This is a genomic window from Bradyrhizobium sp. Ce-3, assembly GCF_022835695.1.
Classification (GTDB): domain Bacteria; phylum Pseudomonadota; class Alphaproteobacteria; order Rhizobiales; family Xanthobacteraceae; genus Bradyrhizobium.
The window spans coordinates 1-53,504 of record NZ_BQUV01000001.1 but is presented as its reverse complement, the minus strand read 5'-3'; the positions used below and the strand labels follow the sequence as shown (position 1 = coordinate 53,504).

Below are 53,504 nucleotides of genomic sequence, written 5' to 3'. Positions count from 1 at the left end.
AACGTCGGCCACTGCTTGGAACCGAACGGCACCAGCGGCGGCAGGAAGGTCGTCATGCCACGCTTCTTGGTCTCGGCGATGATCGCCTCGCGCGCGTCGCCCCCCATCAGCTCATAGTCCATCAAATGATAGCTGCCGAAGAACAGCGCGCCCACCGAGCGGTCGGCGATGATCCGGGTCAGCGATTCCAGCATGTCCGAGGGCGTCGTGGTGAACGAGATCGTCTCGATCAGCATCAGGCGGCTGTTGATCGCGTCAGGCCCGAAGAACTGCGCCAGCACGCTGAAGATCACGTTGTTCTGCCGCGCCACATAGATCGTGTTGCTCGCGCCATAGGTCTTGTCCCAGTCTGGGCCGAGCTGGGTCTTCCAGTCGGCCATGACGGTCATCCAGTGCGCGACCTGGGTCTGCGCGGCCCAGGCGACGTTCTTGGCGAGCAGCGGCGCCTGCTTCTTGCCGAATGCCTCGAGCGTCGCGAAGGGGATCGCGCCGGCGGTGAGGCATTCATCCATGAAGGCGATGTTGTTCTTGAGGATGGCGCGGTTGTTGTCGCGCCAGTCCGCCTGCATCGGCGTGGCATCGAGCCCGTCGAGCGCCGACTGCATCCGGCTGCGATAGGCCTGCATCGAGCCGCGCCACGCCTTGTCGTCGGGATTGTTGACGTAGGGACCGACCACTTCGGCCAGCGCCATCGTGCTGTGGCCGACCGACTTGAGCAGCTGGTAGACGATCGGCACCTGCGGCGCCTCGGTCGGCGGCTTGCCCGGCCGGTACAGGATCAGGCGGCCGCCGGCGCCGGAGAACAGGCCTAGGATCACCGGGTGCTTGTCGAGGATGTTCTTCTGGAAGATCCGCGCCGCATCGCCATAGAGCTCGAACATGCCGGTGTTGAGCGCGAGCACGTCCTTGGTGGCGACGTCGGCCGGCGTCGACGAGGTCTTGCCCGAGATCGGTGCCATGTAGTCGGGCAGCGACTGGGCCGACGCAGCAACAGCACTGCCGAGCAGCAGCGCCAGCGTCGCGGCCAGCCGAAGACGATTGGTCATGTGATGCTCCTCGAAGCCCCTCGCCAGGGTCGAGGCCGGATGCGGCCGCGCGACCATTGGCGGAATGCGCAAATGCTTGGACACAATGAACTGGAGAGAAGTGAACAGGGCGTGTAGATCCCGCGTGACTCAGCACAATGCGGGCGGTGCCTACAGCTAAGCGACGAATCGGCTGCTGTCCATATCAGGACATTGCGGGCTTGCCTGCGCCAAAAGACCCAATGGTGCGGGTTTCGGCCCGGTGCTATGTCGCGAACAGAATCAATTTTATTTATTGGATTTTTGCGTGCTCAACGGACTCTACAAGGTCGAGTACGGCATCAGCGGCGCATTCGGCCGCAGCATCATGTGCCTGCACGACGGCAAGATGATGGGGGGCAATTCTGCCTTCGCCCATCTCGGCACCTATCAGGTGACGAAGGGCGAGATCATCGCCGAGGTGATCACCGAGCGTCACAACGACGATCCCGACTTCAAGCCGCTGATGGGCGCCGACGTCGCCGTCATCAAGGTGCGCGGCCGGACCGAGGGCTCGACCATCCTGCTCGAGGGCAAAGCGGACGCCATGCCGGATGGCGTGTTCTGGGCCAATCTGGCGCCGCTCGACGACGAGGCCTTGCCGCCGCGCGGAGAGGTCGGGCGGGGCGGCATCGTCAACGGGCTCTACGCGATCCAGCTCCGTGCGCTCGACGGTGTCGATGCCGGCCTCAGCGGGGTGATGCTGCTGATGGACGGCCGTATCCTCGGCGGCGATGCGTTCTTCTATTATCTCGGCTCCTATTCAGCCGCGGACGGCCGCTGGCGCGGCGAGATCGTCAACCAGGAGCATACGCCGGCGAAGGGCGCCTATCCGGTGTTCGGCGGCTATGAGGTCGGCATCGGCTTCGCCGGCTCGTGCAGCGAGGACGGCGCCGAGCTGGAAGGCATCGCATTGGCCGGCAAGCGCAGCCTTCGGCTGTCGGCTGAATTGCGGCTGATGCGCCGCGCCTAGAGCATGCTCCGGAAAAGTGCGAAGCGGTTTTCCGAGAAGAGTATGCTCAAACAGAGCGCGCGGTCGCCTCCTCAATCCTTGATCAGGAGCACGCCGCCGATGATCAGCGCGATGCCGGCCAGCCGTGACATCGATACCGGGTGCTGCGCCAGCCCGAACATGCCGAAATGGTCCATCGCGATGCCCGCGATCATCTGACCCGCGACCACCAGCGCCAGCAGCGTCGCGGCGCCGAGCGACGGCAGCAGCAGGATCATCAGCAGGATGAAGACGCCGCCGAGGACGCCGCCGCTCCAGGCCCACCAAGGCACGGCCGATACCAGCTTCCAGGACGGCACCGGCTCCCGGGTCGCGACCAGCACGACCGCCATCGTCACGAGGCCGCCGAGATAGCTGACGAGCCCGGCCCAGGCCGGCGAGTTCAGGGCGGAGCGCAGATTGCCGTTCAGGACCTGCTGAACGGCTACCGCAATGCCGGCGCCAAGCGCGAGCAGATAGAGAAACCAGACTTGCATGTGACGCCCCAAAACCAGCCGCGGAAGGATTTCCTGTCATATTCGATTGGCAGGGATCGTGGCATGCATTGACGCGCGGAGCGAAACCCACGGAATGGGCTTCCACCGACGTCCCAGATCGAATAAGAGGCCGCAACCCCTTAATTCCCCAGTATTAGAGCATGATCCGCCTCGATAACGTCTCCAAGCAAGTCGGCCACCAGATCCTCTTCATCGAAGCCTCCGCGGCACTCCAGAAGGGCGAGAAGATCGGCCTTGTCGGCCCCAACGGCGCCGGCAAGACCACGCTGTTCCGGATGATCTCAGGCCGCGAAATCCCGGACGAGGGCCAGGTGTCGCTCGATCGCGGCATCTCGATCGGCTATTTCAGCCAGGATGTCGGCGAAATGAGTGGCCGCAGCGCGGTTGCCGAGGTGATGGACGGGGCGGGCCCCGTCAGCGTGGTGGCGGCCGAGCTGCGGGAACTCGAGGCCGCGATGGCCGACCCCGACAAGGCCGACGAGATGGACGACATCATCGCCCGCTATGGCGAGGTCCAGCACCAGTTCGAGGAGCTCGACGGCTACGCGCTCGACGGCCGCGCGCGCGAGGCGCTGGCCGGGCTCGGCTTCAGCCAGGAGATGATGGACGGCGACGTCGGCAAGCTCTCCGGCGGCTGGAAGATGCGCGTCGCGCTGGCGCGTATTCTTTTGATGCGGCCCGACGTGATGCTGCTCGACGAGCCGAGCAACCATCTCGATCTCGAAAGCCTGATCTGGCTCGAACAATTCCTGAAGGGTTACGAAGGCGCACTGCTGATGACCTCGCATGACCGCGAGTTCATCAACCGCATCATCAACAAGGTGGTCGAGATCGATGCCGGCCAGCTCACCACCTATTCCGGCAATTACGAGTTCTACGAGCAGCAGCGCGCGCTCTCCGACAAGCAGCAGCAGGCGCAGTTCGAGCGGCAGCAGGCGATGCTCGCCAAGGAGATCAAGTTCATCGAGCGGTTCAAGGCGCGCGCCTCGCACGCAGCGCAGGTGCAGAGCCGGGTCAAGAAGCTCGACAAGATCGAGCGGGTCGAGCCGCCGCGGCGGCGCCAGACCGTGGCGTTCGAATTCCAGCCGGCGCCGCGCTCCGGCGAAGACGTCGTCAGCCTGAAGAACGTCCACAAGGCCTACGGCAGCAAGCGCATCTATGACGGGCTCGACTTCATGATCCGCCGCCGGGAGCGCTGGTGCGTGATGGGCATCAACGGCGCCGGCAAGTCGACGCTGTTGAAGCTGGTCGCCGGATCAACCGAGCCCGATGACGGCGCGGTCGCGGTCGGCGGCAGCGTCAAGATGGGCTATTTCGCCCAGCACGCGATGGATCTGCTCGACGGCGAGCGCACCGTATTCCAGTCGCTGGAGGATGCGTTTCCGCAGGCCGGGCAGGGCTCGCTCCGCGCGCTCGCCGGCTGCTTCGGCTTCTCGGGCGACGATGTCGAGAAGAAGTGCCGGGTGCTCTCGGGCGGCGAAAAGGCGCGCCTCGTGATGGCCAAGATGCTGTTCGATCCGCCGAACTTCCTGGTGCTGGACGAGCCGACCAACCATCTCGATCTCGCCACCAAGGAGATGCTGATCAATGCGCTCTCCGAGTTCGAGGGCACCATGCTGTTCGTGTCGCACGACCGGCACTTCCTCGCCGCGCTCTCCAACCGCGTGCTGGAGCTGACGCCGGAAGGCATCCACCAGTTTGGCGGCGGCTACACCGAATACGTCGCGCGCACCGGCCACGAAGCGCCGGGGTTGCGGAGCTAGCTGCGCCACCGCGCGCAAAACGCCTCGACGTCGCCGGACTGGAATTCGGCGAGGCGCTCCCAGATGGTCTCGGCCGGCCAGTTCCACCAGGCGATCTCTGACAGCTCGGCCGCGATCTTGCGGTTGAAGCGCTCCTTGATCGGCCGCGCCGGGACACCGCCGACGATGGTGTAGGGCGCGACGTCGCGCGAGACCACCGCGCCGGCCGCCAGCACCGCGCCGTCTCCCACGGTGACGCCGGGCAGCACGATCACGCCATGGCCGATCCAGACGTCGTTGCCGATCACGACGCGGTCCGCGCGGCGCTCGCTGAAGAAGCCGTGATCGCGCTCGGCTGTGGCCGAGTAATATTCCGGGCAGTAGGTGAAGCGATGCTGCGAGGGGCGCTCGACCGGGTGATTGGGCGCGCCGATCCGGACCTGCGCCGCGATCGCGCAGAAGCGGCCGATCACGGCGTCGGCGACCATGCAGCCGCTGCCGAGGTAGGAGTAATCGCCAAGCTCGGTGTATTCGATCGCGGTGTCGCCGAGCACTTCGCAGCAACGTCCGACCTTCACCTCGCGCAGCTTGACCGTCGGCTCGATGACGGTTTCGGCAAGCTTGGGGCGGGGCAGGTGTGGAGCGTTCATAGCATTGTCCTCGATGCGACGAGCCGCTTCAGTCGCATGATTTCTATGACGGAGAGATGACGGAAGGCGCCGGATTACCGACCGGCGATTTGCGGCGGCTCAATCCTGCACGCTCTCGACTGCGGCAATCGCTCGCACCATCGCATCCCGGAGCGCAGCGCTGTTGGCGGGGACCGTCTGGCGCTTGCGGCCGGGATCGTCGAAATCGTGGGTCGCACCGGGATAGACCACGACATCGATCTTGCTCCCGGCCGCGATCGAGCGGCGGGCGACATCCTGGCATCGCGCGGGCGACACTTCCTCGTCGTCGGAGCCGAGCAACATCGTGATCGGCGCGATCGTCGTCAGCGTCTGCGCCAGCAGGGCGGCCGGCCCGCAGCCCGGATAGAACACCAGCGCGGCGCGATAGCCCGAGCTTGCCGTGCCTTGCCGTTGCATCACGTTCAGCGCGGTACTGCCGCCGTTCGACCATCCCTGCAGAAAGACGCGATCACCGCGGACATCCTTCCGGCTGCGCAGCCAGCCCAGCGCGCCCTCGGCGTCGAGCGGCCGCACGGTCTTCTCGTTGACGTCGGCGCGATCGGGATCGTCATGGGTGAAGCGGCCGAAGCCGTGCGCCTTGCCGCGCGGCCCAAAACTGTCGGGCAGCAGCGCGAGGTAGCCGTGGTCGGCCCAATATTGTCCCCACATCGCGTGCCGCCTGGACAGGCCGCCTGCGTTGCAGGCCGCGGACGGATGGGCGCGCGACACCAGCGTGCAGTCCTTGTTGACGTTGATCGAATAGGGCCCGCCGCGGCCGTGCAGCAGCACGATCGCGGGGTGCGGGCCCGGCGTCTGCGGCCTGAACAGATAACCGACGATCTCGGTCTTGCCGTCGGCGCTCGGAAAGAAAACGGTGTCGGGTGCGGCGGCCGCCGCCGTCGGCAATGTCGTCAGCATCAGCAGGGCAACCGGAATCGCGTGATGGGTCATCCCGACAGCATCAGCAACATTCCGGATGAATTGCGGCATCACCGTTTCCCGCCAGCAATGCAAAGCGGCATGGGGCGCTGCGCGGCGCTCGGCTTGTGGGGCCGGGTGCCGCCCGTTACGCTTCGCAAAAAACCGGGAGCGAAACGGCATGAAGCAGATCAGGATCGGCGATATCACGATCGATGCGGTGATCGAGCGCGAGGGGCCGTGGCGGCGGCCGCAGGATTTCTTCCCGACCTATAATGACGATGTGTTCAAGCATCATTTGAAGACGATGGAGCCCGAGGTCTTCGACGCCGCGCGCGGCATGATGGTGATCACCTACCAGACCTTCGTGGTGCGGACGCCGCGCTACACCATCCTGGTCGACACCTGCACCGGCGAGGACAAGGGCCACCCGCCGCCGTTCGACTTCCCGGGCAAGGAACGCTGGCGCAACGAGCTGTTCGCGCTCGGCATCTCCTATGAGCAGATCGACTACGTGTTCTGCACCCATCTGCATATCGACCACACCGGCTGGAACACCACGTTGCGCGACGGGCGCTGGGTACCGACCTTCCCGAACGCGAAATACGTGTTCCACAAGGGCGAGTATGCGGCCTGGGAGGCCGAGAACGCCAAGGGCGCCAATCCGCCCGGCACGGTGTTTCGCGACAATTGCCTGCCGATCGTCGAGGCCGGGCAGGCGCTGTTGGTCGACGACGACTATGCGCTCGACGACACCGTGACGCTGACGCCGACGCCGGGCCATTCGCCCTGCCATTGCTGCGTCAACATCTTCTCCAAGGGGCAGCGCGCGGTGGTCGCCGGCGACCTGATGCACCACGCGATCCAGTGCCGCGAGCCGGAATGGTCGGCCAAGCCCGATTGGGACCCGAAGCAATCGGCGGTCTCGCGGCGGAAATTCTTCGGCTCGGTCGCGGGGACCGACACGCTGATCCTGCCGATCCATTTCCCGAACCCGACGGTCGGCCTGATCACGGCGGACGGCGATCGCTTCGACTATCGCTTCAAGCGGGAGTAGGGCGCGGCAGCCGGCCGCGCGACGTCACCGCGCTGCGCGGGTCCGGCGCGGAACCTGGGTCAGGAACCGTTCCAGGTCGGCGCACAGGCGATGGGCGAGCTCCTCGTCGATCGCGAACGTCGCGACGGTGCCGGCGCAGTTGATTTCAATGGTCCCGCGCAATGGCACGGCGGAGGTGGTCGACACCTCGATGTCTATCGCTCTCTGCACGATCATGTCGTCGATCTTTCCTCACAAGCCGGTCTCCGCCAATCCTCACTTCATTTGGGAATGACGGGGCGTCCCTTTCGCCGTCTCTCTTCGATGAATCTCACGCCGATCTCGGCGCCGTCGACGCGCACCAGCTCGCAGCGGCGGAACGCCAGGCCCCCCGAGGACAACACCAGGAAGAACTCCTGGGCCTTCAGCACGTCGAGCGTGCCGTCGACCTCGAGCCGGGCGCCGCTCTGCGAGACGTCGAGCAGGATGCAGCTGCGCCGCCACGTGCCGTCGACGCCCATGAGATTGACTGGATGGCGCGTCTCGAGCTTGACGCGCTCCGCCCTGCGGTCACCATATGTCATTGCGCTACTCACATCGCCTGAGAGCGCTTTGCCGCCACCGTGGCCCGCGCCTCCGCATCGTCGATCGTGGCTGGCAGGTTTGCGGAGGCGCGGGCCGCGCCGGCATCGATGGCGGCGCGGATCGTGTCGCGAAGTTCGGGCCGCGCGATCTTGAGCAGCCGGGCTTGCTGGCGCGGCGTGGATCGCATCACGAGGTCGGCAAGGACGCGCTGAGGCAGGTCGCGGCGCGAGATCAACGCGTCGGCGATATCGCCGTCGCGCTCGGCGGCATCGACGATCATGGCAAGGCTGGGGCCGGTCATCTCCGCACCGGGATTGCGCGCGAGGACGCGAAGCACATTGCTGTCGCCGCGCATCAAAAGAATGTCCGCGAGCTCCGCGTTGACCTGCTTGCGCCCTGCGATCGCGCAGAGATGTCCCTCGGCCCGCATCCAGGCGATGTCGATCAGGTCGGCATCGGGAATGCTCTCGCATTTTTTCAGGATCGGCGCCGCGACGTCGGCGTCGTCATGGTTGGCCAGGCGGCGTGCGAGTTCGCGCGGCACCAGATGCAAGTCGGCGAGCGACCGGCTGAGCGTGGTCAGGGTCCGCAGCTCGACGCTCTCGGTCAGGCGAACCAGGATGCCGTCGAACATCTCGACATGGTGTGCGCTGAGGCGGTGAGCGTCTTCGAGAAACAGCCCCGCCACCTCCTGCAGCATGCGCGTGCGGAGGTCGGGTGAACCGGCTTTCAAGACGTGGTCGAGCTTGGCAATAAGGTCGGGCGAGGCAATGACTGTCATTGCGGTACCTAAAATGTTCCGCGACGAGGAACATCATTGTTCCCGCTGCCAATCTGCTCCCCGAATCTTTAATAGGGGTATAGAAAGTGATGGAGTGGGCCGGTTCGAGCGGTGGATATCCCGCCAAAGACTATCGAAATTCGGCAGCAGCGTTGTTTTGCCAGGTTGTCCGGTGCGGCGTGCGGACCGCAGTTTCCCTGATTGAATTTATTGGACGATTCGCATTTTGTGCATGGAAGTTGTTGATGAACCCGGCGCGCAAGGGGGAGCGCCGCGCGCGATTTTTCAAGAGCATTTCACAGGAGCAGTCATTTGACGGCGCCATTGCTGGTGCCGAGAGTCTTCCGTTTTGACGATGTCGATGCATTCCGGAGTTCGATCCGAAGTCTGGATGTTGATTTCACGCCGCTTGCGCGGAAGATTTCGGCCGAGCAGGTCATTCTGGGTTTGCCGGGATGCGAGCTCAACTACACGCAGTCCTTTCCGCGGATCGTCGACGCGCAGCTTGCGCCGCATACCACCGCGGTCGGCTTCACGATGGATGACGGCGTTCCGATGCGGTTCAACGGCGTCGAGCGCGATCGTGCGGTGATCGTGCTTGGCGGCGGCGGCGCGTTCTATACGTCCGTGGAGGAGACGCCCCGCCAATATGTCTCGGTGATGTTCACGCCCGAGATCGTCGACCGCGGCTGGCCGAACCCCGGCCTGCATTTCAGCATTCACGAGATTTCTCAACGCGCGCAGGATCGGCTGCGTGACGTGGTGAGGCAGGTTCTGCTCGTCACGTCGGATCAGGCGACGATCGCGGAGTTCGCCACCGGAGCGTCGATCAAGGAGACGCTGCTCGCGGCGATCGACCATGCGTTCGCCGAGATCGTGGCGGCCAAGTGGGCGACGCGGGCCAACACCACGCGCCAGTTCAAGGTCTTCAACGACGCCCGCGCCATTCTGGCCGGCGACGTGGCGCACCCGATCTACAGCGGCGAACTGGCCAGGCAGATCGGCGTGTCGGTGCGCACGCTGCACGATGCGATCCAGCGCTACCGGGGCGTCAGCCTGCATCGCTATCTGCGGCTGCGCCGGCTCTGGCTGGTGCGCCAGCAACTGCTCGCCGGTGCTCCCAGCGTCAAGGCCTGCGCGCTCGCCTATGGGTTCTGGCACCTCAGCGATTTTTCGCGGAGCTACCGGTCGCAGTTCGGGGAGGCGCCGTCCGAGACGCTGGCGGCTTCGCGCCGTCCGGGCGTCGCGCGCCCCGATCCATCCGCCGACAGAAACGATTCGTAACAATAGACCTGAACGGAATCTTAACGGCCGCCGGGGAATCTGTTGGTACGATTCCACCAGAGGCGGCCTGATGCATCCCCGGAGATTTGCGCGTGTTCGTCCGTCAGGATGCGTATCCAGTGTGGTCAAGCTGCAGCTCGAACCGAAGGCGCCGCTGATCGAATGCCGCCTGGTGGATTATTCCGCCGGCGGGGCCTGCCTGGAATTTGCCAAGCCGATCCAGCTGCCGGAACGCTTCGAGATGTTTCATGGCAATACGAGGAAGCGTGTCCGGCGGGTCTGGAGCAGGGGCGTCCGGGTCGGCGTCTCGTTCTGAGCGCGCGCCGCCGGTCAGGGGCGCGCTCCACCGGCCAATAGCCGTTCGGGCCGCGCCCTGCGCGACCCGATGGTTTGTCCCGACCGAAGTTACCCCGATGAGCGCTGAGAAAGCGCGGGCGAAGCGGCTCAGGCGCCGCTCTGGCACTTCTTCATGAACGAGGTTTTGGCCGCGCCGGCGAGCTTCTTGCCGTCGGAGCCCACCGCCTTGGTCTCGCAGCTATCCATCGTGCACTTCTTCATGAACGAGGTCTTGGCCGCGCCGGCCAGTGCCTTGCCATCCTTGCCGACCGCCTTCGTCTCGCAGGAGGCGTCCTGAGCAAATGCCGAACCGGCGGCAAAGGTCGCGATCACGGCCGCCAAGAAAATCCGCTTCATCTGGGTTCTCCCTAAACCAAACCAGTGGCCGGATTGGATATCGGATTCTTGGCCCGATCAAGTTCCCACGGCCGATTTTGTCTATAAAATGCCCGGATAGACGTGAGAAAATTCCGTGTGCAGCGCGGAACAAAACGGGGGAAATGCGGAATGGATTTCGAGACGCTGGTACAGACACGCAAAAGCGTGCGCGGGTTCAAGCAGCAGCCGGTGTCACGGGCGACCGTCGAGGAGATCATCGAGGTCGCCAAGCGCGCGCCGTCGTCGATGAACACCCAGCCCTGGCACGTCCACGTCCTGACCGGGGCGCCGCTGGAGGAAGTGCGCCGCCGCAACATGGAAGAGATGCTCGCCGGCGCCAAGGCCAAGCGCGATATCGTCAGCCATGGCGAATACCAGGGCGTGCACCGCGGCCGCCAGGTCGACATCGCCAAGAAGCTGTTCGGCGCGATGGGGATCGCCCGCGACGACAAGCCGATGCGGCAGGACTGGGTGCTGCGCGGCTTCCGCCAGTTCGATGCTCCGGTGTCGCTGGTCCTGACCTACGACCGCATCCTCGATCCCGGCGCGGTCTGTCATTTCGATCTCGGCGCGCTCTGCTACGGCATCGTGCTGGCGGCGTGGGATCGCGGCCTTGGCAGCGTCATCAACGGCCAGGGCATCATGCGTTCCGACATCGTGCGCGAGGTCGCCGATATCCCGGAAGACGAGGTGATCATGACCTGCGTCGCGATGGGCTATCCCGACGACGGCTTCGCCGCCAATGCGGTGCGCTCCGACCGCGAGGCCAACACCGACTTTGTCCGCTACGTCGGCTTTGCCGAGTAGCGCAGCATGATCCGAGCCGTGTCCACCCGCCAAAGCATCGGGGCGGTGGTCCTCGCCCTGGTCGTCTTCATCCTGGCCTTCGGCCCGGCGCGCGCGGAGGGCATCCGCCTCGATCCGCTCAAGATCCCGGTGCCGAATGCCGAAGCGGGAGGGCCGCCGATCGCGCTGCTCGACGCCATCGTGCTGCGGCCCGATGACGGCCAGCCGCATCCGCTGGTCCTGCTCAATCACGGTTCGCCGCGATCGGCGAGCGACCGTCCGTCGATGAGCCCCTACGGGATGTGGGCGCAGGCCACGGAGTTCGCCCGGCGCGGCTGGGTCGCGGTCGCCGTCCTGCGCCGCGGCTACGGCGCCTCGCAGGGCGGATGGGCCGAAGCCTACGGGCAATGAGTTCGGCAAATCCTCGCGCATCCCGCTGCTGTGGGTCTCCGCCGACAACGATCACTTCTTTGGTCCGAAACTCGTGGCGCGGTTGTCGGATGCATTTGTGAAAGCCGGCGGCAAGCTCTCGCTGGTTCGCACGCCTGCATTCGGCAGCGACGGTCACATGCTGTTCAACGAGAACGGAACAGCGATCTGGGCACCGATCGTCGACCGCTTCCTTGCGGCCAACAACCTCGTGCAGCGCGACCGTCTGCTCGACGCGCCGCCACGTCCGGCGCAACTGCGCACGCGCTGACCGCGCCGCGGGATATTGAATTCCGCATCATGAAACCCTCGCGCGACGGTGAGCGCGCGTGCGCGTTTCCGCTATTCCTGCCGACAAAAAATGCGCTACTGGTTTTGTGAAGCGAAACAGCACAGGCGAGGAATCTCCGATGAGCGATGATGAACAGACAGCCATGATCCGCGAGACCGTCGCGAGATTCGTCGATCGCGAACTCATCCCGCTCGAGCCGCAATATCTGAAATCGAAATTGCCCGGCAGCGACCATCCCGAGCTGACGCCGGAACAGCGCAAGCGGCTGCGCGACGTCTCGAAGGAGCTCGGCCTCTGGGGCCTCGATGCGCCTGAGGATCTCGGCGGCCACGATCTGCCGACGCGGACGATGGCGGCGGTGCACGAAGAGCTCGGCCGCAGCTGCGTGCCGTTCGTGTTGCCGCCGGACTCGCCGAACCTGCGCATGCTGCAGGCGGTCGGCACCGACGCGCAGAAGAAGAAATACCTGCAGCCCTATATCGAGGGCCGGATGGCATCGGCAATCGCGATCTCCGAGCCCGGCGCCGGCGGCGATCCCGCGGCCATGAAGACGCGCGCGGTGCTCGACGGCGAGCAATGGGTGCTGAACGGCCGCAAGATCTGGATCAGCAATGCGCGCGCCGCCGACTTCATCATCGTGATGGCGCGCGTCGGCAACGACCAGCGCCAGGGCGGCATCACCTCCTTCATCGTCGAGAAGGGCACGCCGGGCTTCATCATCGAGCGCGAGATTCCGATGGTCGGCGGCGGCTCGACCTACGAGATCGTGTTCGAGGACTGCCGCGTCCCGAAGGACTCGGTGCTGGGCGAGGTCGGCAAGGGCTACGCGCCGATGCAGCTGCGCCTGCGCACGCGCCGGCTCGAGATGGGATCGACCTGTGTCGGCATCACCAAGCGCGCGCTCGACATGATGTGCGAGCACGCCAAGCAGCGCGAGACCTTCGGCGTCAAGCTCGCCGAGCGCCAGGCGATCCAGTGGTGGATCGCCGACATCTCCACCCGCATGCATGCCTGCCGGCTCATGGTGCGCGAGGCCGCCGACAAGACCGACCGCGGCGAGGACATCCGCCACGAGGCCTCGATGATCAAGGTGTTCGCGACCGAGATGGCCTATAACGCCTGCGACCACGCCATGCAGACGCTCGGCGCGCTCGGCGTGACGCTGGAATTGCCGCTCAACGCGCTCTGGCAGAAGGCCCGCCTGATGCGGGTCTATGAAGGCCCGAGCGAGGTCCATCGCCAGGCGATCGCCCGCCGCGTGCTCGGCCTGCGCGGCGGTTAGACGGTTCGCGGCGGCCTAGGCCGTGATATCCACCACCACCTTGCCGGCCGCGGTCTTGTCCCGGATTGCGGCGTGCGCCTCGGCGATCGTCGCCAGCGTGAAATGACGCGGATCGAGGCGGGGCGCGACCTTGCCGTTTTCGACCAGCCGGGTCGCCTCGCGCAGGATCTTGCCGTGATGCGCGCGGCCTTCGCCAGTCAGCAACGGCAGCAGCGTGAACACGCCGGAATAGCTTGCGGCGCGAAACGACAGCGGCGCCAGCGCGTGCGTTCCCCAGCCGAGCGCGCTGACGACATGGCCGAAGCGGCGCACCGCGTTGAAGGAAGCGTCGAGCGTCGCGCCGCCGACGGTGTCGAACACGATGTCGAAGCCGCGGCCCTGCGTGTGGCGGGCGACATATTCTTCGACGGTCGTGCTGGTGTAGTCGATCGGCGTCGCACCGAGACGTTCGATGAGGGAAACGCTGTTCGCCGAGCCGGTCGCATAGACGTCGGCGCCGAAGGCTCGCGCAATCTGGATTGCGATATGGCCGACACCACCGGCTCCGCCATGGATCAGGACCTTCTGGCCGGTGGCGACATGCGCGCGATCGACCAGACCTTCCCACGCGGTGATGAAGATCAGCGGCAGCGCTGCGGCTTCGCGCATGGTGAGATTCGAAGGCTTCGGCGCCAGCAGGTCGGCATCCACGGCCGCATAGTCGGCGACCGAGCCCTGGAGCCCGCCGACGCCGCCGGTCATGCCATAGACCTCGTCACCTCTGCGGAAGCCTGTGACACCTGGGCCGACGGCCTCGACGACGCCGCTGAGATCGATCCCGAGGATCGCAGGCAACGGTTGCCGGGCATGCGCCGCCTGACCTGCCGCAATCTTGAGGTCGAGCGGGTTCACACCGCTGGCGGTGATGCGGACCAGCACCTGACCGGGTCCCGCCTGCGGCCGCGCAATGTCGGTCGGGCGAAAGGGCGTGTTGGGGGCGTCGAGTATCGCGGCGCGCATCGAAGATTGATCGGTCATGTCGAACTCCTTGGCTGCGCCCAATCTGGTGGAGTCAGAGTTGTTTGGAAACCAATGATATTGTAGCTTTTCCATTCATTATTGAATGGACCTGCTAATGGAATGGAGCGACCTCCGGGTCTTCCTTGCCGTAGCCCGGGAAGGGACCCTTGGTGCGGCGGCCCGCAAGCTCGGGCAGAGCCAGCCGACGATGGGGCGACGACTCCGTGAGCTCGAGCGCGCGCTCGGCCAGACGCTCTTTCAGCGCACCGCGGACGGCTTCGTGCTGACCGACGAAGGCGCCAGCGTGCTCGCGCATGCCGAACGCATGGAGGAGGAGGCCGATGCTCTCGCGCGCGAGGTCGTGGGACAGGATCGGCAGCTTGATGGTCTGTTACGGATTTCGTCGTCGGACTGGTTCGGCGCGCATCTCTTGACGCCGGTGCTCGCCGAATTCGCCAGGCTTCAGCCGCGCGTGGTGGTCGAACTGCTGACGGATGCGCGGCTGTACAGCCTGCCGCGCCGCGAGGCCGACATCGCATTCCGCATCACGCCGTTCGACGAGGCGGAGGTGATCTCGCGGCGGCTGATGCACATAGCATACGGAGTCTACGTGCGAGCCGACAGCTCGTTCGCGCCGAGGCCGGGTGACGGGCGCGGCACGCCGCTGATCACGATGGATACCGCCTTCGGCGGCATGCCCGATGCGGTCTGGCTGAAGAAGATGATGCCGAACGCCCACATTGTCTCCCGCAGCAACAATCGTGAGGTGCAAGCACGGATGTGTGCGGAAGGCGCCGGCATCGCTGTGTTGCCGCGTCCGCTGGCGGACTCAATGACCGGATTGCGCCTGATCGATCTCGGCACGCCCCCTCCGGGGCGAGACACCTTTGTCGGCTATCATCGCGATCTGAAGCGGCTTGTGCGCCTGCGTGCGCTGCTTGATCTCCTGATCGAGCGGCTCGCCAACTAGCTACGCCGCCCGCACGTCTGACAGGAAGCGGTTGACCTGGCCGGCGAGGTCCTTCGACTGGGTCGAGAGCTGCTCGGCCGCGCCCAGCACCTGGGTTGCCGCGGCGCCGGTATCGTCGGCGGCGCGCTGCACGCCGGAGATGTTGGAATTGACCTCCTGGGTGCCGCGCGCGGCTTCCTGGACGCTGCGCGAGATCTCCTTGGTCGCCGAGCCCTGTTCCTCGATCGCTGCCGCAATCGCGGTACCGATCTGGTCGATCTCGGTGATGACGTCGACGACGCTGCGGATCGCCGTCACGGTCTCGTCGCTCGCGGTCTGGATCGCGGTGATCTGCTCGGAAATCTCCGTGGTCGCCTTCGCGGTCTGACCGGCCAAGGACTTCACCTCCGAGGCGACGACGGCAAAGCCGCGACCGGCCTCGCCGGCGCGGGCCGCCTCGATGGTGGCGTTGAGCGCCAGCAAATTGGTCTGGGCCGCGATGCTCTGGATCAGCGTCACGACATCACCGATCTTCTGGGCGCCCTCGGCCAGCGAGCGCGCAGTGTCGCCGGTGCGCCGGGCGTGGTCGACGGCGCGCGCGGCGATCTCGGTCGAGGTCGCGACCTGACGGGCGATCTCGGCGATCGAGGAGGTCAGTTCCTCGGTCGCGCTGGCGACGGTCTGAACGTTGGTCGAGGTCTGATCGGAGGCGGCGGCAACGACCGCGGCCTGACGGTTGGTGGCAGTGGCGGTGGACGACATCGACTGCGCCGTGTCTTCCATCACCGAGGACGCCGCCGACAAGCCGCCGACCAGTTCGGTCACCTTGGCTTCGAAGGCGCGAGTCAGATCGTCGAGCACGCGGGCGCGGCGCATCTTGACGTCGTTCTCGGCTTCCTTCTCGGTCGCGAGGCGATCGGCTTCGATCTTGTTGTCCTTGAACACCTGGACGGCGGCGGCCATCGCGCCGATCTCGTCGTTGCGCGCGGCGCCCGGGATCGCCTCGGCCACTTCGCCCGCGGCGAGCCGCGACATCCGGCCGGTGAGGGCGGCGATCGGGCTGAGGATGCGGCGGCGGACCACGACGATGAGTCCGGCGCTGGCGGCAATGACCGCAAGCAGCCCGATCAGCGCGATCATGAAGCTGAGGCGCGCCGACGAATAGGCGCTCGCGAGGCCTTGCTCGGCATTCTCGTAGAACGCGTCGCGCACGGTGATGATGGCGGCAAGGCCGACCTGGGACTCCGGATAGTAGGTGTCGAGATCCTGCTCATACTTGCCGGTTACGGCGCCTTCCTTGGCGAATTTCAGCGCCTTGCCGAACCGCTCGACATAGTCGGCCTGCATCTTGCCGAGCGCGGTCATGACGTTGACAGGCGTTGCCGGGTTGTTGCGCAGCTCCTGCAAGGTCGAGAGGATCTGGTCGGTGCGGCCGGTCGAGCGATAGAGCTCCATCTTCTCCTGATCGGTCGCGACGCGCTTGGCGCCGACCAGCGCCTTGTGCAGGCTTGCATTGAGGCCGCCGATGTCGCGCAGCGTCCAGGCGACGTTGGCATAGCTGGCCTGGCGATAGGCATTGCCATCGAGGCCGGCGAGGCGGCGCACCTGCTCGTCGAGCAGCGTGGTGACCCCGGCGTTGAACACGGAATTGTCGGCAACGATCTTGCCGGCGGCCGCGCGACGCGCATCGGCCGGCCCGGCAATTGCGGCCGCAATGGCGTCGCGCAGCCCGCCAAACTTGGCCTTCAGCGCATCGATCTCGCGCGCGACGGCTTCGCCGTCGTCGAGCGATCCCGGCAGGGTCGCGCGCACCTGGTTGACCTTGGCGAGCGCGCCGTCGGTCAGCTGACGCTGACGGTCGAGCTCGGCGATCTGCTTCTGATCGATCGTGGGTCCGCCAAGCAGCAGGTTGGTGGCGTAGCCGCGCTCGGGGTTCATGTAGCGCGGGATGTCGCCGACGGCGCGGACGATCTCGAGCCGGCTCTGCGCAGTCGAGACCTTGTCCATGGTCTGGTACTTCGTCACCGCGACATAGGCTGCCAGGCCGCCGCCGACCGCGGACAGTGAGACGATCGCGGTCGTCAGGAGAGTACCGATTTTCATGGGATGCGCGCCATTCTTGACGGGAGAGGGAGAGGCCTCAACCGTACCGGGTGCGCATTAAGCTTGGGTTTACGATGCGGGAGCCCTGTGTAGACCGGCCTCGCATCCCGATCGTCGTCCCTGCTTTCGCCAGGACGACACCGGACGTGTGACGACGGTCAGTGCTCGTCGTCGGCGCCCTTGGTCGCGGCGCGGTGCTGGGTCGCGCCATTGGAGCCCGCTTCGTCGCAGGGAAGCTGGTTCCAGGTGCCATCGGCAGCCTGCTGATAGGCCTGGCAGTTCGTCGAATTGGTTGTGGCAGTGGATTTCTCGTCGGCCTTTTGCCGCTCGGCGCTCTTCGCCAGCGCCGGCGTGGCCACGGCGGCGATGGCTGCGAGCGAGCCTGCGAAAACCAGCTTTGCGATCTGCATGTCGGGTTCTCCCTCTCGAAGCAAATCCATATCCAGAAAACAAATCTGGCGATTTTGGGCCACGGCACCGCGCCTGCGACCAATTGCTTAGTGCCGGGAAAACAGGCCGGACCGCCGGTTAACATCTGCGTTCCCGGTCGCGGGACGACTGTTGCAGTGCCGTGCTAGGATCGCCCCATGACCCACCGCATTCTCGTTCTCTACGGCTCCTATCGTTCGGATCGCATGGGCATCCGGCTGGCCCACTTCGTCATCGACGGCTTTCGCGCGCGCGGCGACGACGTCGAGTTGATCGATGCCAGGGAGGTCGGTCTGCCGATGCTCGACCGGATGTACAAGGAGCATCCCAAGGGGCAGGCGCCGGCCGTGCTCGAGACGCTCGCCGGCAAGATCCGCGACGCCGACGGCTTCCTGTTCGTCACCGGCGAGTACAATTGGGGCATCCAGCCCGGCTTGAAGAACCTGACCGACCATTTCCTCGAGGAATGGTTCTGGCGCCCCGCGGCGATCGCAAGCTATTCGGCCGGGCGGTTCGCCGGTGCGCGCGCCGCGACCGCCTGGCACGGCACGCTGTCGGAGATGGGCATGGTGGTGGTGTCGAGCACGATCAGCGCGGGGCCGATCGCGCAGACCCTGTCGGCCGAAGGCAAGCCGATCGGCGAGGGCGGCAAGTCGCTCGAACGCGCCTTTCCACGTTTTGCCGACGATTTCAGCTGGTGGATCGAAGCCGCCAAGGCACAGCGCGCGCGCAAGGCGCCGCCTTACTGAGCGCAACCTTGCTGAGCGCAAATCGGCAAGTCCGGGAGTTTCGCGATCATGAACCTCTTCACATCGCCCTTCGATCCCGCACGCGAGACGGCTCTGGTGACCGGCGCCGGCAACGGCATCGGCCGCGCGATCGCGCAGGCGCTGGTCGGCGAGGGCGTCCGCACCGTGTTCGCCGATCTGCATGAGGACAGGGTTCTGGCTGCGATCAAGGCCGCGCCGCGTCCCGAACTCGCGGTCGCCTGGGTTGGCGATCTCGCGCAGCGCGAGGCGTGTGACGCCCTGCTGGCGCATGCGCAATCGACGCTCGGGCAGGTGACGCACTTCGTCCATAGCGCGTCGCCACCACGGCGCGAGGCCGATCACGCCATGGCGGTCGACGACGACACCTGGCGGCAGATGCACGCGGTCAATCTAGATGCCGGCTTTCATTTGTCGCGCGAACTGGCGCGCAGGCTGATTGCGGCGAAAGCACCGGGCTCGTTCCTGCTGCTCACCTCGCTGCATGCCGGCACGCCGCGCAACCTGCCGCACTACTCGACGGCGAAGGCCGGCATGGCGATGCTGGTGAAGGAGCTGGCCAAGAGCTGGGGCCGCTATGGCATCCGCGTCAATGCCCTGGTGCCCGGCGCGATCGCGGCCGGCGGCTTCGTCGCCGATCCCGCGCTGGCAAGGCACATCCCGCTTGGCCGACTTGGTCAAGCGGACGATCTTGCGCCGATGGCGCTCGCCGTGCTGTCGCACAAGCTCTCTGGCTACGTCACCGGCGCGTCGATCGTGGTCGACGGCGGGCTGTCGCTGACCAACTGGTTCGCGCCGCCGGAGCTCGATTGAGAATTGAAGGCTGTTACTTCGTCCTGATGTAGCCCGCGAGCCGCGTCTTCTGGTCCTGGCACCAGGTCGTCATGCTGCCGGCGCGGCGCTGGTCGAGGTCGGTGGTCTGGGTTGCGATCGCGACTTCGGTCATCAGGTCGTCGGCCTGCTTCTCGCCCATCTTGCCGCCGGTGTGCATGAAGGCGATCGCCTTGCGCACCTGCTCGGTGGTGCCGTCGGGCAGGTGCATGTCCTGCGCACGCGCAACGAGGTCCTGGTAGACGAGATCGGTGCCGGGGCACTCGACCTTGGCGGCATAGGCTTGCAGCACCATCGTGACATAGGCCGCGCGCGGATCGGCGTGGGCAGGGGTTGCTGCGACAATCAGGCCGCCGATCAGCAGAGCGTAACGCATCGAATTCCTCCCGGTGTTTTAGACATTTTGACGCAAGGCTAGCGTCCGCGGGAACCGACTGCAACCGTAAGGACACACTTGCTGAAGGAACCGATCAAACGGCCGTGTTCCAGCTGGGGCTGCCACGATTTCAGCACGATTTCGGCAGCAAGTGCCACAAGTTGACGCAGGGGAGAATGATCGTGTCGAAGTTGGGGCTTGCTGCGGTGCTGGTGGGTTCGCTTGCACTTGGCGGCTGCATGCAGGCGACGCTGTCGCCGGTGACGGATGCCGCGATGACGCCGCGCGATCGGCAATTGCTGGCGCATCCGCCCTATGCGGACGCCAAGATCCCGGATCAGTTCCAGCGCCACATCGTCGATTACCGGCGCAAGGAACAGCCCGGGTCGATCCTGGTCGATACCGACGCGCGCTACCTCTATTACGTGCTGCCCGGCGGCAAGGCGATCCGCTACGGCGTCGCCGTCGGCGAGGAGGCGATGGCTTTCTCCGGCGTGGCCACGGTCGGCCGTCTGGCGGAGTGGCCCGATTGGGTTCCGACCCAGGATATCCAGGAGCGGCTCGGGCCGTATCCGAAGCGTGTCGCCGGTGGACCGGCCAATCCGCTCGGTGCCCGCGGCATCTATCTCTACCAGGGCAACAAGGACACGCTGTACCGCATCCACGGCACCAACCAGCCCGAATATATCGGGCAGGCGATCTCGTCGGGCTGTATCCGCATGAACAACGCCGACGTCATCGACCTCTACCAGCACGTCAAGCCGGGTGCGACCGTGGTCGTGCTGCCGCCGGGACAGAGCGCGTAATTCGCTCACCGCATGAAAAACGGCCGATCGCGTTGTCGCGATCGGCCGTTTTTTTGATCGTTGGTCAGCGCTGACTTCAGCGCAGCGGCATCGGCGGCCGAACCACCGGACCGCCGTCATCCGCGTCAACAACACTGGACTGTTGTTGCGGTTGCACAGGTCGCGGTGTCACGGCCGATTGGGGGGCGACTGCCGGGGTCGGCAGCGGCGCTGCCGATGCCGGCGGAGGCGGCGGAATGTAGGCCTGCGCCGGTCGGCGCACCGGCGGTGGAGCGACGGCCACATGCGGCGCCGCCGGCGGCGGTGCGATCGCAGCGCGCGGGCGCGGCGCTACCGGTCGCGGTTCGACGGCCCGGGGCTCGGTCGTCCTTGCGACCCGCTGCGCCATCTGGTCCTGGCTTGCCTTCAGCTGATCGATGCTGGTCTTGAGCTGCTCGATCTGCTGCCCCATCGACGCGATGTCGCGCGCCATCGACTGCAGCAACTGCGCTTGGTCGGGCACGGCTGCGGCCGGCGCCGTGGGCGCAACCGGCGCCGCGGCGGCTGCCGGGGCCGCCGCTGCTGCGGCAGGAGCAGGCAGGGCTGTCGCAACGTCCTGTGGCGCCGCGGCCGGAGCGGTGTCGGCCGGCTGATCGGCGGCCGCGGCTTGCGCTGCGGGCTGGCTCGCCTGATCGGGCGCGGCGGTGCTCTTGCCCGGCAGTAGCGACGTCAGGGCCTCGACCTGAGGCACGTACTCGGTGACCACCTGCTTGACGCGATGGCCGTAGTGCTGCCACGCCGCGGTGCCCATGGCGCCGGCGATCGCGAACAGGAACCAGAAGGCGCGGATCGCCCATTTGTTGGTCGGGCGCGGTGCGCGGTCCAGTCTGATGTCGTCCAGTCGGCCGTCATGGCTTGGCGCGCTGTACTCGGGCGCGGCCGGAGGCACCGGCATCGGCGTCACCGGTGGCACCGAGGCGGCCGGCGCGGCGGCCGCAATCGATGGCGTGGACGAGGGCGCGAGGCTCGGGCCGAAATAGGGCTCGCGCTGCGCGGGCGCTGTCTTGCCGGCGGCTGCCGGGACGGCGGCGACATTGTCCGGGCGCGCCGGAGCGAAGCTGGGCTCGATCGCGAAAATGTCGTGCGGATCTGCGTCTTTCAGTGTCGATTGCATTGGCGGTCCCCGTTTCAGTCCAAGGTCAACCGCAAATGGCGGCCGGCGAATCCTCGCTCTGTTTCGACCCCTGGCCCGGGCCCCACGACTCCAGTCCGGTTTGACCAAAGCAAGGCGAGAGGGTGGAGAGGTTGGGGAGTTTCGGGAACCGCTGCCGGGCTGACGCCGCCATCGGCATGCCGGCCGCGGCCCAAGCTCAAGTCCAAGCGCTGAGCCCGGCTCCAGCGTCCCGCTGCCGGGTTGTGTGGCGCATCCACCACACCCAAGGGGGAATCGCATCGTGCGGGTTGCCTCCCGCCGCATTCCGCCTCCGTTCCGCCCCGATTGGATTCGGGTGATAGGCAGCTGTTGGATTTTCGGCTTGGGCTGGGGCGCAAGTTGGGGGTGCAACATGTCACGCGACGATGCAGTCATCTCGTACGTCGGCGTCAAACGCAGCGCGCGCGGCGCTGCGCCTCCGATCCTGTTTTCGCATGCTCGAAAGCCGCTTCAACTGCTCGCCGTCGTGATCGGCGCGGCGTCGCTTGCGGCCTGCGCGCAGACCTCGGTCGTCAGCCAGCGATCGCAGGCACTCGCCAGCCGGCCGGTCTCGATCGAACCGACACGGGCTGCGTCGTCTGCGTCGCGCACGCGCGTCGCAACGGCGCGTTCGCACCGGCCTTATGCCGCGCGCAAGGCCGGCGATACCAAGATCGCGTCGCAAGGCGTGGCAAGCTTCTACAGCGAGGCACAGCCCACCGCGAGCGGCGAGAAATTCGACGGGCGCGAACTGACGGCCGCGCATCCGACCTTGCCGTTCGGCACCAGGCTGCGCGTCACCGACGTCAAGAGCGGCCGCTCGGTCACCGTGCGCGTCAACGACCGCGGACCCTACGTGCCCGGGCGTATCGTCGACGTCTCGTACTCCGCGGCGCAGTCGCTCGGCATGATCGGCAAGGGCGTTGCCAATGTCCGGCTCGACGTCGTGCAGTAAACGGCGTCGCTCAAGCCAAGGCTCTAGCTGAGGCCGGGATTTTTTGCCGGCGCAATCGGGAAAAAGTCCCGGCCTCGCGCGCGCTTTAATCCTGTTGTCCGAACCATCGGTCCAAATAGAATTGGTGCCGCTACTTCCCGCGCATTGCTTTTCCAGGCGCGTGGATTTCCGCCCAATGAACCTTCCCCGCCTTGGCGTCCCACCAAGGCGGGGTTTTTGTTTGGTAGGCATGGGTTCGTCAGGTGCGCGCAACATCAATGTCAGCGCTTCCGTGCCGGATATGCCGACCACGATGCGAAGACCGGCGTAGCCGCCACCGCAAATTGCGCTCCGCCATATCTTGCGGCGCGCTTCCACCAAATTGTCACACTCCCAGCGAATTGCGGCCCAAAGCCGCTGCCAACACACCGCCGGACGGATGATGTCGGCGAGGGACAAGCATTGGCCTACAAGATGATCGCAGAACGCGAGAACGAAACGGTCAGGATCGAGCGGGAGAGCACCTTCATCATCATCGCCAAGGCCAAGGTCTGGGCGAGCGAAGGGTGGCAGGTGGTGATCACCGACAAGGACGGAAAATCATACCCGCCCGAGGAATTCGACAAGCTGCTCGCGGCGTGATGCTAGCGCTGCGCTGACACCAGCAGCATCATCGGCCGTTCAAGCTCGTCGGCGAGCTCAGGCATCGCCTTGATCTGCTCCCGTGTCGGCGAGAACTCCTCGACATGGCGCAGCGTGAAGCCGGCACCGATCAGCGCGTTGAGCGTGGTGCCGACGGTGCGGTGATATTTCAGCACGCCCTTCACATACCAATCCGTCCTGCGTTCGCCTTCGATGAAGTAGCGGTTGACCGGCCAGGTCTTGCGGCCGTCCTGGTCCTGTCCCCAGCCGGGATGGCTCGCGGCCATGTAGATCGGATGCTCGATGGTGAACACCAGATGCCCCTCGGCGACCAGCGTGCGGTACAGCATCCGCGCCAGCCGATCGAAGTCCCTGATATAGTGGAAGGTGAGGGCGCTGTAGGCGAGATCGAACGTCGCCTTCGGCAGCTCCAGCGTTTCGAGGTCGGCGATCTCGTAGGCGATCGCCGGATCCTGCGTCATGGCCTTCGCGCGGGCGATCATGTTCTCGGAGAGGTCGATGCCGAGCACGTCGGCGGCGCCTTGCTCGCGCATCCAGCGCGACACCCAGCCGAAGCCGCAGCCGAGATCGACCACGCGCTTGCCGGCGATATCGGGCAGCATGGCGCGGATCGCCGGCCATTCCGGCGCGCCGAGCAGCCCGCGGACCTGCCGCGGCAGCTGGCTGTAGCCGGCGAAGAAGCCGGGATCGTCATAGATGTTCTGGGCCATGAATCTTCTGGGCTATGGCTGCGGCAACCCGGGAAGCAACGGAAGTCGTTTCTCTGTAACGGCCGCCGCGGCGTGTGGGAACCGCTGATTGTGTTGCGATCGGCTAAGCTGCTGGAACCAGATACGGCGTTCGGCGGTTTTTGATGTCAGCAATCGACAGCCGAGGAGAGCGCCCATGATAGGCGAGATGCAGATCCACACCATCGCGCGGCAGATGCTGCTGAAGCACGGCCCCGAGGCGATCGCCCAGGCCGCGCAGAACGCCGTGGCCTGCGAGGCCAAGGGCGAGACCGACGATGCGCGCGACTGGCGTCATATCGAGGACGCGCTGAAGATGATGCGCGGACCGCACCAGAGCTGACGGCGGAAGCTGCGACACCTGATCGGATGATCCGGCGCTGCGCGCTGGAGCATCCGACTTGCGAATTCCCGGTGCTGCTTGCCTTCTCCGGAAATTCCGGGAACTCTGTTCCCGCAAGCAGCAGACAAATTCTATTTGGGGGAATTCGCCATGACCTTTTCACTCTATGACGCGACCGTTGCCAACTATCTGCAGATCCTCGGCGCTGCCTCGGGCTTTCTCGACAAGAGCCTTGCGCATTTCAAGGCGAACGGCATCGATCCGGCCGAGATCGTCGAGACCCGGCTGTTTCCGGACATGTTGCCGTTCCGCTTTCAGGTGGTCTCGCTCGCGCATCACTCCCGCGGCGCAATGGAGGCCGCGAAGAACGGCGTGTTCGTCCCGCCGTCCGGCAAGCCCGATCTGGACTTTGCCGCATTGCAGGCACTTGTGAACGACGCGCACAGCGAATTGGCGGCCCTGACGCCGGACGCCGTGAATGCGTTGCTCGGGCGCGAAGTGACGTTCAAGGTCGGAGAGCGGTCGATGCCGTTCACGGCCGAGGGATTCCTGATGTCGTTCTCGCTGCCGAACTTCTTCTTCCACTCGACCACCGCCTACGACATCCTCCGTCACAAGGGAGCGCCGCTCGGCAAACGTGACTTCATCGGCCGGTTGAATCTGAAGAAATGATCGAGCACATGCCGACTGATCCTGCACACGCGGCAACATCAGCCGCGCTGCGCAGCAAGACCAGGACCGCGCGCTGAACGAGCGCGGTCAGAAGAGTCCGGCGCCTGCGGGCGCTAGCCCGCCCGGCGCCACTGCGGCACCGGATCGAGCGGCGTGCGGTAGAGCTCGCGCCGGTCGATGTCGGTGACGCGCACGGCGCAGCCGCGCGCTTTCAGCTCCGGTTTGACCTGCGACAGCTCGTTGGCGAGCTGATCGGCGCGATCGGATGCGAGGCTGATGTTTTCGAGGATGATCGTTCCTTGATTGCGGAACTCGTCCCCCACCACGAGATCGAAGGTGTAGTACGGCATTCCGAAGTTCTCCGTTTCGGTTTGCACCACAGGGTAACACTGAGTCGCGCGTTCCCTAAGATGCATCGCGCACAATCGGCGAGCGATCGGCGCAAAAACGATGTGCAAGCGGATCACGTACGATGAACGATGCAGCACGCGGTGCGCGGCACGGCGAACGAGTCTTGGATCTAGCTCACTGCGGTGCCGTTAAGATTTGATTAAAATAGTCGTCGCAAGCTTGAGCCTAAGTGGAATCGCGGCGGAACCGGACTCCGGGAACCGGCAGCTGCAGGAGAAGGCCGGTGGCGTAACGCCCGCCGGCCTTTTCTCGTCCCCTGAGCTAATCGCGCAGCGCGGCTTGCCTTCTGGCGCGGCACTTCGGGCCGGGCCCGCGCATGTAATACAGTTCGGGGCGGTACGGATTGACGATGCCATCGATCAACGCGACGCAGCGCATGACGAGGCGGGCGAGGCGGCGCCGCAAGGGCTGCAGTGCAAGTTCCATCGCATTCATGGCGAGCCCTCAGTGCAACTCGCCGAGGATGGCGGTGAACGGCAGCTCGAAGATCTCCGTCCCGATGTCGTCGGTGACGTGGACCGCCCAGTTGCGCCAGTCTTCCACGCTCGGGGTCATGACAAAGCTGCGGGCCAGCTGCTCCGCGTGCACCCGCGCCTCCGATAGGTCCATCGCGGCGCCGATACGATCCAGGATGACGTGCTTGTCGTCGGAGCAGTGAAAGAAAACTGCAGACATCTTCCGATTCCCATGCCGAAGCGATTCTCGCGCGTTGCAATAGCAGTGCGCGAAGCTTCCGAGAATCCGGGTGATCCCCCATCGGTAAACTACGGGGATTCCAGACGATTTGAATCACGCGGCCGTGATCCCTGCGGTGTCAGAAAATCGGCTCGCCGATCGCAACAGCGCTGCGCGGGCCGAGCAGGATCACCCTTCCGTCGGCGTTCTTGGCCCCGAGGATCAAGAGTTCCGAGGTGAAACCGGCGATGTTCTTCGGCCCAAAATTGCAGATGCACACGACCAGCGAGCCGATCAGCGCCGCCGGCTCATAATTCGTGATCTGCGCGCTCGACCACATGATCCGCCCGGCGCCGACATCGACGCCGACCTTGTAGGAGGGATTGCGGGCGCGCGGAAACGGCTGCACCTCGACGACCTTGCCGATCCTGATGTCGAGGCGGGCGAAGTCGTCGTAGCTGGCTTGCGGCTTGAGCGGAGACATCGATCCTCACGGTTTGCGCGGGCGGCCGGCGAACATGTCCGCATCGAAGGTCTGGGGATTGACGGGATCGTAGCGGGACCAGTCCATCGACGGGTCGCTGCCGTAGCGTGCCTGCCACGCCGCATCCGTCTTGAGAGCGCCGATGACGGCAGCGCGAATCTCGAAATGGAGCACCTTGCGCGGGCCGATCTCGCCGATCTTGTCCTGCTTCCTGAACTTCGCGCCCACCGCGACCGGCCGGCCGTCGGCACCGACGATGCGGCCGAGCTGGGCATAGCGGGTGAAGACGACGTGCCCATTGGGATAGACGTGCTTGACCACGACATAACGCCCGCAGCGCCCGATGTTGAAGGCATCGACCGCGGCCTGGTCATCCTGCTCGACCCGGATCACGACCCCGTCGTCCATCGCGGTGACCGGCGCGCCTTCCTTGTCCGACGTCATGTCGACGCCGGGATGAAACTCCGCCGTGCCGCACCCGCAGGGCGGATTCGTCGCTCCATTGGCCGCCGCCGCGGCGGGCGCAGCCTTGGGAGTCTGGAATTCATTGACCAGCAAGCCGGGGCCTTGCGGGTTGGTGAACAGCTGGATGACAAACAGTGTCAGGCTGTTGCCGAGCGGGACTTCACGCGGCAGGAAAGCGCGCACGACGTCCTGGATGTAGACAAGCGCTTCCTTGCCCTTCGCCGACCGGACCTTGATGCAGCGCGAGGCCTGGACGCCGTCGATCTGGTCCTGCGTGAACCCCAGCATCCGCATGCTTGCCGGGACCAACTGGACCGCGCAGGTCTCTTCATAGGAGACCAGCGTGACCTCGAGCCGGTACGGCTTCGCGCCACCGAGGTCCATGCCGGTCTTGGGCCGCGGTTGCGCCAGCATGTCGTCGAGATCGGCGTCCTTGTAGCGGGCGTAGTCGAAGGCCAGCGCGGGGACGGCGACCAGCGCCGCAAGCCCGGCGATGATGATGGCCGTGATAGGTGTCTTCAGCCCAGCCCCGATCATGTCACGCCCCCTGTCAGGTCCCGTGCGGCTCAGCGCTCCTGGAATGCGAGGCGGATGCCGAGCGCGATATAGATCGTGCCGACCACGCGGCCCTGCCACTGCCCGATGCGGCGATGCCGCCTGATCCACGGGCTGATCTGACCCGCAGCGAGCGCGAGCAGCGAGGTGTAGGTTGCGCTCATCACGACGAAGATCAGGCCGAGGGTCGCGAACTGCGCGACGGCCGAGCCGTGGCCGGGATGGACGAACTGCGGCAGGAAGGCGAGGAAGAACAGCGCGGTCTTCGGATTGAGCATCTCCGCCCAGATCGCCTGCCGAAACGCGCGCCGCGGATCGACCGGCTGCGCGGTGGGAAGATGCAGGTCGTCGTTCTTCTCGAACAGCGCGCGGACGCCGAGCACGATCAGGTAGATCACGCCGGCATATTTGACGATCGAGAACGCGAGCGCCGAGGTCATCAGCACGGCCGACAGGCCGAACGTCGCCATTGCGGTGTGGACGAGGTCGCCGAGCGCGATGCCGAACCCGGTCGCGACGCCGACGCGCGGACCGCCGGTGACGGAACGTGCGAGCACCAGCAGCACCGCGGGACCCGGGATCAGGAACAGGCCGAGCACGACGACAGCGTAGGTGAGGAGGGTGGTGATGTCGATCATGGCACTATTCCCAAATGTCAGGATGCAGCGATCGCAACGGCCGCGAAACGCGGCTTCGGATCAAGCATCACCTCGGCGCTTTCGACAATCCGCATTTCTTCGGTTCCTCTCTGCGCCGTGCGCTCCAGCACGCCATGGATCGCTGACGCGGCGTGGCTGAGCGCGTCCGGCGTCGCCAGGCCACGGACGCGGCCAGCGACGAACAGGGCCGCGAACAGATCGCCGGTGCCGGACGGGCTGATCGGCACCCTCGGGGCGCGCACGCGCCAGGCGCGGGTGCCCCCCGATTCATGGCGTTCGACCGCCAGCGTTTCGATCTCACCGCCGGGCGTGCCGGCCAGCTCGGCGCTGGTGACGACGATCGTCGCCGGTCCCCGCGCCATCAGCGCGCTCGCCTGGGCAATGACGGCATCGATCGTCGTCACGCGCGCGCCGCAGAGGAATTCGAACTCGAAATGATTGGGCGTGATGATGTCGGCCAGCGGGCAGAGCTGATCGCGCACCAGCGGCGGGATGTCCGATCGCACGAACATGCCGCGGTCGCGGTCGCCGAGCACGGGATCGCAGCAATAGAGCAAGGCCGGGTTTTCGGCTTTCGCGCGGGCAACGAAATCGGCGACATCGATGGCGATGTCGGCGGAGCCGAGATAGCCCGACAGGATCATCTGCGCGGCTGCGACTGCGCCGCGCTCCTCGATGCCGCGCAACAAATCGGCGACCAGCTGCACGTCGAGCACCCGTCCGCGGATGGTTGGATAGCCCGGCCGATTGCTGAGCAGCGTGGTCGGCACGGCGACGACGTCGATGCCGTGCAGCTGGATCGGAAAGCTGGCGGCGCTGTTGCCGACATGGCCCCAGGCGACCTGTGACTGGATCGAGATGACGGTCATGCTTGGCGCATCATCCGAACAGCGCAGCGTAGATCACGTACAGCCAGCCCAGGATACCGTGGATGATCGCCCACAGGATCGAATGGTTCTTGGTGTAGGAGATCGCAATCGCCAGCGCCGAGCCGAACCCCACGCCGTATTTCGCGCCCTCGACGCGAACGCCATAGTATCGATTGCCGTTCATGGTGATCCTTCCAGCGGGAGGGCGTGAGCGGCGATAGCGTAACCCGCCGGTTGCGGTCAGTTCAACGGCGGATCGTGGCTTTGCGCAACTCCGCTGGAGTGGGGGAGGGCGAGTTTCTCTCCATTCGTCGTCCCTGCGAATGCAGGGACCCATAACCACCGTACTTAGTGAAGAATGGGGTCGTGGCCGCAGCGTCGCGCAGCGATTGAAATTTGGGATAATGGGTCCTGGCTTTCGCCAGGACGACGATGAGGATGGTTCTCGATTCCTCCGCCACACCAAGCGGTGTCATCACCCCCGAAAGCGCCGGTCACGTTGCGATCAATCGAATGTGTCGAACCGGGCCTCGGAACACGCGAATTCGCTCCTTCGGCGCGGAATAATCCGCCGCGCCATCCGTCATGGTAGCAGCGAGAATGCTTCAGCAGGCCGGCGAGATGGTCCCATCCTGTTGAATCCAACCGGAGAAGTTCAATGATTGGGATGCGACATATCGCGGCGGGCGTGGTTGCGCTCGCCATGTTGACGACATCGGCCATGGCGCGGGACGTGCCGCCGGCCGGCCCATCTGGGTTCGCAAGGGCCCACAGCGCCAGTCACTGGAGCGGCGGTCCGCCACGGATGGCCGCGCCGCGTTTCGGCGACACCGAGGCGCTGCCGCGGGATCAGCCCGGCGGCGTCTGCGACAGCGGCGACAACGCAATGATCTGCTGAGCCGGACGGTGCATGGCGGTGATCTCCGGCGACAATTGCGCTAGCCTCGCTGGGTCGTCTCCCTCCAGCCGCGAGCGCCGCCGCCATGCACATCCTCCGTCCCCAGTTTCGCATCGAGCAAGACCGCGCGCTGGCCTTTGCGGCGGCGCGCGGCTTCGGCGCCATCGTCGCCGCCGATGCGCGCGGCCCGCAGGCGTCGCACGTGCCGTTCGTGATCGAGCGGCGCGACGATCGCGTGATCGTGCAGATCCATCTCACCGCGAAGAACCCGCTGGTCGAACTTGCCGACGGCGTCAGGCGCTTTCTGCTGATCGTCTCCGGCGACGACGCCTACATCTCGAACGACTGGTACGTCTCACGGGACAACGTCTCGACCTGGCTATACGAGGCGGTGCATATATCCGGCGTCGCGCACCTGCGCGGGCTCGATGACAACCGGGACCACGGCGACGCGCTGCTCGCGGTGTCCGAGGCGCGGCTGCCGAAGCAGCCCTGGGACCTCACACAGATGGAGCCCGGCAAGCGCGAAGCGATGCTGGCAGGGATCCGGGTGATCGATCTCGTCGTCGACGAGATCGAAGGCCAGTCGAAGCTCAACCAGCACAAGAGCGACGCGGACTATGTCGCGCTGGTCAACCGGCTCGCCCATGCGGAGGAGACGGCAAGCCAGAGGCTTGCGGAGAAGATGCGCGCGCTGCGGCCGGAGCTTGAATATAAGGGCGATCGCGTAGAGCGGGTTAGCGAAGCGTAACCCGACGCAGTGCTTCCATGGATGGATGGCGGATCACGCTTGCGCTAATCCGCCATCCAAAGTTTACCAGCGTCGAAGCTGCAAACTTCTTGTTAAGATTTGCTTCGCGGTGATTTCCTCGATTCCGATTCGTTCTTTGCGAACAAAATGGAGTCGGATGGGGAACATAGTCAGGGCGCGGCACGCAGGAAGCTCAAGACCTCGCTGTTGAATCGATCCGCTTGCTCGACATTGAGGATGTGAACTCCGCGCAGCACGACGAGCTTTGCGTTGGCGACGGTCGCTGCGATCGCTTGGCTGTGACTGGCCCGCGTGACGGTGTCGCTCTCGCCGCCGATGACCAGCGTCGGCGCCGCGATCAGCGAGATGGCGCGGCGCAGATCGACATCGCGCAGTGCCGCGAAGCATCCGGCGAGGCCGCGCGGCGGGGTGGTGAGCACCATGTTGCGGAATTCGTCGATCAGCTCGTTCGGCGCAGCCAGCATCGCCGCGGGAAACCAGTTGCGCATGAATCCGTCGGCAATTGCGTTCATATCCGGGGCGGCCAGCGCCGCGCGGATCTGGTCGTCGAATGGCAGCTCGGAGGCAAGATAGGACGCGGTGTTGGAGAGGATCAGGCGATCGATGCGTTCGGGGGCGAAGATACCGAGCCATTGCCCGATGAAGCCGCCGAGCGACAGGCCGAGGAAATGGGCGCGATCGATTGCGAGGTGGTCGAGCAGTTCGACAACGTCGCGGCCGAGCCGGTCCATCGCGTAGGCGCCCGCCGGCGCGTCCGAGCCGCCGTGACCGCGGGTGTCGTAGCGGAGCACGCGAAACCAAAGGGTGAGGGCAGGCATCGAGCAATCCCACATGTGCAGGTTGGTGGCGATCGAGTTCGAGAGCGCGAGCACCGGCCGATCGTCGGGGCCGTCGATCCGGTACGCAATCCGGCAGCCATCGCCCGTCGTGAAGTGTTGGTCGCTCATCTCGTCCGTCCTCATCTGCTGGCGGAAGCCAACGGCTTCACGTCGCGCCAGGCTAGGGCTCGCCCGGAGCAATAAAAATTACTAAGATCAATCATTCTCTGTAGGTTTTACGAACAATGGACCGAATCAAGCTCCACGATTTGCGCTGCTTCGACGCTGTCGCGACCAAGGGAAGCTTTCAGGCTGCCGGCGCTGCGCTGAACCGCTCGCACCCCTCGGTGTTCGCGGCGGTCGCGCGCCTCGAACAGCAGCTCGGCCTCACGCTGTTCGATCGCAGCGGATACCGTGTCGGGCTGACGGAGGCGGGGCGGACGTTTCACGCGCGTGTGCAGGTGACGTTGCGCGAGCTCGATCTGCTGCAGACCTATGCGGACCAGCTCGTCAGCGGCGAAGAGGTCGTCCTGCGCGTCGTGATTGGCGATCTGTGCCCGCGGCCGCCGGTGCTGCAAATGCTCTCGGGGTTCTTTGCCAAATATCCCAACACGCGCCTGCATCTGGAATATGAGGCGATCGGCGGACCGCTCGAGCGCCTGATCGACGATGATGCCGACCTTGTGTTTCATCGCGCCGACCCGTCGGATCCGCGCTTCGAGCAGATCGAGCTCGCGACCACCGCGATGGTGCCGGTCGTCGCTCGCGGGTTCCTGCCATTTGCGTGGACGAAGCGGATCACGCCGGAGCAGATGCGGCCTTTCACGCAATGCGTGATCCGCGACAGCGCGCGGCGATCCTCGCCGGAAAACTTCTTCCTGATCGATGGTGCCCATCAGTGCAGCGTGCCGGACCAGATGATGAAGAAGGAGCTGATCCTGCATCGTCTGGCCTGGGGCCATCTGCCGGCGTGGTTGATCGAGGATGAGCTGAGGGACGGCCGGCTGATCAGCATCGCGGGCCCGAATTTTCCGGGCCGCGAGGAAACTCTGGCGGCAGTCCGCCGTCGCCACCATGCGCACGGACCGGTCGCGGAAGCGCTTTGGCTGCACCTCGCAGACTGGCGGCCCGCGCGGCGTGCGGCGCGGACTGGTCGACGTTTGCGCAAAGCGTAGCGCGGGTTCGCCAACGGGTCCGCCCGAAGGGCGGCCCGATGACGGCCTCAGTGTCTAATGACGCGAACGTGTTGTTAAGAATCGCTTCGCGCCGATTTTCGATTCCGATTCGTTCCTCGCGAACAAACTGGAGTCGAATGGGGAACGTGGCTGTGCGCTGCGATTCGTTGCTTGATCGGTGAATCGATGGCCCGATGCGCCCGAGGTTGTGCAGAGATGCGCCGCACCGAGCGCGATTTTCCCATCCCGGTACAACATCGGTTTCTCCTGCGTGGTGAATGCACACACCTTGTTAAGGCCTGAGCCGTGCCGATTTTTTCGATTCCGATTCGTTCCTCGCGAACAAATTGGAGTCAGATGCAGAACGGGCTTGTAGCGTGCGGCGCGTTTCTCTGCTCCACTTGGCGCATGCGGGAGAGCGGATCGATGGCCAAGAAAGCCAAGAAGAAACCCAGCGAGAAAGCCAGCAAGAGAACAAGCAGGAAAGCAGCCAAGCCCGCGTCGCGCCGGACGGTGCTGGCGATCGACATCGGTGGCACGCATGTGAAGGTCATGACCGACAGGGAGCGCATCAAGCGCGAGTTCGAGTCGGGCCCGATGCTGACCGCCAGCGAGATGGTGAGGCAGGTCAAGGCGCTGACCAGGGACTGGTCCTATGACGTGATCTCGGTTGGCTATCCCGGACCGGTCGTGCACGACCGTCCGCTGACCGAGCCGCACAATCTCGGCCGCGGTTGGGCCGGCTTCGACTTTCACCGCGCGTTCGGCCGGCCGGTCAAGGTCGTCAACGATGCGCTGATGCAGGCGATCGGCAGTTATCAGGGCGGCCGCATGCTGTTTCTCGGCCTCGGCACCGGGCTTGGCTCGGCGATGATCGTGGAGGGCGTTTACGAGCCGATGGAGCTCGGCCATTTGCCCTACCGCAAGGACGCGACGTTCGAGGACTATGTCGGCGCCGCCGGCCTCGAGCGGCGCGGCCGCAAGAAGTGGCGCAAGAGCGTCGACGACGTCATCGCGCGGCTGTCGGCGGCGCTGGAGCCGGACTACATCGTGCTCGGCGGCGGCAACGCCGACAAGGTCGACAACCCGCCGCCCAAGGTGAGGTTCGGCGACAACGCCAACGCATTCGAGGGCGGCTTCCGGATGTGGCAGAAGGCAACGCGCAAGCCGCGCGGCGCGCGGCGGTGAAACCGGAACCGCCACCAAATTGCCGCAACTGCCGAAGTTTCGCGCTGCTCCGTCACCGCTGTGGTCGGAACTGATCGGGTCTGCCGCTCGTTTTATGCAGCATGATATCCCGTTCCATGAGGAGTGACTGATGCGAAGCTTCATTATCCCCGCCATCGCGGCGTTGGCGATCGGCGCCGCAACGCCGGCGATGGCCTATGATTCCGGCAGCCAGATCTCGATGGAGACTGCCCTCGACGTCGCGACCAATCTCGGCGTCGTGACGGTATCCAACACCCAGTTCCTCGGCGACGAGTGGGAAGTCGAGGGCCGGGACTATCGCGGCCGCTGGATGCAGGTCGATGTCGACGCGCGCACCGGCGAGGTGCGCAATGTCGACCGCAGCTGGTAGCCGCGTCTTCACCGCAGCGTGAATTCGGAACGGCCGGCAGCGCAGGGCGCTCGCCGGCCGTTTGTTATCCAGAACTGTCTGACGCCGTGCTTTGGCTTGATGGCATCAAGCTGGGGTATGCTGGTCGCATCATTCCGGGAATCGCCGCCGGCGCGGCGGGCCTGAGAACAGGAGACCGGCCATGACAAAACCGTTTCCGTCCAAAACCCACATCGGCAACCACCTGCTGCATCCGGAAACCCAGATGCTGAACTACGGCTACGATCCGCAGCTGTCGGAGGGCGCCGTCAAGCCGCCGGTATTTTTGACCTCGACCTTCGTGTTCCGCACCGCCGAGGACGGCAAGGACTTCTTCGACTTCGTCGCAGGCCGGCGCGAGCCGCCGGAGGGGATGGGGGCGGGGCTGGTCTATTCGCGCTTCAATCATCCGAACAGCGAAATCGTCGAGGACCGGCTCGCGATCTACGAGCGCACCGAGAGCTGCGCGTTGTTCTCGTCCGGCATGTCGGCGATCTCGACCACGGTGCTGGCGTTCGCGCGGCCGGGCGACGTCATCCTGCATTCGCAGCCGCTCTATGGCGGCACGGAAACCCTGTTCACCAGGACGCTGGCGGGATTCTCGATTCAAGCGGTGGGGTTTGCCGACGGGCTCGATGAGCGCGTCATCCGCGCCGCCGCCGACGAGGCGATGAAGAAGGGCCGGGTCGCGATGATCTTCATCGAGACGCCGGCCAACCCGACCAACGGCCTGGTCGATATCGCGCTCACCAGGCGCGTCGCCGACGCGATCGGCAAGGCGCAGGGCTTTACCCCGATCATCGCTTGCGACAACACGCTGCTCGGGCCGGTGTTTCAGCGGCCGATCGAGCACGGCGCCGACCTGTCGCTGTACTCGCTGACCAAATATGTCGGCGGACACTCCGACCTGATCGCCGGTGCCGCGCTCGGCTCGAAGAAGCTGATGAAGGACGTCAAGGCGCTGCGCGGCGCGATCGGCACCCAGCTCGATCCGCATTCCTGCTGGATGATCAGCCGCTCGCTGGAAACGCTCAGCCTGCGCATGGAAAAGGCCGACCGCAACGCGCATATCGTCGCCGACTATCTGCGCGACCATCCCAAGGTCGCCGAGGTGCATTATCTCGGCCATCACGACGCGGCGTCACCGGCGGGGCGGGTGTTCGCAAGCCAAAGCTCCGGCGCCGGCTCGACCTTCTCGTTCGACATCGTCGGCGGGCAGCAGGCGGCGGAGAAATTCCTCAACAGCCTGCAGATCTTCAAGCTCGCGGTGAGCCTCGGCGGCACCGAGTCGCTGGCGAGCCTGCCGGCGACGATGACGCATTCCGGCGTGCCGGCCGATATCCGCAAGAAGATCGGCGTGCTCGATACCACGATCCGGCTCTCGATCGGGATCGAGCATCCGTCCGATCTGGTCGCCGACATCGCGCAGGCGTTGAGCAAGGTGTGAGCGAAATGCGCAGGGCAGGAGAAGCAGCATGTTGACGATCACGGCGATCATCCGGGCCAAGAAAGGCCACGAAGCGACGATGCGGCAGGCCTTGCTCGACGTCGTCGCGCACGTCCGGGCCAACGAGCCGTCCACCGTCGGCTATTACGTGTCGCAGGATGTCGATGATCCCCGTATCTTTTCGACCTACGAGCGATACCTCGATCAGGCGGCGATGGACCGGCACAACCATTCGGCGGTCGTGACGCGGTTCTTCGAGGTCGCGAAGCCGAGTCTCGACGGCGACGTGATCGTGGTCTTGGCGAACGAGATTGCGAGCAAGTAAGCGGAACGGCCGGTCCGTAGCACTGCACGCCGCTACGCTTACGCCTTGATCCCGCCGGCCTCGGCGATCAGCTCGAACGAGCGCAGCCGCTTGGCGTGATCGTAGACGTCGGACACGATCATCAGCTCGTCGGCGCCGGTCTCGGCGACCAGCGCGTCGATCCCGGCGCGCACCGTCTCGACCGAGCCGATGATGGTGCGCTCCAGCATCCGCATCGCCTGAACTTTCTCCGACGGCGACCAGTAGCTCTCGATGTCGTCGATCGGCGGCTGGCTGAGGCCGCGCGCGCCGCGGAAGATGTTGGTGAACGACATCTGTTGCGTGGTGGCGAGCCGCCGCGCTTCCGCGTCGGTCTCGGCGGCGACGATGTTGACGCCGACCATGGTGTAGGGCCGCTGGAGTTGCTCCGACGGCTTGAAGCGCGCGCGATAGATCTGCAGCGCCTGCAGCAGCAGCTCGGGGGCGAAGTGCGAGGCGAAGGCGTAGGGCAGGCCGAGCTCGCCGGCCAGCATCGCGCCGAAATTGCTAGATCCCAAAATCCACAGCGGCACGTCGGTGCCCGCGGCCGGCACCGCCTGGATGCGCTGGTTGGGACCGGCGGCGGCGAGGAAAGCCTGCACCTCGAGCACGTCCTGCGGAAAGTTCTCGGCTGACTCAGGCGTCCGGCGCAGCGCGCGCAGGGTGAGCTGATCGGTGCCCGGCGCGCGGCCGAGGCCGAGGTCGATCCGGTCGGGGAACAGCCGCGCCAGCGTGCCGAACTGCTCGGCGATGACATAAGGCGCGTGGTTCGGCAGCATGATGCCGCCGGCGCCGACGCGGATGGTCTTGGTTCCGGCCGCGATGTGCCCGATCACCACCGACGTCGCGGCGCTCGCGATCCCCGCCATGTTGTGGTGCTCCGCCACCCAGATCCGGCGATAGCCGAGCTCTTCGGCATGGCGAGCGACATCGCGCGCGTTGTAGAGCGCGCCGCGCGCGTCGGTCTCTTCGGTGACGCGGACGAGATCGAGAATGGAAAGGGCGGCCACGGCGGCTCCGGAACGTTGGGGACGGGAGCCGGTGGTATCTGGCTGTGTCCAGGTGGGGGCGAAACGGCGCGGGCAGCCGGTTCATGCAGATGCATATGGATACGGCCGCCATGCGGGTCAATCCGCCCGTGCGCATCCCAAAATATCGAAAACAACCCCATGCACAGTAGCAGTGGCGAGGGGCGATCCGAACAAATGACTTGACGCGTCGGGCAACTCAGCAGTACTTTTCCATTATTCCGAAATTGTGCAAGTGTACGCCGTTGGGCGGCCATCACCGGCGAACCGTCGCGTCAGCCCCCAGACGATTGCGGCCGTGGCGGCCGTCGCGAGCAGATGCTTCAAGGTGTGCCCGCTGACGAAGCCGAGCGTGTCTGCGATCGGGTGGTCGAGCACCTCGGCGAGCTTGGCCAGTACGTACAGCGCCATCGCGGCGGCGAACGCGATGCGGTCGGTGCGCGGCGCGCGATAGATCGATTGCCAGAGCGGGATCAGGATCAGCGGGAGCACCTGCAGCAGCAGATACGGCCGCAGGTCGCCCGCACCGTGGCGGTCGGTTAGGACCCACCAAGCGACGCTGGCGGCGGCGTAAAGCCCGAGCAGGATCGCCTCGATGTTGGTCTTCGACCCCGGGTTCGTCTTCGATACCGGCTGGGTGTCGCCGCGGACGCCGACCAAAAGGCCCGCGCCGGCGAGCGCGATCGGCAGCATGTCCCAGGTCAGCCGGCCATTGCCGGGGGCGAGGTGAAAGTAGGCGGACCCGAATGCGGTGAGGAACAGGCCGATCAGGAACAGGCGATAGCCCGGCCATCCGGCGCGCAGCCGGTCGCTGCTGCGGTGAGGGCGCAGCGCCAGCCAGCCCCAGATCGCGACCAGCGCGAAGCCCGCGTTCGACAACACGTCGCCTGCGTGGGGGATGCCGAACAGGGCCGATTGGTCGGCGAAATCATTGTAGTGGGCCGGCTGCGCGATGCGCCCGTGCACCGCGAACGCCGCAATGATGCCGATCGTGATGATCGCCGGAGTGACTTTCATCCACGGCTTCGCGTGCCGCTCGGACCCGGTCAATTCGTCCAACCGGAAGGTCGTTTGCATCGTGGACTCCTGAAAATGAACAATGTTCAATATTGAAGCAACAAAAATGAGCGATGTTCAAGTTTTATTTCGAGGAGTTTCGGCTGCGTTTGATGAGGGAGCTTTGCCCATCTGAACCCGTAGCCCGCATGAGCGAAGCGATATGCGGGGCCGCTGTTCCCGGATGTCGCTTCGCTCATCCGGGCTACTAGGCGCGCAGGGCGCTTCAGCGAAGCGCAACTTGCCGAAAATGTGCTGATGATGGTGCCTTACGCGCGCGACCGATCCTCACTACGTTCGCTGGGCGCCGAACTGCGCGGCCCACCGATCCGATCCGGAGCGAACCCATTCCCCAACTCATCTTCGGCCTGACCAGCCTCTTGATCCTGGCCCGTTTCATCTGGCCGCTCGACTGGCCGCTGCCGGCCAAGATCGCCGCCGCGCTGCTGGTGCTGGTCGCCTTGCAGTTTCACCGCTGGAACAGGCTGTCGTCGGGATCGGAGTTCTCGCCGGAGTTTCCGCGTCCGGTGGTCGTGCTGTTCAACTGGGCGTTCGGCGCGGTCATGCTGCTGGCGCTGCTGCAACTGGCGCTCGATGCCGGACTGTTGGTGGCCGCGCTGATCCATGGTGGCATCATTGGCGCGCCTGACAGTGTCCGCTACGCAATGGCAGCGATCGCGGGCGCAGCCGCCGCGATCGGCGTCCAGCAGGCGATGCGCATTCCGCCCTTGAAGGATGTCGAAGTCGCGATCCGCGGACTTCCGCAAGCGTTCGACGGCTACACCATCCTGCACCTGACCGACCTTCACATCAGCCGGCTGTTTCCGGCGTCCTGGGCGCGCGAGGTCGTCGCGCGATCGAACAAGCTCGGCGTCGACCTGATCGCGATCACCGGCGATCTAATCGACGGCAGCATCGATGCGCGGCGGGGCGACATCGCGCCCCTGGCCGACCTGCAGGCCGCCGACGGCGTCTACGTGATCTCGGGCAATCACGAATACATCTTCGGCTATGACGGCTGGATGGCGCACTATGCGGCGCTCGGCCTGCGCTCGCTCGAGAACAAGTACATCATTCTCGATCGCGGCGGCGGCCGGCTGGTGATCGCAGGGATTACCGACCGCGCGTCGCGCCGCAGGAAACATCCCGTCCGCGATCTTGCCGCGGTGCTCGAAGGCGCCCCCAGGGGCGCGCCGATCGTCCTGCTCGACCACCAGCCGAGCGACGCACGCAACTCGGCTGCGCTCGGCGTCGCCCTGCAACTCTCCGGACACACCCATGGCGGATTGATCCGGGGCATCGACCGCCTCGCCGCGCCCGCCAATGCCGGCTTCGTCTCGGGCCGCTACGACGTCGACGGCATGACGCTCTACGTCAACAACGGCACCGCGCTGTGGCCGGGTTTTGCCCTGCGGCTCGGCCGCCCGTCCGAATTGACGCGGATCACGTTGCGGGTGGCGGTTGATGCCTGATTGATTTGTTGCGCATGCGATGATGCGAGCGCGTGGCCGTCACAAAAATACCGCAGCGATGAACGCGCAGCAGCGATCGCGGTTGGTTAAGACATTGGTCATCTCTTTGCTTGCATTTTCACGACCTCACAGCAAAGAGGCACCATGTCCGACATCACCATTCCCGGCGGAAAAATTCGTTCCTTCGTCGAGCGGATCGAGAACCTTGACACTGAAATCGCGGAACTGAGCGAGCAGAAGAAGGAAGTCTTCTCGGAGGCCAAGGGCGAAGGCTTCGACGTGAAGATCCTCAAGGAGATCATCAAGCTGCGCAAGCAGGACCAGGACGAACGCGACGAGCGCGAATCCCTGCTCGATCTCTACATGCGCGCGATGGAAACCGCGCCGGCGGTAGGCAAGACCGCGAAGGCGGCGTGAGGTCTGCGGAAATGCGTTCGTGCGCTTCGATAAGCCAGTCGCCCGCACGAGCCAACGGGTCGCGCGAACGTACGCCCGATGACGGGCTCCGCGATATGCGGGGTCGGTGGTAACGTCCTGTGATGCTGGCCCCGGATGTCGCTTCGCAGACGTCGTCCGGTTCGGTCGCCACGGATGGCAGTGCAGCAAAGGTCGACCAGGTCAATTGGCCTCGGCCGGACGCCTCGCATCACCAAGGACCAGCAATGCCAGCGGCGCCAATGGACCCACAATGGCCGCCGCCCAAAGCCACCGCCTGGATGATCTTTTGCGTTCGCCTGCCATGGCAAATGCGAGAGGCATAGACCCAATAGAAACGATCGTAAAAATCCACCAAGCCATGATCTTCTCCGATCCTGCGGCAACAATACCACAACGGCGGTTCGCGTTACTCGCCTCATGAAAAAGTGAGGCAGCTAAGTCGGCGGTTGTCTTTTCCCCGCGACGTCGGCTGGTGAGCGAAATCCGCGATGCCACGGACGCCCGGCGAGATGCCTGGTTTCGAGGGTAAAGCCGACATGGCGATTTACGAGTGCGCGTCCTGATGCAACTGGGGTTCCGGTCGCTTCTTATGCTGCTTCGCTCATCGGGCTACGCATGCCAAGCAGCCCTCGCCGGATAGCCAGCGCATCAATTCCTTGATCTCACTTCGGACGCTTTTGTGCGGCGATGGTTGTCGAAAGACGCAAGCAGGGTGATTTGGACGTGGTCATGCTTTCGCGAAGGCTCGTCATTGTTGCAGCCACGCTCGTGCTCGGGACCTTGCCGGCGCGCGCGCAGCAGAGCACCGAGTACGATGCGTGCATGGACAAGGCCGAAGGGGTGTCAACGAAGATGCTGGATTGCGGCAAGGCCGCAATCGGGACGTGGGACGTCAGGCTCAACACCGCCTATCAAGCGCTGCTCGCAAAGTCGAAGGGCGAGGCGCACGCGCAATTGCAGGCCGAGCAGCGGGCCTGGCTGAAGCATCATCTGGCTGAAACCCATCGCCTCGCCGCGGACCCCAACAACGGGTCCGCCGCGTTCCTCGACTCCCAAGCGTTCGAATTGCAGGACATCGCCGACCGCACGCTGCTTCTTGAAAAGCGTGTGAGCCAGTAGCCTGCACGAGCGAAGCGATAGGTGGGATTGGTGGCAACGTCCCGTGATGCTGGTCCCGGACATCGCGGAGCCTGTCATCGGGCGCGCGTTTGCGCGACCCGTTAGCTCATCCGGGTCACCAGAACACAGCGAGTAGGGCTGGTGCACAAAAGCGTAACCCGCCGACCGGATTGCAGGGAATGGCGGATTGCGCCTTCGGCCAATCGCCTCCATGCTTGCTGCCCGCAAAAAGCGAGAACCAGTCTCTTGGTTTCGCCCCAAGATCGACCCTGCGAAGATATTCTGGGGGCGGTCGGAGGTCCCGGCCCGCCGTCTGGCTCCGAATGATATGGTCGGTCGAGTCGTAGGACTCGGCTAAGGACATTCACGCGATGGCTGGTAACGTCGAGGTTTCGGATTTCACGGGTCCGTTCGCGACCCTGAACGGCACTTCCTCCATCACGGCCACCCGATCCGATATCATTCGGTCGTTGCTTGAGGTTGGCTATCAGAGCCGGAAAAAGGCGGTTCGCAAGGTCGGTCCATGGCGGGCGCGTATGCTCGTTGCCATGGCGACCGGCTATCTTGATCGTTCGTTGAACACGACCCAATACTTCCGCAATCTCGAGCAGACGGAAAAAGTCGGCGTCTCCTTCCTGTTGGGGGAGGCCTTCACACACTGGTTTGCACAAGACCGGATGGACGTCGAGTTCCTCGTGCATGTCGCAGGCTTGGAGTCAACTGTTTGGGACACATCATCCAACAAGTTGGCGGCAGCGAAGCCGGGCGCATCGCCCCCATCGCTAAAGAGTCGACCCGACTTCGTCGGATTTCGCCGCCTTGAGCGGCACGTGTTCGAGAGCAAGGGGCGCATCCGCCGACCCGCGTCCAGTGCGGTTAGCAAGGCTCTCGGGCAGGTCTCGGCGCTGTCTTCGGTTAACGGCACGCAGCCCACGACCCGCTGCGCTACCTTCTTCATGTTGAGAGCGTCAGGTACCGAGGGAAGGGTAATTGATCCGGAGGGAGGCACTACAGGGGCGGACGTCACATTCGACGAGTGGGAGGCCGTGACCAGTGCTTACTCGTTTTTCCTTGATGGCGAGAACTCCGGCTCGGTGGACGCGATGGGCGCGGGCTATGTCGGGCGCGAGATCGAGAGCGACGTGTATTTCGGTATCGACAAGAAGGTGCTCGACACCATAACCGCCGAATCGCCTGCGACGGCGGACACCCGTCGCAAACGAGTGGATGAAGTATTTGAGATACTTTCGCACCGAGCCGACTTTTACCGAGGTCGCCGCGAGGACGACGCGTCCACCGGCCTTGATGGTACACTGCTTGTTGACCGACGCCCAGGCGGTATCCGTCGTCGTCACCTAAGAGGGTAGCGAAGCGTACCCGCCGAGACCGTTGCTAGCGAAATGGCGGATTGCGCTTTAGCCATTCCGTCCTATGATTCCCTTGCGATCCCATGCTGATAGATGAAACCGGTCCAGAACGAGAGCGCTTCTGCAAAGACCTGTTCAGCCCTGATCTTTTTGCCGGCATGTTCGAAGTAGGCCAACCAGCCGGTTTCGAGCTCACATGCTACCGTCACTCGCACCGTAGGATCGGGATTTTTGCTCACCGCCCAGTGTTTTGAGGCGGTTGCAGCTTGGCGGCAGAGATGGAGAGCGTTGCACGCCTTTCTTGCGCGATTTTGAAGGTCACTGAGTTTTTTGATGCCGAGCTTCTTACGTTGTTCAAGTGTCATGTCGCTGAACACCCAATCGGAGAGATGCCAAGCAGTTATCGATGCATTGAAGGCGCTGTCCTTTAGCTGATCGACTAAATTTACCAGGGCCTCGGGTTCTGCCTCATCGCGGCCAGCGACGTCTCGATATCGATCTATTTCTCGGTCGAGCTTCTGAAGCAGCTCATGGCAGTTTGCAAATCCAAAGGTTTGTTCTTGACTAGGAAGAGGCATGGGGCTGCGTCCTGAACTCGAGTCAATTTTGGCCCTTCTCCGCGGAGGACGGAGGACGCCATGCTGGGCAGGCGTCGCCGAATGTCAAAAGTCCTCTGGTCGGGCGTATTGCCATTTCTCGAATCGAAATTCTCCTTCCTCCCAGAATTTGTAGAGACAGCCTTCCCACAACACAAAAACACGCTTGAACTTGATTCTTGCTCGAGCAGTGTGCTCTCGAAGAATGGGCAAGCCTTCTTCCACATATGCGCCATAGCAACCTAGATTGACGTAGATTGCGAGGCTAACTTCAGTCGGGTAGTCCTTTTGTAGCTTCTTGGCGATCACTCGATCTAGAGATGCTGGAATCGCCTCAAATCGTGTGCGCCAGGCTTCGACTGGATCCGGCCGCGGGCGAGGATCGTCTAGCTCGTCACCACGACGCCGACCTTCGATATCTGCCTCCGTGGCCTCGAATTGCTGAATTTGTCCGTCGATTTGAACCTCGAAGTCGGGACGATCAGCGGAAACCAGTCGCACCATGTCAGATGGCAGCGCACAGGCGACGCGGCTCGCAACCCAAGCGTCCCGCAAGAAGGCAAGTCCGCCTTGGCCAAAAAATGTACTCCGCGGGATAGTTCGAGTGATCTGGTCGATACGAACACGGAATTCGTCGGCCATTGTCCATCGGGACAGCTCAGCTGCCCAAGCGCGCAGCTCAGTTTTCGCAATGCGAACGACAGATGCGGATTTCGCTCCTTTCGTAACGGCAATCTCAACTCTATCGGCCATGCGTAGGCTCATGCTGCTGATAACGAAAAGGCCGCTCAACAGCGGAGCGGCCCTCTCAGATTGTTGTGTCGTCGTGAGCTAGCCCCTCACGAACACCCCGTCGTGCTGCCGCAAGTATCGCACTTCATACAAGTCCCATTCCGCACCAGCGTGAAGTTGCCGCACTCCGAGCACATCTCGCCTTCGTAGCCCTTGGCCTTGGCTTCGGCGCGACGCTCGGCTTTCGACGGGGCGGCGGCTGCGGCGGCGCCGGGCTTGCTCCAGTTCAGGGCCTCGAGCTTCTCGGTCGGCGAGAGGTCGTGGCTGACCTCCTGCTTCAGGGCGACTGCGCCTTCGATGGTGTCGGAGGCGCCGCGCGAGGTTGCGCCGTGGGAGGCGAGCGCAGTGACGCGGCTACCGCCGGCGGGGGCGTTGTCGGCGTTGCCGCTGACCGCCGCCGAGCCGCCGCGCATGATGACGAGGTTGTCGGTGCGCGACCGGGTCAGGCCCTTCGACAGGTATTTTGTGGCCTGGTGCTGGGCGGGGGCCTCATCCGGCTCCTTGCCTTCCTCGACGCCCTTGCCGAGCGCGTCGAAGCCACTTTCGTTCGGATCGACATGGGCGAGGTCGAAGCGCGCCATGTAGCTCACCGCGAGCTCGCGGAACACATAGTCGAGGATCGAGGTCGCGTACTTGATGGAGTCGTTGCCCTGCACCGGGCCCGCCGGCTCGAAGCGGGTGAAGGTGAAGGCGTCGACATACTCTTCCAGCGGCACGCCGTATTGCAGACCGAGCGAGACCGCGATCGCAAAATTGTTGATGAAGGAGCGGAGTGCTGCGCCTTCCTTGTGCATGTCGATGAAGATCTCGCCGAGCCGTCCGTCGTCATATTCGCCGGTGCGCAGATACACCTTGTGGCCGCCGACAACCGCCTTCTGGGTGTAGCCCTTGCGGCGATCCGGCATCTTCTCGCGCTCGCGCATCACCACGATGCGCTCGACCAGCTTCTCGACGATCTTCTCCGAGACCTGGGCGGCACGCGCGGCCATCGGCTTCTCGTAGAGCGCCTCGACCGCATCGTCCTCGTCCTCATCGTCGGAGATGAGCTGCGAGTTGAGCGGCTGCGACAGTTTCGAGCCGTCGCGGTACAGCGCGTTGGCCTTCAGCGCCAGCTTCCACGACAGCAGGTAGGCGGACTTGCAGTCCTCCACCGTGGCGTCGTTCGGCATGTTGATGGTTTTCGAGATGGCGCCCGAGATGAACGGCTGCGAGGCCGCCATCATCCGGATGTGGCTCTCGACCGAGAGGTAGCGCTTGCCGATCTTGCCGCAGGGGTTGGCGCAGTCGAACACCGGATAGTGCTCGGCCTTCAGATGCGGGGCACCTTCCACCGTCATCGCGCCGCAGATGTGCACGTTGGCGGCTTCGATCTCGCGCTTGGTGAAGCCGACGGCCTGGAGCAGGTCGAAGCCGGGGGCTGCGATCGCCTCCGCGCCGATGCCGAGCTGGTCGCGGATGAAGTCTTCGCCAAAAGTCCACTTGTTGAAGGCGAACTTGATGTCGAACGCGGTCGGCAGCGCCTTTTCCACCTTGGCGATCGCTTCGTCGGTGAAGCCCTTGGCCTTGAGGGTGGAGGCGTTGATCGCAGGCGCATTTGACAGCGAGCCGTGGCCGACGGCGTAGGCCTCGATCTCGGCGATATCAGCTTCGCGATAGCCGAGCGCGCGCAGCGCCGAGGGTACCGCCTGGTTGATGATCTTGAAGTAGCCGCCGCCGGCGAGCTTCTTGAACTTCACCAGCGCGAAATCAGGCTCGATGCCGGTGGTGTCGCAATCCATCACGAGGCCGATGGTGCCGGTCGGCGCCACCACGGTGGTCTGGGCGTTGCGATAGCCGTTGACCTCGCCGAGCGCCAGCGCGTCGTCCCATGCCAGCCTGGCATGCGCGACGATGTCGGCCTGCGGGCAGGAGGCGTGATCGAGCGGCACCGGGTTGACCGAGAGCGCCTCGTAGCCACCCGCGTTGCCGTGGGCGGCGCGGCGGTGGTTGCGGATCACGCGCAGCATGTGCGCGGCGTTCTTCTTGTAGCCCGGGAAGGTGCCGAGCTCGGCGGCCATCTCCGCCGAGGTCTTGTAGGAGATGCCGGTCATCACGGCGGTCAGCGCGCCGCAGAGCGAACGGCCTTCCTTGCTGTCATAGGGCAGGCCCATGGTCATGAGCAGGCCGCCGATATTGGCGAAGCCGAGGCCGAGGGTGCGGAACTCGTAGGACAGTTCGGCGATCGCCTTCGACGGGAACTGGGCCATCATCACGGAGATTTCGAGCACGATGGTCCAGAGCCGGCAGAGATGCTCGTAGGACTCGATGTCGAACCGCTTGGTTGACGTGCTGTAGAACGTCAGCAGATTGGCGGAGGCGAGGTTGCACGCCGTGTCGTCCAGGAACATGTATTCCGAGCACGGATTGGAGGCGCGGATGTCGCCGGACGCCTTGCAGGTGTGCCAGTCGTTCATCGTGGTGTTGAAGTGCAGGCCGGGATCGGCCGACGCCCAGGCGGCGTAACCGATCTTCTCCCAGAGGTCGCGGGCCTTCAGCGTCTTGGTCACCTTCTTGGTGGTGCGTCCCACCAGATTCCAGTCGCCGTCGGTCTCCACAGCGCGCAGGAAGTCATCCTTCAGCGACACCGAGTTGTTGGAGTTCTGGCCGGAGACGGTGAGGTACGCCTCGGAATCCCAGTCGGTGTCGTAGATGTCGAACGAGATCTCCTTGTAGCCCTGCTTGGCGAACTGGATGACGCGCTTGATGTAGTTGTCGGGCACGAGGCTGCGGCGCGCGAGCTTGATCTCGCGACGGAGCGCGGGGTTCTTCTCGGGATCGAAGCAGTCGTCGCCAGAACCTTCGCAGTTGACGCAGGCCTTCATCACGGCCTTGAGGTGCTTCTGGTTGATCTTGGAGCCGGTGACGAGGGCCGCGACCTTCTGCTCCTCCTTCACCTTCCAGTCGATATAGGTCTCGATATCGGGGTGATCGGCATCGACCACGACCATCTTGGCCGCACGACGCGTGGTGCCGCCCGACTTGATCGCGCCCGCGGCCCGGTCGCCGATCTTGAGGAAGCTCATCAGGCCCGACGAGCGGCCGCCGCCGGAGAGCTTTTCGCCTTCGCCGCGCAGGCTGGAGAAGTTGGAGCCGGTGCCGGAGCCATACTTGAACAGGCGCGCCTCGCGCACCCAGAGGTCCATGATGCCGCCCTCGTTGACGAGGTCGTCGCCGACGCCCTGGATGAAGCAGGCATGCGGCTGCGGATGCTCATAGGCCGACTTCGATTTTGTCAGCTTGCCGGTCTTCCAGTCGACGTAATAGTGGCCCTGGCCGGGACCATCGACGCCATAGGCCCAATGAAGCCCGGTGTTGAACCACTGCGGCGAGTTCGGCGCGACCATCTGCTTGGCCAGCTGGAAACGCAGCTCGTCGAAGAAGGCGAGGGCATCTTCTTCGGTCGAGAAGTAGCCGCCCTTCCAGCCCCAATAGGTCCAGCAGCCGGCGAGGCGATCGAACACCTGTTTTGCGCTGGTCTCGCCGACGATGCGCTCGTTCTCGGGCAGCGACGCCAAGGCCTCGGTGTCGGGCACCGAACGCCACAGCCACGACGGCACGGTCTCTTCCTCGACCTTCTTCAGGCGCGCGGCAACGCCGGCCTTGCGGAAATACTTCTGCGCCAGCACGTCGGAGGCGACCTGCGACCAGAACTCCGGAACCTCGACGTTCTCGGCACGGAACACGACCGAGCCGTCCGGGTTGCGGATCTCTGATGTGGTCAGGCGGAAATTGATCCCGGCATAGGGAGACTGTCCGCTGGTGGTGTTGCGTCGTTCGATTCGCATGGTCGAGCCCCGTCACTTCTTCTGCCCGGTCCCACGTTTCCCCGCGGGTTGCCGGAATGTTATCTGTTCGCGGACTTGGGAACACGTGTCGGCACGCCTCCCGTCATCCGCAGCTCAGCCGGTGGATCCGGCCTGTTCTCTCATCCGCTCGGCGCCGGTTTGGCCCGGCCCTGCGGCGGCACGATCCCAGGCGGAGCCCGACTGGTCGGGTCCTCCGGGTCATGCATTCAACGCCCCAAAACGCTTCACGCGACACGTCACGCGTACGCTTCTTTCGCGGGCCGTTTCGGCCCTCTGTTTCCGGGTCCTTCGCGGCCCGTTCTGTCGTTCCTACGGCGCCCAAAATCAGGGCAGCAAAGCCCTTCACCCGCGGCCCGAAGGCCTGGCGGAGTGGTCATTTTGGAACCCTTGTGGGAGCGACCGGCGGGGACCCAAACACACTCGCGCCGAACAGGTTGAAGCTAGGCCATGTCCGTTGCGCCCGTCAAGGACTAGTACGAGTTTCTGAATCAAACACTAAATATGGTGGAGGGAGGGGGATAACAGGGGGCAATGCCGCGCCTGTGATCGCGCCAACTATCGGTGAGTCCTCAGGGATTCCCAAGCCAAAAAAATTCCTGGTCCCTGTGGATTGGAGGTTCGCCCCGCTGTTCACAGGCGAAGTTTTTATTCGCCGTGCCGGATTGAATTTTGGGGACTCACGTAGGCCTACGGGAAACTTAAGGATCAGGCATGTCAGCGCCGTGATGGTCGGGCGACAAAATCACGGGCAAGGTGTGGCCGACTCACATCGCCTTCACGCCCTTGCCGGGTTCCATGACAGATCATAAGCCTCAAGCGCGGCCGCGCCTTGCGCCCGCCGGCCTGATGTTCCTCGCCATCACCTCGGTGGGCTGGGGATTCAACTGGCCGTCCACAAAATTCCTGCTCAGCGAGCTGCCGCCGCTGACCTTGCGCGGCACCACCGGGGTGATCGGCGCGGTGCTGCTCGCCGCGCTGGCGCTGATCCGCAGCCAAAGCCTGCAGGTCGAGGCCCGGCTGTGGCCGCGGCTCGTGCTGTATGCGGCGCTCAACGTCACCGGCTGGATGGTGCTGATGGGGCTCGCGCTGCTGTGGCTGCCGGCGAGCGAGACCGCGCTGATCGCCTACACCATGCCGGTATGGGCTTCGCTGCTCGCCTGGCCGGTGCTCGGCGAGCGGCCGACGCTGTTGCGGACCATCGCGCTGGTGATGGCATTCGCAGGCCTTGCCGCGATCATGGGCGGCAACGGGATTTCCGCGAGCCAGGAGAAGCTGCCGGGCATCATCATGGCGCTCGGCGGCGCCTTCGGCTTTGCGCTCGGCACGGTGCTGGCGAAGAAATACCCGCTGGTGATGCCGCCGATCCCGGCCGCGGCCTGGCAGATCGGCCTCGGCTGCGTGCCGATCGCGATCGTCGGCCTGATGATCGAGACCACGCATATCGAGAAGGTGACGACGGTCGGCTGGTGGCTGCTGGTCTATTCGACGCTGATCCAGTTCTGCGTCGCCTATGTCGCCTGGTTTGCCGCGCTCGCCCGCCTGCCGGCCTCGGTGGCGGCGATCGGGACCATGGCGGTGCCTGTGATCGGCGTGATTGCCTCCGCCGTCGCGCTGCACGAGCCGCTGGGGCCGACCCAGATCACCGCGCTGCTGTTCACGCTCGCCGGCGTCGCGCTGGCGACGCGGTAGCGGATCACTCGCCGAGCGCCTGCTGCAGCATGCTGGCGAGCTGGGCCTTGCGATAGGGCTTGGCCAACAGCAGCACGCCTTCGTCGAGGCGGCCGTGATGCACGATCGCGTTCTCGGTGTAGCCGGAGGTGTAGAGCACCTTGAGGCCGGGCCGCCGCTTTCTCACCTCGTCGGCGAGCTGGCGGCCGTTCATGCCGCCCGGCATGATGACGTCGGTGAACAAGAGATCGAACTTCTCGCCCTTGTCGACCAGCGCCAGCGCGGCGCGGGCCTCGGGCACGGCGATGGTCTTGTAGCCGAGGCTCGTCAGCTGAGTGACGACGTAGTTGCGCACCAGCTGGTCGTCTTCCACGACCAGGATCACCTCGCTGCCGCGCCGCACCGGCTCCGGCTCCGGTGCCGCCACCTCGACCTGGCCGCGGGCAGGAGGCAGATAGAGCTTGATCGTGGTGCCGTGGCCTTCCTCGCTGTAGATCTTGATATGGCCGCCGGACTGCTTGACGAAGCCGTACACCATGCTCATGCCGAGCCCGGAGCCCTTGCCGACCTCCTTGGTGGTGAAGAACGGCTCGAACACCTTGTCCTGCACCGCATGCGACATGCCGGTGCCGGTGTCGCTGACCGCGAGCAGCACGTAGCGGCCCGGCGTGATGTCGGGATTGACGGCGGCATAGGCGTCGTCGAGCACGATGTTGCTGGTTTCGAACAGCAGCTTGCCGCCGTTCGGCATCGCGTCGCGGGCGTTGATCGCCATGTTGAGCAGCGAGTTGGCGAGCTGCGACGGATCGATATGGACGCTGGCGACGTCGGGCGCCAGCACCGAATTGATCTCGATCTGCTCGCCGAGCGTCGGCCGCAGCAGCTTGGCGATGTCGACCACGGTGCCGTTGATGTCGACGGTGCGCGGCTCCAGCGGCTGACGGCGGGCGAAGGCGAGCAGATGCTGGATCAGCTCGCGGCAGCGCTCGGCGGCGCGGTCGATCAGCTCGGCGGTCTGCGCCAGCTTCGGCTGGTTGCGCAGGCTGTCGACCAGCGTCTCGGTGGTGCCGGTGATGACCGTCAGCATGTTGTTGAAGTCGTGCGCGACGCCGCCGGTCAGCTTGCCGATGGCGTCGAGCTTCTGCGCCTGCTGCAGCTTGTGCTCGGTTTCGCGCGAGGCGGTGATGTCGTGATAGATCAGCGCCGCGCCGGTGATGGCGTGGTCGCCGTCGCGCAACGGCCGGCCCGACACCACGAGGTGGATCGGATGGACGCCCCGGACCGGCTTGGCGATGAATTCCACCCCGTCGAATTCCTCGCCGCGCAGCGCCCTCGCCGAGGGCATGTCGTCGGCCTGCATCGGCGTCTCGCCGTCGGCCTGGAACACGTTGCTCATGGCGCGCAGCTGCCGGACCGTCATGCCCGGCTTGTAGCGCAGCATCTTCTCGGCGGCCGGGTTCGACAGCAGCACGACGCCGGCGCTGTCGATCACCAGCACCGCTTCAGCCATCGTGCGGAAGGTGGTCTCCATCACCGAGGTGGAACGGCGCAGCTCCTCGAGCGCGGCGCCGAGATCCTTGGTGCGTTCGGCGACCTTGCCCTCGAGCGACAGATTGGTCGCCTTGGTGGCGCTGAGCGCGCCCTGCAATTCGCGGCTGGCGCGCCGCGCCGCCAGCGTCAGCGCGACCGCCAGCAGCAGGATCATCACCACGCCGGCGAGGTCGATGGCCAGCAGCAGCCGGCCATAGGTCTTCGACTGTTCGGTGCGAAGCCCGAGCAGGCGGCGCTCCTCGGTGACCAGCCGGTCGAGCGCGCCGCCGACCTTGTCCATCAGCGCGCGGCTCTCGCCCGCGGAGATCAGCGCCGCGGCGCCGGCGGTGTCGCCCGCGCTGCGCAGCCGGATCAGCTCGGCGCCGAGCGCAATGGCGCGCGCGACCTCTGCCCTGGTGCCGGTGATCAGCTGGGCTTCCGCCGGGGCCGACTTCACCGCGGCCATCAATTCGTCGAAGGCGGCGGTGAGGGCGGTGCTCTGCTCGCGAAACTCGTCGGCGAAGGAGGCGTCGCCGGTCAGCGCGAAGCCGCGGGCCGCGCTCTCGACGCCGCGCGGCAGCGGACGCGCGTCCGAAATGCATTTCAGGATCCGCAGGGTGCGGTCGACCGAATCAATCTCGCTGCGCGACTTGACGTCCAGCCCGATCGACGCCGCGCTGATGACGAGGAGGATCGCAAGGCCGCTGCCGAGAATGAGTCGCTGGGAAGCCATCGACGATTAGTACGAGCAATTATTTCGAAAGACGAGCGGAAGGAACGGACTTCGCAAGACATTCGTTAACGGCGGCAAGCAGCGCCTGCGGGGTAAACGGCTTGCGCAGGCAGGCCGACGCGCCGAGCTCGATGGTCATCCGCAGGAAGTCCGGCGCCCGGTCGGCATTGGCGAAGGCATAGCCCGACATCGCGATGACCGGAATATCGGGGGCGCGTTCGTGGAAGATGCGGATCGCCTCGAAGCCGCGCATATGCGGCATGAAGACGTCGACCAGCATGACGTCGAACGTCGCCTTCTCCAGCGCGCGCATGCCCGCTTCACCGCCATCGGCGACGGTGACGTCGAAGCCCTGGCGCTGCAAACACACCTCGATGGCAACGCACACCATCGGGTCGTCATCGACCACGAGAACGCTCGGCACGATGCATCCTCTTGCTACGGCCTCGCGTGCCGGCGACTCGCTTGGCCCGTCCGCCGATTAAGGCGGAACCCGGACGGAAAGTCTGTATCATAGAATGCATATGCTGTTTGCTGACAAGCGGATTTCCAGCTAGCCCTGATACCGATCACTTGTATTTGTCCGACCACATTACGACAGGTCCATGACCGCAGTTCCAGTCGCCGGCCGCGCTCCGCTGTCACCGCTCGGCCTCGCATTCCTGGTCGTCGCCTCGACCGGCTGGGGCCTCAACTTTCCGATCATGAAGTTCCTGCTTAACGAATGGCCGCCGCTGTCGTCGCGCGGACTCTGCGGCGTGGTCGGCGCGCTGGCGCTCGGGCTGATCGCGCTCGCGCGCGGCGAGACTCTGCGCGTCCCCGACGGCATGTGGTTGCGGCTTGCCTTGGTCTCGACGCTTGCGATCGGCGGCTGGGTCGCATCGATGGGCCTCGCGCTGATCTGGCTTCGCGCCAGCGAGGCGGCCGTGCTCGGGATCTCGATCCCGGTGTGGGTCGCGCTGGTAGCCTGGCCGGTGCTCGGCGAGCGCGTGTCGCTGCCGCGCGCGCTAGCGCTTGGCGTGGCGCTCGCCGGGATCGGCGCGCTGATCGGCGGCGGCGGGATCGACGCAAGCCTCGGCAAATTGCCGGGCATCCTGTTCGCGCTGGCCGGCGCGCTCTGCGTCGGCCTCGGCACGGTGCTGACCAAATACTTCAAGCTCGCGATGCCGCCGCTGTCGCTCGCGGCCTGGCAGCTTGCGATCGGCTGCGTGCCGATCGCGATCGCCGGCGTCCTGATCGAGCAGCCGCAGCTTGCCGCGCTGTCGCAGCTCGGCTGGGCGTCGATGATCTACATGACGCTGATCCAGTTCTGCCTTTGCTATGTCTGCTGGTTTGCGGCGCTGGAGCGGCTGCCGGCAGCGACGGCATCGATCGGCACGCTGCTGGTGCCCGTCGTCGGCGTGCTGGCGGCAGCGGCGATGCTGCGCGAGCCGCTCAGCGGAAGCGACATCGCGGCGCTCGTGGTGACGTTCGCAGCCGTCGCGGTGGCGCTGCGGACGTGAAAAAGGGCGGCGTCGCCGCCGCCCTTTTTGCAACTAAGAATTCAGGCCGTGATTACGGGCAGGGGTGCCGCAGGCCGTCATAGCCGAGATAGGTGCCCGAGGCCGGGTCGTAGGACTTGTAGCGCTGCGCGCAGTAGCTCGGGTCGCCGCCCGGTACGGCCTCAACGGCGACAGACGGTTCGTCGTAATAGCCGTAGCTGTCGTCATAGTAGCCGGGGCCGTAGCCGCCATAATACGCGCCCGAGGCGAGCGCGCCGCCGACGACCGCACCGGCCACCGCGCCGGGCCAGAAGCCGCCGCCACGGTGATAGCCACCGTGCCAGCCG

61 protein-coding genes (1 of these 61 running past the window's edge) are annotated in these 53,504 nt (G+C 65.1%); 30 read left to right on the top strand and 31 right to left on the bottom strand.

The annotated features are described in order from the left end of the window. Window positions 1–1,046 carry the 5' portion of a hypothetical protein gene (locus BRSPCE3_RS00305; RefSeq protein ID WP_244063384.1) on the bottom strand. It extends 46 nt beyond the left edge of the window, so 1,046 of the gene's 1,092 nt are visible here — the first part of the coding sequence; the start codon lies at window positions 1,044–1,046; its stop codon lies beyond the left edge, outside the window. Between the two features lie 286 nt (window positions 1,047–1,332). On the opposite strand from BRSPCE3_RS00305, the gene BRSPCE3_RS00300 reads away from it, so the two are divergent. Beyond that, the gene (locus BRSPCE3_RS00300; RefSeq protein ID WP_244063382.1) at window positions 1,333–2,037 is read left to right on the top strand and encodes a GrlR family regulatory protein; all 705 of its coding nucleotides are present in this window, start codon (window positions 1,333–1,335) and stop codon (window positions 2,035–2,037) included. Between the two features lie 71 nt (window positions 2,038–2,108). Here the strand turns inward: BRSPCE3_RS00300 and BRSPCE3_RS00295 are convergent, their stop codons facing one another. After that, window positions 2,109–2,552: a DMT family transporter gene (locus tag BRSPCE3_RS00295; RefSeq protein WP_244063381.1), complete on the bottom strand. Its 444-nt coding sequence runs from the start codon at window positions 2,550–2,552 to the stop codon at window positions 2,109–2,111. A 161-nt stretch (window positions 2,553–2,713) separates the two neighbouring features. Between BRSPCE3_RS00295 and BRSPCE3_RS00290 the strand changes: the two genes are divergently transcribed. Further along, window positions 2,714–4,336: an ABC-F family ATP-binding cassette domain-containing protein gene (locus BRSPCE3_RS00290; RefSeq protein ID WP_244063378.1), complete on the top strand. Its 1,623-nt coding sequence runs from the start codon at window positions 2,714–2,716 to the stop codon at window positions 4,334–4,336. On the opposite strand, the gene BRSPCE3_RS00285 is transcribed toward BRSPCE3_RS00290, so the two are convergent. Both BRSPCE3_RS00285 and BRSPCE3_RS00280 read right to left on the bottom strand, forming a co-directional pair. Further along, on the bottom strand, window positions 4,333–4,965 hold the full coding sequence (locus BRSPCE3_RS00285; protein ID WP_244063376.1) for a DapH/DapD/GlmU-related protein: 633 nt from the start codon (window positions 4,963–4,965) through the stop codon (window positions 4,333–4,335). The genes BRSPCE3_RS00290 and BRSPCE3_RS00285 overlap by 4 nt on opposite strands. Before the next feature lie 99 nt (window positions 4,966–5,064). Further along, window positions 5,065–5,937 (bottom strand): dienelactone hydrolase family protein, encoded by an 873-nt coding sequence (locus BRSPCE3_RS00280; RefSeq protein ID WP_244063374.1) that lies wholly within the window; start codon window positions 5,935–5,937, stop codon window positions 5,065–5,067. A 148-nt stretch (window positions 5,938–6,085) separates the two neighbouring features. Between BRSPCE3_RS00280 and BRSPCE3_RS00275 the strand changes: the two genes are divergently transcribed. Next, the gene (locus BRSPCE3_RS00275) at window positions 6,086–6,961 is read left to right on the top strand and encodes an MBL fold metallo-hydrolase (protein ID WP_244063372.1); all 876 of its coding nucleotides are present in this window, start codon (window positions 6,086–6,088) and stop codon (window positions 6,959–6,961) included. A 24-nt stretch (window positions 6,962–6,985) separates the two neighbouring features. On the opposite strand, the gene BRSPCE3_RS00270 is transcribed toward BRSPCE3_RS00275, so the two are convergent. From BRSPCE3_RS00270 to BRSPCE3_RS00260, 3 genes are read right to left on the bottom strand one after another with little or no spacing between them, the layout of a single operon-like run. Continuing rightward, window positions 6,986–7,177, bottom strand: a complete 192-nt coding sequence (locus tag BRSPCE3_RS00270; RefSeq protein WP_244063370.1) for a hypothetical protein — start codon at window positions 7,175–7,177, stop codon at window positions 6,986–6,988. Window positions 7,178–7,221: 44 nt separating this feature from the next. Further along, window positions 7,222–7,524 (bottom strand): PilZ domain-containing protein, encoded by a 303-nt coding sequence (locus tag BRSPCE3_RS00265; RefSeq protein ID WP_244063368.1) that lies wholly within the window; start codon window positions 7,522–7,524, stop codon window positions 7,222–7,224. 8 nt (window positions 7,525–7,532) lie between these two features. Continuing rightward, window positions 7,533–8,306, bottom strand: coding sequence for a DUF2336 domain-containing protein (locus BRSPCE3_RS00260; RefSeq protein WP_244063366.1), 774 nt, complete (start codon window positions 8,304–8,306; stop codon window positions 7,533–7,535). Window positions 8,307–8,618: 312 nt separating this feature from the next. On the opposite strand from BRSPCE3_RS00260, the gene BRSPCE3_RS00255 reads away from it, so the two are divergent. Beyond that, window positions 8,619–9,590, top strand: a complete 972-nt coding sequence (locus BRSPCE3_RS00255) for an AraC family transcriptional regulator (RefSeq protein WP_244063364.1) — start codon at window positions 8,619–8,621, stop codon at window positions 9,588–9,590. A 70-nt stretch (window positions 9,591–9,660) separates the two neighbouring features. Next, the gene (locus BRSPCE3_RS00250; RefSeq protein ID WP_244063361.1) at window positions 9,661–9,906 is read left to right on the top strand and encodes a PilZ domain-containing protein; all 246 of its coding nucleotides are present in this window, start codon (window positions 9,661–9,663) and stop codon (window positions 9,904–9,906) included. A gap of 128 nt (window positions 9,907–10,034) precedes the next feature. Here BRSPCE3_RS00250 and BRSPCE3_RS00245 read toward each other — a convergent pair whose 3' ends face one another. Then, window positions 10,035–10,283: a hypothetical protein gene (locus BRSPCE3_RS00245; protein WP_244063359.1), complete on the bottom strand. Its 249-nt coding sequence runs from the start codon at window positions 10,281–10,283 to the stop codon at window positions 10,035–10,037. 150 nt (window positions 10,284–10,433) lie between these two features. Here BRSPCE3_RS00245 and BRSPCE3_RS00240 point away from each other — a divergent pair, with 150 nt between their 5' ends. The 4 genes from BRSPCE3_RS00240 (at window position 10,434) to BRSPCE3_RS00225 (ending at window position 13,093) form a co-directional block, all read left to right on the top strand. After that, complete coding sequence (locus tag BRSPCE3_RS00240; RefSeq protein WP_244063357.1) at window positions 10,434–11,111, top strand: nitroreductase; 678 nt, start codon at window positions 10,434–10,436, stop codon at window positions 11,109–11,111. 18 nt (window positions 11,112–11,129) lie between these two features. Continuing rightward, window positions 11,130–11,501, top strand: coding sequence for a S9 family peptidase (locus BRSPCE3_RS00235; protein ID WP_244063356.1), 372 nt, complete (start codon window positions 11,130–11,132; stop codon window positions 11,499–11,501). An 82-nt stretch (window positions 11,502–11,583) separates the two neighbouring features. Continuing rightward, on the top strand, window positions 11,584–11,790 hold the full coding sequence (locus BRSPCE3_RS00230) for a hypothetical protein (RefSeq protein WP_244063354.1): 207 nt from the start codon (window positions 11,584–11,586) through the stop codon (window positions 11,788–11,790). Window positions 11,791–11,929: 139 nt separating this feature from the next. Continuing rightward, on the top strand, window positions 11,930–13,093 hold the full coding sequence (locus BRSPCE3_RS00225) for an acyl-CoA dehydrogenase family protein (protein WP_244063352.1): 1,164 nt from the start codon (window positions 11,930–11,932) through the stop codon (window positions 13,091–13,093). Window positions 13,094–13,108: 15 nt separating this feature from the next. Here BRSPCE3_RS00225 and BRSPCE3_RS00220 read toward each other — a convergent pair whose 3' ends face one another. Continuing rightward, on the bottom strand, window positions 13,109–14,110 hold the full coding sequence (locus BRSPCE3_RS00220) for a zinc-dependent alcohol dehydrogenase family protein (protein ID WP_244063350.1): 1,002 nt from the start codon (window positions 14,108–14,110) through the stop codon (window positions 13,109–13,111). Between the two features lie 97 nt (window positions 14,111–14,207). Here BRSPCE3_RS00220 and BRSPCE3_RS00215 point away from each other — a divergent pair, with 97 nt between their 5' ends. Beyond that, complete coding sequence (locus BRSPCE3_RS00215) at window positions 14,208–15,062, top strand: LysR family transcriptional regulator (RefSeq protein WP_244063348.1); 855 nt, start codon at window positions 14,208–14,210, stop codon at window positions 15,060–15,062. Here BRSPCE3_RS00215 and BRSPCE3_RS00210 read toward each other — a convergent pair whose 3' ends face one another. Beyond that, entirely contained in the window at window positions 15,063–17,144 is a 2,082-nt protein-coding gene (locus BRSPCE3_RS00210) for a methyl-accepting chemotaxis protein (RefSeq protein ID WP_244063345.1), read from the bottom strand. 158 nt (window positions 17,145–17,302) lie between these two features. Continuing rightward, the gene (locus tag BRSPCE3_RS00205) at window positions 17,303–17,554 is read right to left on the bottom strand and encodes a hypothetical protein (RefSeq protein ID WP_244063343.1); all 252 of its coding nucleotides are present in this window, start codon (window positions 17,552–17,554) and stop codon (window positions 17,303–17,305) included. A 177-nt stretch (window positions 17,555–17,731) separates the two neighbouring features. Between BRSPCE3_RS00205 and BRSPCE3_RS00200 the strand changes: the two genes are divergently transcribed. Together BRSPCE3_RS00200 and BRSPCE3_RS00195 are read left to right on the top strand one after the other, a co-directional pair. Beyond that, a complete protein-coding gene (locus BRSPCE3_RS00200) occupies window positions 17,732–18,322 on the top strand; it encodes an NADPH-dependent FMN reductase (RefSeq protein WP_244063341.1) in 591 nt (196 codons plus the stop codon). 48 nt (window positions 18,323–18,370) lie between these two features. Beyond that, the gene (locus tag BRSPCE3_RS00195; protein ID WP_244063340.1) at window positions 18,371–19,153 is read left to right on the top strand and encodes an SDR family NAD(P)-dependent oxidoreductase; all 783 of its coding nucleotides are present in this window, start codon (window positions 18,371–18,373) and stop codon (window positions 19,151–19,153) included. A gap of 13 nt (window positions 19,154–19,166) precedes the next feature. Here the strand turns inward: BRSPCE3_RS00195 and BRSPCE3_RS00190 are convergent, their stop codons facing one another. Then, complete coding sequence (locus BRSPCE3_RS00190; RefSeq protein WP_244063338.1) at window positions 19,167–19,547, bottom strand: hypothetical protein; 381 nt, start codon at window positions 19,545–19,547, stop codon at window positions 19,167–19,169. Window positions 19,548–19,723: 176 nt separating this feature from the next. Between BRSPCE3_RS00190 and BRSPCE3_RS00185 the strand changes: the two genes are divergently transcribed. Then, window positions 19,724–20,353 carry a L,D-transpeptidase gene (locus tag BRSPCE3_RS00185; protein WP_244063336.1) on the top strand — a complete coding sequence of 210 codons (630 nt, stop codon included), beginning with the start codon at window positions 19,724–19,726 and terminating at the stop codon, window positions 20,351–20,353. Window positions 20,354–20,429: 76 nt separating this feature from the next. Here BRSPCE3_RS00185 and BRSPCE3_RS00180 read toward each other — a convergent pair whose 3' ends face one another. Next, the gene (locus BRSPCE3_RS00180; protein ID WP_244063334.1) at window positions 20,430–21,506 is read right to left on the bottom strand and encodes a hypothetical protein; all 1,077 of its coding nucleotides are present in this window, start codon (window positions 21,504–21,506) and stop codon (window positions 20,430–20,432) included. Window positions 21,507–21,897: 391 nt separating this feature from the next. Here BRSPCE3_RS00180 and BRSPCE3_RS00175 point away from each other — a divergent pair, with 391 nt between their 5' ends. Together BRSPCE3_RS00175 and BRSPCE3_RS00170 are read left to right on the top strand one after the other, a co-directional pair. After that, window positions 21,898–22,479: a septal ring lytic transglycosylase RlpA family protein gene (locus tag BRSPCE3_RS00175; protein WP_244063333.1), complete on the top strand. Its 582-nt coding sequence runs from the start codon at window positions 21,898–21,900 to the stop codon at window positions 22,477–22,479. A gap of 441 nt (window positions 22,480–22,920) precedes the next feature. Beyond that, complete coding sequence (locus tag BRSPCE3_RS00170) at window positions 22,921–23,100, top strand: hypothetical protein (RefSeq protein ID WP_092113623.1); 180 nt, start codon at window positions 22,921–22,923, stop codon at window positions 23,098–23,100. 2 nt (window positions 23,101–23,102) lie between these two features. Here BRSPCE3_RS00170 and BRSPCE3_RS00165 read toward each other — a convergent pair whose 3' ends face one another. After that, window positions 23,103–23,831, bottom strand: a complete 729-nt coding sequence (locus BRSPCE3_RS00165; protein WP_244063331.1) for a bifunctional 2-polyprenyl-6-hydroxyphenol methylase/3-demethylubiquinol 3-O-methyltransferase UbiG — start codon at window positions 23,829–23,831, stop codon at window positions 23,103–23,105. A 175-nt stretch (window positions 23,832–24,006) separates the two neighbouring features. Here BRSPCE3_RS00165 and BRSPCE3_RS00160 point away from each other — a divergent pair, with 175 nt between their 5' ends. Both BRSPCE3_RS00160 and BRSPCE3_RS00155 read left to right on the top strand, forming a co-directional pair. Continuing rightward, window positions 24,007–24,192, top strand: coding sequence for a hypothetical protein (locus BRSPCE3_RS00160; protein ID WP_244063329.1), 186 nt, complete (start codon window positions 24,007–24,009; stop codon window positions 24,190–24,192). 150 nt (window positions 24,193–24,342) lie between these two features. Beyond that, the gene (locus tag BRSPCE3_RS00155) at window positions 24,343–24,864 is read left to right on the top strand and encodes a DUF1993 family protein (RefSeq protein ID WP_244063327.1); all 522 of its coding nucleotides are present in this window, start codon (window positions 24,343–24,345) and stop codon (window positions 24,862–24,864) included. Window positions 24,865–24,977: 113 nt separating this feature from the next. On the opposite strand, the gene BRSPCE3_RS00150 is transcribed toward BRSPCE3_RS00155, so the two are convergent. The 8 genes from BRSPCE3_RS00150 to BRSPCE3_RS00115 form a co-directional block, all read right to left on the bottom strand. Further along, window positions 24,978–25,214 (bottom strand): hypothetical protein, encoded by a 237-nt coding sequence (locus BRSPCE3_RS00150; protein ID WP_244063326.1) that lies wholly within the window; start codon window positions 25,212–25,214, stop codon window positions 24,978–24,980. A gap of 322 nt (window positions 25,215–25,536) precedes the next feature. Then, entirely contained in the window at window positions 25,537–25,710 is a 174-nt protein-coding gene (locus BRSPCE3_RS00145; RefSeq protein WP_244063324.1) for a hypothetical protein, read from the bottom strand. Between the two features lie 9 nt (window positions 25,711–25,719). Then, on the bottom strand, window positions 25,720–25,950 hold the full coding sequence (locus BRSPCE3_RS00140) for a DUF6894 family protein (RefSeq protein WP_244063322.1): 231 nt from the start codon (window positions 25,948–25,950) through the stop codon (window positions 25,720–25,722). A 139-nt stretch (window positions 25,951–26,089) separates the two neighbouring features. Beyond that, the gene (locus tag BRSPCE3_RS00135; RefSeq protein ID WP_244063320.1) at window positions 26,090–26,434 is read right to left on the bottom strand and encodes a tRNA-binding protein; all 345 of its coding nucleotides are present in this window, start codon (window positions 26,432–26,434) and stop codon (window positions 26,090–26,092) included. Between the two features lie 6 nt (window positions 26,435–26,440). Next, complete coding sequence (locus BRSPCE3_RS00130) at window positions 26,441–27,436, bottom strand: M23 family metallopeptidase (RefSeq protein ID WP_244063319.1); 996 nt, start codon at window positions 27,434–27,436, stop codon at window positions 26,441–26,443. 29 nt (window positions 27,437–27,465) lie between these two features. After that, a complete protein-coding gene (locus BRSPCE3_RS00125; RefSeq protein WP_244063317.1) occupies window positions 27,466–28,092 on the bottom strand; it encodes a LysE family translocator in 627 nt (208 codons plus the stop codon). A 17-nt stretch (window positions 28,093–28,109) separates the two neighbouring features. After that, a complete protein-coding gene (pdxY, locus tag BRSPCE3_RS00120) occupies window positions 28,110–28,982 on the bottom strand; it encodes a pyridoxal kinase PdxY (protein WP_244063315.1) in 873 nt (290 codons plus the stop codon). A 10-nt stretch (window positions 28,983–28,992) separates the two neighbouring features. After that, entirely contained in the window at window positions 28,993–29,166 is a 174-nt protein-coding gene (locus BRSPCE3_RS00115) for a hypothetical protein (protein ID WP_016840760.1), read from the bottom strand. A 474-nt stretch (window positions 29,167–29,640) separates the two neighbouring features. Here BRSPCE3_RS00115 and BRSPCE3_RS00110 point away from each other — a divergent pair, with 474 nt between their 5' ends. Further along, a complete protein-coding gene (locus BRSPCE3_RS00110; RefSeq protein WP_244063313.1) occupies window positions 29,641–29,880 on the top strand; it encodes a hypothetical protein in 240 nt (79 codons plus the stop codon). A gap of 85 nt (window positions 29,881–29,965) precedes the next feature. Beyond that, window positions 29,966–30,631, top strand: a complete 666-nt coding sequence (locus BRSPCE3_RS00105) for an FMN-binding negative transcriptional regulator (protein ID WP_244063311.1) — start codon at window positions 29,966–29,968, stop codon at window positions 30,629–30,631. Between the two features lie 170 nt (window positions 30,632–30,801). Here the strand turns inward: BRSPCE3_RS00105 and BRSPCE3_RS00100 are convergent, their stop codons facing one another. Then, on the bottom strand, window positions 30,802–31,599 hold the full coding sequence (locus BRSPCE3_RS00100; protein ID WP_244063309.1) for an alpha/beta fold hydrolase: 798 nt from the start codon (window positions 31,597–31,599) through the stop codon (window positions 30,802–30,804). Window positions 31,600–31,715: 116 nt separating this feature from the next. On the opposite strand from BRSPCE3_RS00100, the gene BRSPCE3_RS00095 reads away from it, so the two are divergent. The 5 genes from BRSPCE3_RS00095 (at window position 31,716) to BRSPCE3_RS00075 (ending at window position 36,014) form a co-directional block, all read left to right on the top strand. After that, a complete protein-coding gene (locus BRSPCE3_RS00095) occupies window positions 31,716–32,645 on the top strand; it encodes a LysR family transcriptional regulator (protein ID WP_244063307.1) in 930 nt (309 codons plus the stop codon). Window positions 32,646–33,071: 426 nt separating this feature from the next. Beyond that, window positions 33,072–33,833 carry an ROK family protein gene (locus tag BRSPCE3_RS00090; protein ID WP_283843062.1) on the top strand — a complete coding sequence of 254 codons (762 nt, stop codon included), beginning with the start codon at window positions 33,072–33,074 and terminating at the stop codon, window positions 33,831–33,833. A gap of 130 nt (window positions 33,834–33,963) precedes the next feature. Continuing rightward, on the top strand, window positions 33,964–34,224 hold the full coding sequence (locus BRSPCE3_RS00085; RefSeq protein WP_244063305.1) for a PepSY domain-containing protein: 261 nt from the start codon (window positions 33,964–33,966) through the stop codon (window positions 34,222–34,224). A gap of 181 nt (window positions 34,225–34,405) precedes the next feature. Then, window positions 34,406–35,689, top strand: a complete 1,284-nt coding sequence (locus BRSPCE3_RS00080) for a cystathionine gamma-synthase family protein (RefSeq protein WP_244063303.1) — start codon at window positions 34,406–34,408, stop codon at window positions 35,687–35,689. A gap of 28 nt (window positions 35,690–35,717) precedes the next feature. Then, window positions 35,718–36,014, top strand: a complete 297-nt coding sequence (locus tag BRSPCE3_RS00075) for a putative quinol monooxygenase (protein WP_244063301.1) — start codon at window positions 35,718–35,720, stop codon at window positions 36,012–36,014. Window positions 36,015–36,052: 38 nt separating this feature from the next. On the opposite strand, the gene BRSPCE3_RS00070 is transcribed toward BRSPCE3_RS00075, so the two are convergent. Further along, window positions 36,053–37,042 (bottom strand): LLM class flavin-dependent oxidoreductase, encoded by a 990-nt coding sequence (locus BRSPCE3_RS00070; protein WP_244063299.1) that lies wholly within the window; start codon window positions 37,040–37,042, stop codon window positions 36,053–36,055. A 234-nt stretch (window positions 37,043–37,276) separates the two neighbouring features. Then, window positions 37,277–38,077, bottom strand: a complete 801-nt coding sequence (locus BRSPCE3_RS00065; RefSeq protein WP_244063297.1) for a hypothetical protein — start codon at window positions 38,075–38,077, stop codon at window positions 37,277–37,279. Between the two features lie 386 nt (window positions 38,078–38,463). Between BRSPCE3_RS00065 and BRSPCE3_RS00060 the strand changes: the two genes are divergently transcribed. From BRSPCE3_RS00060 to BRSPCE3_RS00045, 4 genes are all read left to right on the top strand, one after another. Continuing rightward, the gene (locus BRSPCE3_RS00060) at window positions 38,464–39,588 is read left to right on the top strand and encodes a metallophosphoesterase (RefSeq protein WP_244064920.1); all 1,125 of its coding nucleotides are present in this window, start codon (window positions 38,464–38,466) and stop codon (window positions 39,586–39,588) included. Window positions 39,589–39,732: 144 nt separating this feature from the next. Next, a complete protein-coding gene (locus BRSPCE3_RS00055) occupies window positions 39,733–40,005 on the top strand; it encodes a DUF2312 domain-containing protein (RefSeq protein WP_244063295.1) in 273 nt (90 codons plus the stop codon). A 744-nt stretch (window positions 40,006–40,749) separates the two neighbouring features. Beyond that, entirely contained in the window at window positions 40,750–41,145 is a 396-nt protein-coding gene (locus BRSPCE3_RS00050; protein WP_309296292.1) for a lysozyme inhibitor LprI family protein, read from the top strand. A gap of 371 nt (window positions 41,146–41,516) precedes the next feature. Further along, complete coding sequence (locus tag BRSPCE3_RS00045; protein ID WP_244063293.1) at window positions 41,517–42,512, top strand: hypothetical protein; 996 nt, start codon at window positions 41,517–41,519, stop codon at window positions 42,510–42,512. Window positions 42,513–42,574: 62 nt separating this feature from the next. Here the strand turns inward: BRSPCE3_RS00045 and BRSPCE3_RS00040 are convergent, their stop codons facing one another. The 3 genes from BRSPCE3_RS00040 to BRSPCE3_RS00030 all read right to left on the bottom strand — a co-directional run bounded on the left by BRSPCE3_RS00040 (window position 42,575) and on the right by BRSPCE3_RS00030 (window position 47,724). Further along, a complete protein-coding gene (locus tag BRSPCE3_RS00040) occupies window positions 42,575–43,090 on the bottom strand; it encodes a hypothetical protein (protein WP_244063291.1) in 516 nt (171 codons plus the stop codon). An 84-nt stretch (window positions 43,091–43,174) separates the two neighbouring features. After that, window positions 43,175–43,861, bottom strand: a complete 687-nt coding sequence (locus BRSPCE3_RS00035) for a hypothetical protein (protein ID WP_244063289.1) — start codon at window positions 43,859–43,861, stop codon at window positions 43,175–43,177. Window positions 43,862–43,947: 86 nt separating this feature from the next. Continuing rightward, window positions 43,948–47,724: a vitamin B12-dependent ribonucleotide reductase gene (locus tag BRSPCE3_RS00030; protein WP_244063287.1), complete on the bottom strand. Its 3,777-nt coding sequence runs from the start codon at window positions 47,722–47,724 to the stop codon at window positions 43,948–43,950. 816 nt (window positions 47,725–48,540) lie between these two features. Here BRSPCE3_RS00030 and BRSPCE3_RS00025 point away from each other — a divergent pair. Next, complete coding sequence (locus tag BRSPCE3_RS00025; RefSeq protein WP_244063285.1) at window positions 48,541–49,434, top strand: DMT family transporter; 894 nt, start codon at window positions 48,541–48,543, stop codon at window positions 49,432–49,434. 4 nt (window positions 49,435–49,438) lie between these two features. Here the strand turns inward: BRSPCE3_RS00025 and BRSPCE3_RS00020 are convergent, their stop codons facing one another. Further along, window positions 49,439–51,676, bottom strand: a complete 2,238-nt coding sequence (locus BRSPCE3_RS00020; protein ID WP_244063284.1) for a CHASE3 domain-containing protein — start codon at window positions 51,674–51,676, stop codon at window positions 49,439–49,441. Between the two features lie 19 nt (window positions 51,677–51,695). Beyond that, entirely contained in the window at window positions 51,696–52,100 is a 405-nt protein-coding gene (locus BRSPCE3_RS00015) for a response regulator (protein ID WP_244063282.1), read from the bottom strand. A 181-nt stretch (window positions 52,101–52,281) separates the two neighbouring features. Here BRSPCE3_RS00015 and BRSPCE3_RS00010 point away from each other — a divergent pair, with 181 nt between their 5' ends. After that, window positions 52,282–53,178: a DMT family transporter gene (locus tag BRSPCE3_RS00010; protein WP_244063279.1), complete on the top strand. Its 897-nt coding sequence runs from the start codon at window positions 52,282–52,284 to the stop codon at window positions 53,176–53,178. Between the two features lie 52 nt (window positions 53,179–53,230). On the opposite strand, the gene BRSPCE3_RS00005 is transcribed toward BRSPCE3_RS00010, so the two are convergent. Further along, window positions 53,231–53,504 (bottom strand): BA14K family protein (locus BRSPCE3_RS00005; RefSeq protein ID WP_244063277.1); only part of this gene is annotated, 274 nt, incomplete at its 5' end.

Coding starts and splice junctions, on each gene's coding strand:
- BRSPCE3_RS00225 (WP_244063352.1), top strand. CDS start 11,930: ATGAGCGATGATGAACAGACAGCCATGATCCGCGAGACCGTCGCGAGA.
- BRSPCE3_RS00165 (WP_244063331.1), bottom strand. CDS start 23,831: ATGGCCCAGAACATCTATGACGATCCCGGCTTCTTCGCCGGCTACAGC.
- BRSPCE3_RS00085 (WP_244063305.1), top strand. CDS start 33,964: ATGCGAAGCTTCATTATCCCCGCCATCGCGGCGTTGGCGATCGGCGCC.
- BRSPCE3_RS00045 (WP_244063293.1), top strand. CDS start 41,517: ATGGCTGGTAACGTCGAGGTTTCGGATTTCACGGGTCCGTTCGCGACC.
- BRSPCE3_RS00020 (WP_244063284.1), bottom strand. CDS start 51,676: ATGGCTTCCCAGCGACTCATTCTCGGCAGCGGCCTTGCGATCCTCCTC.
- BRSPCE3_RS00245 (WP_244063359.1), bottom strand. CDS start 10,283: ATGAAGCGGATTTTCTTGGCGGCCGTGATCGCGACCTTTGCCGCCGGT.
- BRSPCE3_RS00240 (WP_244063357.1), top strand. CDS start 10,434: ATGGATTTCGAGACGCTGGTACAGACACGCAAAAGCGTGCGCGGGTTC.
- BRSPCE3_RS00125 (WP_244063317.1), bottom strand. CDS start 28,092: ATGATCGACATCACCACCCTCCTCACCTACGCTGTCGTCGTGCTCGGC.
- BRSPCE3_RS00130 (WP_244063319.1), bottom strand. CDS start 27,436: ATGATCGGGGCTGGGCTGAAGACACCTATCACGGCCATCATCATCGCC.
- BRSPCE3_RS00140 (WP_244063322.1), bottom strand. CDS start 25,950: ATGTCTGCAGTTTTCTTTCACTGCTCCGACGACAAGCACGTCATCCTG.
- BRSPCE3_RS00275 (WP_244063372.1), top strand. CDS start 6,086: ATGAAGCAGATCAGGATCGGCGATATCACGATCGATGCGGTGATCGAG.
- BRSPCE3_RS00065 (WP_244063297.1), bottom strand. CDS start 38,077: ATGAAAGTCACTCCGGCGATCATCACGATCGGCATCATTGCGGCGTTC.
- BRSPCE3_RS00160 (WP_244063329.1), top strand. CDS start 24,007: ATGATAGGCGAGATGCAGATCCACACCATCGCGCGGCAGATGCTGCTG.
- BRSPCE3_RS00100 (WP_244063309.1), bottom strand. CDS start 31,599: ATGAGCGACCAACACTTCACGACGGGCGATGGCTGCCGGATTGCGTAC.
- BRSPCE3_RS00040 (WP_244063291.1), bottom strand. CDS start 43,090: ATGCCTCTTCCTAGTCAAGAACAAACCTTTGGATTTGCAAACTGCCAT.
- BRSPCE3_RS00195 (WP_244063340.1), top strand. CDS start 18,371: ATGAACCTCTTCACATCGCCCTTCGATCCCGCACGCGAGACGGCTCTG.
- BRSPCE3_RS00150 (WP_244063326.1), bottom strand. CDS start 25,214: ATGCCGTACTACACCTTCGATCTCGTGGTGGGGGACGAGTTCCGCAAT.
- BRSPCE3_RS00180 (WP_244063334.1), bottom strand. CDS start 21,506: ATGCAATCGACACTGAAAGACGCAGATCCGCACGACATTTTCGCGATC.
- BRSPCE3_RS00155 (WP_244063327.1), top strand. CDS start 24,343: ATGACCTTTTCACTCTATGACGCGACCGTTGCCAACTATCTGCAGATC.
- BRSPCE3_RS00010 (WP_244063279.1), top strand. CDS start 52,282: ATGACCGCAGTTCCAGTCGCCGGCCGCGCTCCGCTGTCACCGCTCGGC.
- BRSPCE3_RS00090 (WP_283843062.1), top strand. CDS start 33,072: ATGGCCAAGAAAGCCAAGAAGAAACCCAGCGAGAAAGCCAGCAAGAGA.
- BRSPCE3_RS00205 (WP_244063343.1), bottom strand. CDS start 17,554: ATGCAGATCGCAAAGCTGGTTTTCGCAGGCTCGCTCGCAGCCATCGCC.
- BRSPCE3_RS00285 (WP_244063376.1), bottom strand. CDS start 4,965: ATGAACGCTCCACACCTGCCCCGCCCCAAGCTTGCCGAAACCGTCATC.
- BRSPCE3_RS00115 (WP_016840760.1), bottom strand. CDS start 29,166: ATGAACGGCAATCGATACTATGGCGTTCGCGTCGAGGGCGCGAAATAC.
- BRSPCE3_RS00200 (WP_244063341.1), top strand. CDS start 17,732: ATGACCCACCGCATTCTCGTTCTCTACGGCTCCTATCGTTCGGATCGC.
- BRSPCE3_RS00290 (WP_244063378.1), top strand. CDS start 2,714: ATGATCCGCCTCGATAACGTCTCCAAGCAAGTCGGCCACCAGATCCTC.
- BRSPCE3_RS00250 (WP_244063361.1), top strand. CDS start 9,661: ATGCATCCCCGGAGATTTGCGCGTGTTCGTCCGTCAGGATGCGTATCC.
- BRSPCE3_RS00220 (WP_244063350.1), bottom strand. CDS start 14,110: ATGACCGATCAATCTTCGATGCGCGCCGCGATACTCGACGCCCCCAAC.
- BRSPCE3_RS00270 (WP_244063370.1), bottom strand. CDS start 7,177: ATGATCGTGCAGAGAGCGATAGACATCGAGGTGTCGACCACCTCCGCC.
- BRSPCE3_RS00215 (WP_244063348.1), top strand. CDS start 14,208: ATGGAATGGAGCGACCTCCGGGTCTTCCTTGCCGTAGCCCGGGAAGGG.
- BRSPCE3_RS00080 (WP_244063303.1), top strand. CDS start 34,406: ATGACAAAACCGTTTCCGTCCAAAACCCACATCGGCAACCACCTGCTG.
- BRSPCE3_RS00190 (WP_244063338.1), bottom strand. CDS start 19,547: ATGCGTTACGCTCTGCTGATCGGCGGCCTGATTGTCGCAGCAACCCCT.
- BRSPCE3_RS00260 (WP_244063366.1), bottom strand. CDS start 8,306: ATGACAGTCATTGCCTCGCCCGACCTTATTGCCAAGCTCGACCACGTC.
- BRSPCE3_RS00075 (WP_244063301.1), top strand. CDS start 35,718: ATGTTGACGATCACGGCGATCATCCGGGCCAAGAAAGGCCACGAAGCG.
- BRSPCE3_RS00095 (WP_244063307.1), top strand. CDS start 31,716: ATGGACCGAATCAAGCTCCACGATTTGCGCTGCTTCGACGCTGTCGCG.
- BRSPCE3_RS00110 (WP_244063313.1), top strand. CDS start 29,641: ATGATTGGGATGCGACATATCGCGGCGGGCGTGGTTGCGCTCGCCATG.
- BRSPCE3_RS00055 (WP_244063295.1), top strand. CDS start 39,733: ATGTCCGACATCACCATTCCCGGCGGAAAAATTCGTTCCTTCGTCGAG.
- BRSPCE3_RS00265 (WP_244063368.1), bottom strand. CDS start 7,524: ATGACATATGGTGACCGCAGGGCGGAGCGCGTCAAGCTCGAGACGCGC.
- BRSPCE3_RS00025 (WP_244063285.1), top strand. CDS start 48,541: ATGACAGATCATAAGCCTCAAGCGCGGCCGCGCCTTGCGCCCGCCGGC.
- BRSPCE3_RS00145 (WP_244063324.1), bottom strand. CDS start 25,710: ATGAATGCGATGGAACTTGCACTGCAGCCCTTGCGGCGCCGCCTCGCC.
- BRSPCE3_RS00295 (WP_244063381.1), bottom strand. CDS start 2,552: ATGCAAGTCTGGTTTCTCTATCTGCTCGCGCTTGGCGCCGGCATTGCG.
- pdxY (WP_244063315.1), bottom strand. CDS start 28,982: ATGACCGTCATCTCGATCCAGTCACAGGTCGCCTGGGGCCATGTCGGC.
- BRSPCE3_RS00030 (WP_244063287.1), bottom strand. CDS start 47,724: ATGCGAATCGAACGACGCAACACCACCAGCGGACAGTCTCCCTATGCC.
- BRSPCE3_RS00105 (WP_244063311.1), top strand. CDS start 29,966: ATGCACATCCTCCGTCCCCAGTTTCGCATCGAGCAAGACCGCGCGCTG.
- BRSPCE3_RS00280 (WP_244063374.1), bottom strand. CDS start 5,937: ATGACCCATCACGCGATTCCGGTTGCCCTGCTGATGCTGACGACATTG.
- BRSPCE3_RS00175 (WP_244063333.1), top strand. CDS start 21,898: ATGTCACGCGACGATGCAGTCATCTCGTACGTCGGCGTCAAACGCAGC.
- BRSPCE3_RS00135 (WP_244063320.1), bottom strand. CDS start 26,434: ATGTCTCCGCTCAAGCCGCAAGCCAGCTACGACGACTTCGCCCGCCTC.
- BRSPCE3_RS00185 (WP_244063336.1), top strand. CDS start 19,724: ATGATCGTGTCGAAGTTGGGGCTTGCTGCGGTGCTGGTGGGTTCGCTT.
- BRSPCE3_RS00035 (WP_244063289.1), bottom strand. CDS start 43,861: ATGGCCGATAGAGTTGAGATTGCCGTTACGAAAGGAGCGAAATCCGCA.
- BRSPCE3_RS00210 (WP_244063345.1), bottom strand. CDS start 17,144: ATGAAAATCGGTACTCTCCTGACGACCGCGATCGTCTCACTGTCCGCG.